Source organism: Rhizobium aethiopicum (assembly GCF_014197535.1).
GTDB classification, from domain to species: domain Bacteria; phylum Pseudomonadota; class Alphaproteobacteria; order Rhizobiales; family Rhizobiaceae; genus Rhizobium; species Rhizobium aethiopicum_A.
Window position 1 is genome coordinate 287,410 of sequence record NZ_JACIFV010000003.1, and the last position, 55,055, is coordinate 342,464.

Genomic DNA, 55,055 nt, shown 5'->3' on the forward strand with positions numbered 1-55,055 from the left:
ACATCAAGGGCGCGCGCGTCCTTGGCCTCTTCGGTGACAAGATCACCACCGACCACATCTCCCCGGCCGGTTCGATCAAGGCGGCATCGCCGGCCGGCGCCTATCTCATCGGCCATGACGTCGCGGTTGCCGACTTCAACCAGTACGGTACGCGGCGCGGCAACCATGAGGTGATGATGCGCGGCACCTTTGCCAATATCCGCATCCGCAACCACATGCTCGGCCCGAACGGCAAGGAAGGCGGCTACACCATCCACTATCCGTCGAAGGAAGAGACTTCGATCTACGACGCCGCAATGCAGTACAAGGCCGAAGGCGTGCCGCTCGTCATCTTCGCCGGCGTCGAATACGGCAACGGCTCCTCGCGCGACTGGGCTGCCAAGGGCACCAACCTGCTCGGCGTCAAGGCCGTCATCGCTCAGTCCTTCGAGCGTATCCATCGCTCGAATCTGGTCGGCATGGGCGTCATCCCCTTTGTCTTCGAGGAGGGCACGACCTGGCAAAGCCTCGGCCTGAAGGGCGACGAACTCGTCACCATCGAAGGACTCGACAAGATCAAGCCGCGCGAGAGGAAGATCGCCAAGATCACCTATGGCGACGGCACCGTGAAGGAAGTTCCGCTGCTGTCGCGCGTCGATACGCTCGACGAGGTGATCTACCTTAACAATGGCGGCATTCTCCAGACGGTTCTGCGCGATCTCGCCGCCTGATTGTTAAGAGAGTTGATTGATAATGGCCGCCGGAGAGCAGTTTCCGGCGGCTTTTTCTTTGCGGCGACAGTCTTTGTCGGCGGCTCACGATGATTTGTTTCAGATGCGTTCCGGCCGAGCTGCGGTCTCACCCGTTCGTGATTTTTCGTTTGGACCCGGAGGGATTATTCGTACGTTCATATCTCAGAGCCTTCGGTTCCAAAACGCCGCCGGCCCTGAAAAAGAGGTGCAGGTGAATGTCCCCCCGTTTCTTGATTTCGCTGATCGCCGGCGTTGCTTTTGCAGGCTCGCTGCAGGCCGAAGACGGCAAGCCCAAAGGCGTCGTCGAGCTTTTCACGTCGCAAGGCTGCTCCTCCTGTCCTCCCGCTGATGCCGCCTTCCGCAAGCTGGTGAACCAGGGCGACGTCATCGCGCTCGCCTACCACATCGATTACTGGAATTATCTCGGCTGGGCCGATACGCTGAGCTCGAAGGAAAATACCGAGCGACAGTATGGCTATGCCAGGACGATGGGTCGCAGCAACGTCTATACGCCGCAGGCGATCGTCAACGGACGCGGCCATTTGGCCGGCGCCGATCTCACCGGCATCAACAGCAAGATCGACACCTACAGCAGTGAAGGCAATGGGCTGACCGTTCCCATCAGCGCGGCGATGCGCGGCGATGAGCTGGAGATCAAAATCGGCGCCGGGCAGGGCAAGGCCAATGTCGTCATGGTCTATTTCGACAAGGAAAAAACGATCGACGTCGAAAAAGGCGAAAACAGCGGCAAGAAGATCTCCTATCTGCACAGCGTCACCAATGTCGAAACCGTCGGCATGTGGGACGGCAAGGCGACCAGTCTGACGCTGCCGGCGAGCGTCCTGCAGCGGCCGCAGCTCGAGGGCTGCGCGATCCTGCTGCAGTCGGCGACGGCCGACGGAGATCCGGCAGCAATTCTCGGCGCGACCGTGGTGATGGCGGGAAAAAATATCTGATATTTCACCTGTTTACGGGTGAAATGCCGGGCGGCCCGGCCGAGCGTATTCGGGGCTGGGGTTAAGGTCGATACGCTCCGCCGGGCCCTTTGGCGCGCTGGCGCCAAACCGGGATGCATAAATCCCCTGCAAATGAGGCGCTGTTTTGACTGAAATGCGGCACGGGGGAGAAAGCATTGCTTGGTCCCCAGCGAAGGTGCCTGGACGTGCGGCGCTGCGGCACTACCGAATGTGAGGGGCCGCGCTCTTGCAATTTGCGGCAGCTCGGGCAAACTGTCACTCTCCTGTCACAAGCGGAGGCCTTGGAGACCTGATGACAGATCAGCCGGATTTGCGACACGGCGAAAGCCGCTCCGTCGACAATAGTTCCTCGGTCGTCGTCGATCTCAGGGAGTACAAACAAAGCAAGGACTCGCTTCCGGTGACCTTCCACCGGCGCGAGCTGGACGCGATCCTCTGGATCTACGGCCGCATGGTCGGCGAGGGGGAATGGCGGGATTACGCCATCGACCACCTGAAGGACAGAGCAGTCTTTTCCGTCTTCAAGCGCTCCGGCGAGATGCCGCTCTTCCGGATCGAAAAGAACCCGAAGCTTGCCGCCAAGCAGGGCGCCTATTCTGTCATCAACGTCAATGGCATGATCCTGAAGCGCGGGCACGAGTTGAATCAGGTCCTCAAGGTGTTCGACAAGGCCTTGAAACTCGTCGATAAATAATTCTCATCAGCCCGCAAACAGCGTACCGGGATAGGTGGAGGGATCCGGATCGGTCGTCATGCCCTCGCCGAGGCTGCGCTGCATGAGCATCGTGTCCAGCCAGCGGCCGTGTTTGTAGCCGGTACCCTTCATCAGTCCGACCTCCACAAAACCTGCCTTGAGATGAAGCGCGATCGAGGCCGGGCTCGCGCCGCCGATGACGGCTACCATCTGACGAAAGCCAAGCGCGGTGCAGCGGTCGATCAGCACGGCCATCAGGGCCTTGCCGATTCCACGGCCGCGGGCTTCGGGCGCCAGATAGATCGAATCCTCCACCATCCAGCGATAGGCGGGGCGGGTGCGGAAGGCCGACGCATAAGCGTAGCCCAGGAGTTTCCCGTCAGCATCGGCTGCGGCGATATAGGGGTATTGCTGGCTGACGATCGCGGAAAAACGCTGGGCCATTTCGGCCTCGGAGGGCGGCGCGATCTCGTAGCTTGCAACGCCATTCAAGACCGAGTCGCGATAGATCTCCGTAATGGCGGGGATGTCGGCTTGGGAGGCGTCGCGCAGGAGGAAGGACATCGGGCGGCAGGTCCATCGGAAGAGCAGGCTCCTCTAAAACCACCCCTGCGAAACCGGCGCAACAAAAAAGGCGGCCGAAGCCGCCTTTTCGATCTCAATGCGCCTGTTATCTGCGGTTGCCCATGAACTGCAGCAGGAACATGAACAGGTTGAGGAAGTCGAGATAGAGCGTCAGTGCGCCCATGATCGCCTTGCGACCGGCGACAGCGACGTCATCGGCTTCGAAGTAGAGTTCCTTGATCCGCTGCGTGTCGTAGGCGGTGAGGCCTGCGAAGATCAGCACGCCGATCACCGAGATCGCGAACTGCAGCGCGGATGATGCCAGGAAGATGTTGACGAGCGAGGCGATGATCAGACCGAAGAGACCCATGATCAGGAACGAGCCCATCGCCGACAGGTCACGCTTCGCCGTATAGCCGTAAAGCGACAGCGCGCCGAAGGAGGCGGCGGTGACGAAGAAGGTCTGAACGACGCTCTGGCCCGTATAGACCAGGAAGATCGACGAGAGCGACAGCCCCACCAGGGCGGCATAGATCCAGAAGGTGGTCTGGGCGGCGGACACGCTCATCTGATGAATGCGGAAGCTCAGGAAGAAGACGACCGCAAGGGGGGCAAGGATCACGACCCAGCGCAACGGCGACTGGAACAGAAGCGCGCCAAACTGGGTGAGCTGGCCGTCCTGGACTGCGAAGTTGAATCCGAGATATGCGGCCACGCCGGTGATCGCCAGGCCCAGCGCCATCAGGTTGTAGACCTTGAGCATATATGCGCGCAGGCCTTGATCAATCATCTCGCCGGTCTGGACGCGGCTTTGATAGTTACGAAGATCAGCCATAGTTTCCTCTTACAAGCTCCGAAGGAGATACGGTGTCGGGGTTCTCGACCCGGGCGCCGCTGCGGAGCTCCAGCATGCCTGCAGACAATATGAGGCTTTCGCCCTTGGCAAACAAGGGGCTTGCAAAGGCGCAGCCGGTTAAATCGCCGTAAGGTGAAGGCTTTGGGGCGGCCTCAAAGCTCGCGCAGCACGGGCGCGGCCTTCTGCCCGAGGATGCGCCAGGTGCCGATGAGGCCGATGCCGACGGTCAGAACGAGTGCCGTCACCAGCGTCAGTCCTGCCACATCAGGCAGGAAAGCAGACGGCAGTCGCATGATGCGGGCGACGATGAACCAGGCGGCGATACCGCCGGCAAAGAGTGCGAAGATCGCGGTTGCCAACCCGAGGATCAGATATTCGTAGCTGAAGGCACGAATCAGCATGGCGCGCGTGGCGCCGAGCGTCTTCAGCACCACCGCGTCGTGGGTGCGGGCCCTGTTGCCGGCGGCGAGCGCCCCGGCAAGAACAAGAATCGAGGCGATGAGCGCCACCGATGCTGTTGCTCGGATCGCGGTCGCAAGCTGGGCGACGAGCTGGTTGACGATGTCGATCGCGTCCTTGACGCGCACGCTGGTGATCGTCGGATAGGTATTGGTGACGGATTTCAGAATTGCCGCATCTTCGGCCGGCGTCGAGGAGGGATCGGTCAGTGTCGCCAGCCAGGCATGCGGGGCGCCGCGGAAGGTGTTCGGCGAGAAGACCATGACGAAATTGATCGACAGCGATTCCCACTGAACGCGGCGCAGATTGGCGATCTTGGCCGTGATATTGCGTCCCAGCACGTTGACTGTGACGCTATCGCCGATCTTCAGGCCGAGCTCGTGCGCCTCTTCGGAGGAGAAGGAGACGAGCGGCTCGCCGCTGTAATCCTTGTCCCACCAGCTGCCTTCAGTGAGCGCTGCATTTTCCGGCAGCGTGTCGGCGTAAGTGATGCCGCGATCGCCGTTCAGCACCCAGCGGCCGGCGGCCGGCACATTCATCTTGGCGACGTCCTCGCCGTTGAAGGCGACGATCCTGCCACGCAGCATCGGCACTTCCATCAGCTTGCCCTTCGGCGCCTGTGCCTGGACAAGATTGCGGAAGGCGTCGACCTCGGCACTCTGGATATCGACGAAGAAGAAGTTCGGTGCACCCTCGTTCATGCGGCCGGTCAGCTGCTGGCGCAGGTTGCCGTCGATCAAGGTCAGGGTCACCAGCAATGCCAGGCCGAGGCCGAGCGAGAGCACCACTGATGGCGTCAGCGCGCCCGGGCGGTGGATGTTGCCGATCGCGAGCCTCAGCGCCGGCGAGTGAACGCGCGGGCTGCGGCGCGCGAGCCAGGCGATCAAGGCGGCGACGAGGCGCAGGACGACGAAGGCGAAGACGATTGCGCCGACGAAGACGACTGCGATGAAGCGATCATAGGCGGTGAGGATGGCAAGGCCGGCAAGCGCTGCCATGAAGAGGGCGGCAAGCAGGATATAGGGCCAGGACGGCAGACGGCGGGCCTCGAAGCCCTGCTCGCGGAAGAGTGCGGTCGCTGGCACTTCGCGGGCATGGCCGAGCGGCAGAATGGCGAAGGCGAGCGTCGTCAGGATGCCGAAGAGCGTCGCAAGCAGCAGCGCGCCGGGATAGAGTGTCGGCGCGGTTGAGACCGGCAGGAATTGCACCAGGAACTGCGCCGCAAAGATCGGCGACAGGGCGCCGATGACGAGGCCGGTCATAATGCCGCCAAGGGCGATGATGGCGATCTGAAAGAGATAGATCAGAACGACGACGGCGGCCGGAGCGCCGAGGCATTTGAAGGTGGCGATTGTGGTGCGCTTGGAATCGAGGAAAGCACGCACGGCATTGGCGACGCCGACGCCACCGACGATCAGCGCAGTCAGGCCGACCAGCGTCAGGAATTGCGAGAAACGGATGATGTTCTCGGTGAGCGAGGGTGCTGCGCGGTCGCTGGTGCGGATCGCCCAGCCGGCGGAGGGAAACTCCTTGGAGGCGCGCGCCTGGATGCCCGACATGGCGCGCTTGTCTTCCAATCGGATCTTATAGGCGTGTTCGACCAGGCTTCCGGTCTGGATCAGCCCCGAGGCTTCGAGCGCCTGGCGGCTGACGAGCAGACGCGGCGCAAAACCAAAGCCTTCCGACAGCGCGTCCGGCTCGGTTTTGACAGTGCCGGTAATGCTGAGCTTGACATTGCCGAGCAGCAATTCGTCGCCGACCGCAAGGCCAAGCCGATCGAGAAGCAGCGGGGCGGCGACCGCGCCATAGGTGCCGCCTTGGCCGGAAAGCAGGGCTGCAAGCGGATAGTCCGGTTCGGCGACGAACCTGCCGTAGAGCGGATAGGCGTCGTCGACGGCCTTGACCTCGACCAGCGCCTGATCGGAACCGTCGGGCTTGCGGGCCATCGAGCGCAGCCCCGTTGAAGCCGAAACGGTTCCCAGGCCCTGAAGGAAGCTCATTTCCTGAGGTGTCGCCTGGCGATTGTTGAGTTCGAAGCGGACGTCGCCCGCCAGCAACTCCTGGCCCTGCGAGGCGATCGTGTCGGTGATCGACTGCGAAACGGAATTGACGGCAGCGATCGCCCCCGTGCCGAGCGCGATGCACGCCAGGAAGATGTAGAAGCCGCGGATGCCACCGCGTAGCTCGCGGAGCGCCAGGCGAAAAGCGAGCGCGACGCGTGGCGTGACCATGCTCATGCGATTGCCGCCTCGCTGCGGCGGGCTGCGCTGTCGCCCTCGATCCTGCCGGAACGGACGCGGATCTGGCGCGAGCAGCGGTTTGCAAGCGAGACGTCGTGGGTGACGAGAAGCAGGGTCATGCCGCGCTCGGCCTGCTTGGCGAAGAGAAGGTCGGCGATCTGTCGGCCCGTCTCGGTATCGAGATTGCCTGTGGGCTCGTCGGCGATCAGCAAGGCGGGCGAGGGAGCGAGCGCTCTGGCAATCGCCACGCGCTGCTGCTCGCCGCCGGAAAGCTGGCCGGGATAGTGGTTCAGCCGTTCGCCGAGGCCGACCGAACTCAGTTCGCGATGGGCGATTTCGAAGGCGTTGCTGATATTGGCGAGCTCCAGCGGCACCGCGACGTTTTCCAGCGCCGTCATGTTGGCGATCAGATGGAAGGACTGGAAGACGATGCCGATGTTGCGGCCGCGGAAATCGGCGACCTCATCCTCACTCAGGGCGTGGAGCGGCGTGTCGTTGATATTGATTTCGCCGCTGTCGAGCTTTTCCAGTCCGGCAAGCACCATCAGCAGAGTGGATTTGCCGGAACCGGAAGGGCCGACGATGCCGACGGATTCGCCGGCTGATATATCGAGATCGATGCCCTTCAGAACATGGACGGAGGCGGCCGCACTGCCAAGGGTGAGATCGGCGCCCTTCAACTCGATGATGGTTTTTGCCAACAGAAATCGCCCTATATTAATCTCTAACGCAATGGCCGCATAACGGCACCTCGCCAATCTAGGGAAGCCAGAATGAGATTTAAAGTTGCCGCGCTTCAATTCACCGTCATCGCGGTGTCGCTGATCTTTGCCGTTGGAGCGAATGCGCGGACGATCAACCTCGTCGGATTCGGGGACAGCCTGATGGCGGGTTATCAGCTGCCGCCCGGCGAGGGCTTTCCGGAAAAGCTGCAGGCGGCGTTGAAGGCCAAGGGGCTCGACGTTTCCATTGCCAATGCCGGGGTCTCGGGCGATACCACGACAGGTGGGCTTGCCCGGATCGACTGGTCGGTCCCCGACGGCACCGATGGCGTTATCCTCGAGCTTGGCGCCAATGATGCGCTGCGCGGTATTCCGCCGGAAGAAAGCGAGAAAAACCTCGACCAGATGATTGCCCGGCTCAAGGCGCGCGGCATAGCGGTGCTGCTTGTCGGCATGATGGCGCCGCCGAACATGGGAGCGGATTATGCGGCGCGCTTCAATCCGATTTATTGGAAACTTTCCGATAAATATGGAGTTCGACTTTATGCCTTCTTCCTCGACGGGGTTGCGCTCGATGCGGGGCTGAAGCTCGAGGACGGCATGCATCCGAACGCGAGAGGTGTCGACGTCATGGTCGAGAAAATGGAAGCTGATGTCACAAATTTCATCGATACGATTTCTTCTGTGAAGAATTAGGGGCTTGCACGGCCATTGATTGCGTGATTCCGTGTAAGCACCTGCAAAAGATTCGGGGAGTGCTCGTTATGCCGAGACTGTTTACCGCCCTCGAAATTCCGCGCAATGCGGCAATGAGCCTTTCATTGCTGCGCGGTGGCCTCCCCGGAGCACGATGGATCGATGTGGAGAATTACCACATCACGTTGCGCTTCATCGGTGATGTCGACGGCCGCACGGCCGATGAAGTCGTTGAACGCCTCGACCGGATCGATCGGCCGGAATTTCAGTTCCGGCTCGAAGGCATCGGCTCCTTCGGTTCGAAGAAGCCGCATTCGGTCTGGGCAGGCGTTTCTCACTCGCCTGAGATGTACGCCCTGCAGGCCGAGATCGAACGGATCTGCCAGCGCATCGGCCTGCCGCCGGACCCGCGCAAGTTCACGCCGCATGTGACGCTGGCCCGGCTGAAATCCTCGCGGCTCGACGATGTCGTGCAATATCTGAGTGGGCGCGGCAACTTCCACACCGCGACCTTCACGGCGCCGCGTTTCGTGCTGCTTTCATCGCGCGAATCGGTCGGCGGCGGGCCCTATCTCACCGAGGAAGTGTTCCCGCTGCACGAAGTACGTTCGGCGACCAGCGTTTCGAGCAGGCTGCTGCAGCCGGTCAAGAGTCTGGTATAGAGCAGCTCGAAACCTTCCGGACCGCCATAATAGGGGTCGGCAATGTCCTCCCCCGTTCCCAGCGCGACATCGCCGAACAGCTGGATATTCGCCTCGGAAGAGGCGATCCTGTTGACTTCCGCCATGTTGTCGCGGTCCATGGCGACGATCAGATCGACACTGACGAAATCGATCGAACGGATGCGCCGGGCACGTTGCCCTGCTATGTCGATGCCATGGTTGCGGGCAACAGCGATCGAACGGCGGTCGGGCGGTTCGCCTTCATGCCAGCCGCCGGTGCCGGCGGAATCGATCGTGAAACGATCGGTCAGCCTCGCCTCGGCGACAAGGTGGGTAAAAACTCCCTCCGCAAGCGGAGAACGGCATATATTGCCCATGCAAACGAAGAGGATGCTGATGTCTTTCATCGGTAACCTGCTGACAGATGAGAGGACCATGGCATGAAACAGGAAAGAGTGGAACGGGCCGCGGCCGAGGCACGAATGGCCGAGCTTTCAGGCTGGGCGCTCAACGATGCGGCCTCTTCGATCTCGAAAACGTTCAAGTTTTCAAATTTCATCGAGGCCTTCGGTTTCATGACGCAGGCAGCGATTACGGCCGAGAAACTCAACCACCATCCCGAATGGTTCAACGTCTATTCCCGGGTGGATGTGACGCTGAACACGCATGATGCCGGCGGACTGACGGAACTGGATTTCAAGCTCGCCAGGGCGATGGACAAGGCGGCAGCACGCGGTGCCGTTTGAAAACGAGCGCTGATTGAAAGCCGAAGCGCCATCACCATATGTTCGCATGGACGAAAGGATGTCAGGGATGGACGAGGTCAAATTCGGGGAAATCCTGCTGCCGGGCGATGAGGACACCCAGAGCCGGCGGGAGGAAACCGTACGGCAGAAGTTCTGGCCAACCTTCCGCCGGGCCGTGCGGCAGATTCCCTTCTCGCGCGACGTCGTCGCCGGTTTCTACTGTGCGCTCGATCCGCAGACGCCGACCAAGGTGCGCGGCGTGCTGCTTGCAGCGCTCGCCTATTTCGTCATGCCGGTCGACATGATCCCGGATATTTTCGCCGTCATCGGCTTTTCTGACGACATCGCCGTGCTTTCCGCCGCCTTCGCCATGGTGCGCGGTCATATTCGGCCGAGCCATTACGACGCGGCGGACCGCGTCCTTGCCGACCGGCCCGTGGACACGATGAAAACGATTTGAAGGCCGCGGCGCGGTTCACACCCGAGTTCCTGTTCGGCCTCGCCGGATGTCATCTTCTGGCGCATCAGCCAGCTCTTCACGCGGGCGCGAAATAGTCGAACAGAATGGAAAAGGCCTGCTGGTCGCGATCGTCCGCGACGGCCTTTGCGAGGGCAGCGAAACGCTGTCTTTCCCAGGCATCCATGTCGTCTCACCAGCCCCCTGCGGCGAAAATTTCGTCCCGGATTTCCAAAGTCTTAATGAGGTACGGCGGATTTTTGAAAGGTCAAACTCTTGCCTGAATCTTTGTGTCTTAAGTTCAGCCGAACGGCCAGCCGGTGCCATCGGCGCACTGGCATCGCAGCCGATTTCGGCAAGGGGCAAAAGTGGTAGTCGAGCTGAAATGACACAGGCACATACAAATCGCAGCTATTGTTGACCATTTGGTAACCTGAATTAAGTCAAAATAAAGCAGATCGTGATTATGCGGCGCCCGCTATGATCGCTTCGGGCCTTGAATCGCAAGAACCGGCAGGAATCCATGTTTGTAAGAAGTATCGTATCCGCCCTCGCCCTCACCCTGACAATGGCCGGAGTGGCGGCAGCGCAGCAGGCCGCGCCGACCCGCATTCAGCAGTTCCAGGCATGGGGCGCCTATTCCTATAAGTCGGGCAACAGCACTGTGTGCTACGTGCTGTCCATTCCAACGGCAAAGCAGCCGGCAAGCGTCGACCACGGCGACAATTTCTTCATCGTTTCGCAGCGCCCCGGCCAGAACATCTCCTATGAGCCGCAGGCGATGATGGGCTACACCGTGAAGGAAAATTCAAAGATCAACGTCGTCATCGACAACAAGACCTTCGTCATGTTCACCAAGGACAAGGCCGGCTGGGTCGAGAATGCCGCCCAGGAGCCGGCCCTCGTCGCGGCGATGAAGACCGGCCATTCGATGACAGTGAATGCGGTTTCGCGCAAAGGCACCGGCACGTCCTACAGCTATTCGCTCTCGGGCATCTCGGCGGCGCTCAAGCAGATCGAAAGCTGCAAGTAAGCGGGACTTTCAGTCACAAAGTTTCAAGAGCCGGCCTTGTGCCGGCTCTTGCCATTTCCATCTATAGTGACGCGCAGCCAAAATGATGCTAAAGGCCGCGCAACGGACAGATCGCGATATCAGTCGTCGTCCGCCATCAATTTCTGCCAATGTGCCGTCATGCCTCCGCAAGTCTTCCGGATCAAATCCTGAAGTCTGCGGCTTGCGGAACGGTTACGTGTTTGAATTCGGGGTCAGAAGCCTATGTCCGTCATGGATGCGATCGTCGTCAACAAACCTCAGGCCGAGCGCCCGTCTTCCGGCGCCGAGAAGCCGTCGTTGATCGGGCTCTCCCGGGAAGAGATGGCGGCGGCGCTCCGGGAAAAAGGTGTACCCGAAAAGCAGATCAAGATGCGCGTCTCGCAGCTCTGGAACTGGATCTATGTGCGCGGCGTCTCCGATTTCGACCATATGACCAATGTCGCCAAGGATATGCGTGAAATGCTGAAGACGCATTTCACCATCGCGCGTCCGGAAATCGTCGAGGAGCAGGTCTCGAACGACGGCACGCGCAAATGGCTGCTGCGTTTTCCCGCGCGGGGCGCAGGCCGCCCAGTCGAGATCGAGGCCGTCTACATTCCGGAAGAGGGCCGCGGCACGCTCTGCATCTCAAGCCAGGTCGGCTGCACGCTGACCTGTTCATTCTGTCATACCGGGACACAGCGCCTGGTGCGCAACCTGACGGCGGAGGAAATTCTGTCGCAGCTGTTGCTCGCCCGCGACCGGCTCGGCGACTTCCCGGATCGTGAAGCGCCGCAAGGCACGATCATGCCTGCCGAGGGCCGCAAGGTCAGCAATATCGTCATGATGGGCATGGGCGAGCCGCTCTATAATTTCGACAGCGTCAAGCAGGCGCTGCTGATCGCCACGGATGGCGACGGCCTGTCGCTGTCCAAGCGCCGCGTGACGCTTTCCACCTCCGGCGTCGTGCCGGAGATCTTCCGCACCGGCGAGGAGATCGGCGTCATGCTGGCGATTTCGCTGCATGCGGTGCGTGACGATCTGCGCGATATTCTGGTGCCGATCAACAAGAAGTATCCGCTGAAGGAGCTGATCGACGCGTGCAAGGCCTATCCAGGCCTCTCCAACGCGCGGCGCATCACCTTCGAATATGTGATGCTGAAGGATGTCAACGACAGCCTGGAGGACGCCAAGGGGTTGATCAAGCTCCTGAAAGGCGTGCCGGCGAAGATCAACCTCATTCCGTTCAATCCCTGGCCCGGCACCAATTACCAGTGTTCGGATTGGGAGCAGATCGAGAAATTCGCCGATTTCATCAATTCGGCCGGTTACGCTTCGCCGATCCGCACCCCGCGCGGCCGCGACATCCTTGCCGCCTGCGGCCAGCTGAAATCGGAATCCGAACGCATGCGCAAGACAGAGCGGCTGGCCTTCGAGGCGATGATGATCGCCAATCACGGCGCCGACGACTGATCAGCAAGTTTGATCCTCGCTACAATTCTCCTGCATTGATTTAAGCATGCGCTTTTCCTAATAGTGCCGCCAAAATCATTCAGGAGGACATCCATGCGCTCGATTCTGCTCGCTCTTGCCGCCACTTTGGCGCTTTCCCTGCCCGCCAAAGCCGATAATGTGACCGTTGCCGTGACGGCGATCGTCGAGCATCCCGCGCTCGATGCCGCCCGCAAAGGTGTTCTCGACGTGCTGACGGCGGCCGGTTACAAGGAAGGCGAGAACCTGAAATTCGTGTTCGAATCGGCGCAGGGCAATCCGGCGACGGCAGCCCAGATCGCCCGCCAGTTCGCTGGCGACGAGCCCAATGTCATCGTGCCGATTTCTACGCCCTCGGCCCAGGCCGTCGTGTCGGCGACGCGCGACATTCCGGTCGTCTTCACGGCCGTATCCGATCCGCTCGGCGCCCAGCTCGTCAAGAACATGGACAAGCCCGGCGGCAATGTCACCGGTCTTTCCGACATGTCTCCGGTCGCCGAACATCTGGCGCTGATCAAGGAAATCGTACCCAAGGTTAAAACGATCGGTTATCTCTACAATTCAGGTGAGGCGAATTCCGTTTCGCTGCTCGCCGTCTTGAAAGCCGAAGCCGAAAAGGCCGGGCTGACGGTTGTGGAATCGGCTGCCACCAAGTCGGCCGAGGTCCAGGGTGCAGCGCGCGCCCTCGTCGGCCGCGCCGATGCAATTTACATTCCGACCGACAACACCATCATCTCCGCGCTCGAAGGCGTCGTCGCGGTTGCCGAAGAGAGCAAGCTGCCGCTCTTCACCGCCGATACGGATTCGGTATCGCGCGGTTCGATCGCCGCCCTTGGCTTCAACTATTACGATGTCGGCAAGCAGACGGGCGAGATCGTCGTTCGTGTGCTGAAGGGCGAGAACCCGGGCGACATCGCGGTCAAGACCGCTGCCGGCAGCGATCTGGTGGTCAACAAGGCCGCCGCGGCCAAGATGGGCGTCACTTTGCCCGAGAGCGTGCTTTCGCGCGCCAACAAAGTCATCGAATAAGCGCTCGTCGTTACATCAACCATTCACATTCAGCCGCTCCCGTTTGCACGGGGGCGGCTGAAGTATTAAAAGGCTGCGGTTTCGCGACGGGCGGAACGGAAACAAAAGGGGCTGAAAGCCTTGAGCCAAATCGCATTCTGGGGGGCCGTCGAGCTCGGCCTGGTCTATTCCTTCGTCGCTCTCGGCGTCTATCTCGCCTTCCGCGTCCTCGATTTTCCCGACCTGACGGTGGACGGTTCCTTTCCGCTCGGCGCGGCGGTGACCGCGGTGCTGATCATTGCCGGCGTCAATGCCTGGTTCGCGGCGCTGATCGCGATGGCGGCGGGTGCGGCGGCCGGCATGGTGACGGCGCTGCTCAACGTGCGCTTCAAGATCCTCAACCTGCTCGCCTCGATCCTGACGATGATCGCGCTCTTTTCGGTCAATCTGCGGGTGATGGGAAAACCCAACGTCGCCCTCATCAATGCCGATACGATGATCAGCCCGTTCTTCGGCCATGGCCTGCGCGATTTCTACGTGCGGCCGCTCTTCGTCGGCGTTCTGGTCATCGTCGCGCTGATCCTGGTCTGGCGCTTCCTCGAAAGCGATGCCGGGCTTGCCATGCGCGCGACCGGCGCCAATGCGCGCATGGCCCGTGCACAGGGCGTCGACACCAGCCGGCAGATCTATCTCGGCATGGCCATTTCGAACGCGCTGGTGGCGTTCGGCGGCGCCTTATTTGCCCAGACCAACGGCTTTGCCGACGTCACTTCGGGCGTCGGCACGATCGTCGTCGGTCTTGCCGCCGTCATCATCGGCGAGACGCTGCTCGGACGCCGTGGTCTCCTGATCGCGCTCATCGGCTGTGTGCTCGGCTCGATCCTCTATCGCATCGCCATCCAGCTGGCGCTGTCGAGCGACGTCATCGGCCTGCAGGCCTCCGACCTCAATTTCGTGACGGCAGTGCTGGTGACCTTCGCACTCATTCTTCCCCGTCTTCGCCGAGGTGCCGCATCGTGATCAGCGTTAGGGATATCAAGGTCGTCTTCGGACGCGGCACACCGCTGCAGAAGCAGGCGCTGAACGGCGTCAGCCTGACTATCGAACAAGGCTCCTTCGTCACCGTCATCGGCTCCAACGGCGCCGGCAAATCGACGCTGCTCGGCGTGCTCGCCGGTGACGTCATCCCGAGCGAAGGACAGGTGCTGATCGGCAAGAGCGACGTGACGCGCAAATCGACGGCGGCGCGCGCCGGCCTGGTGGCACGCGTCTTCCAGGATCCGCTGACCGGCAGCTGCGGCTCGTTGTCGATCGAAGAGAATCTTGCTCTGGCTGCCAGGCGCGGCGAAAAGCGCGGGCTTGTGCCGGCGCTTGGCGGCAAACGTCGGGACTATTTCAAGGAGCGGATCGCCAAGCTCAATCTCGGGCTGGAAAACCGGCTGAAGGATCGCATGGATCTGCTCTCGGGCGGGCAGCGGCAGGCGGTGTCGCTCGTCATGGCGACACTTGCCGGCTCCGAAGTGCTGCTGCTCGACGAACATACGGCGGCCCTCGATCCCGGCATGGCCGAGTTCGTGATGAACCTGACGCAGAAGATCGTTGCCGAGCGTAAGCTGACGACGATGATGGTGACACATTCCATGCGCCAGGCGCTGGATTACGGCCACCGCACGATCATGCTGCATGGCGGCGAGATCGTTCTCGACGTGGCGGGTGACAGCAGGAAGGACCTGCAGGTCGAAGATCTGATCGCCATGTTCCGCAAGATGCGCGGCCAGACGCTCGATGATGACGCGTTGCTGATCGGCTGAGCCGACAGCGTGCTGATTGGCTGAGCCGACCGCGTGCCGATCGGCGAAGCCGATAGCGGCCTATCGCGCTTGGGTGAGCAGGATTTTGGCGGCGAAGACCGAGAAGACGCCGGCGAAGGTATAGTCCATGCCGCGCAGAACCTTCTTGTTGTTCTGCAGCCAGGACGCCAGCCAGTCGGCGGCAAAGACGACCGCGGCATTGACGGGCATGCCGATCAGGATGAAGCAAAAGCCGAGAAACAGCAGTTTCTGCGTGACGGCGGGATCACCGGCGCTGACGAATTGCGGCAGGAAGGTCATGAAGAAGATGATGACCTTGGGGTTCAGGAGATTGACCCAGAAGCCGGATGAGATATTGGCAAGAGCGGTGCCCTTCTGCGTCTCGGCCTTGGCGACGATCAGCTTCGAGCCGAAGCGGATGGCCTGCACTGCGAGCCAGAACAGATAGGCCGCGCCGCCGGTCTTCAGGATCAGGAAAGCAGTCGGCGAGGCAGTGATCAGCGCCGAAATGCCGAAGGCGACCAGCATGGTGTGGACGACGATGCCGAGGCTGGTGCCGACGACGACGAAGAGGGCAGACTTCTTGCCTTGGGCGAGCGAACGGCTGATCGACAGCGTCATATCGGGACCCGGAGTCGCCGCAAGCAGCAGCGTCGCGGCGGCAAAGGCGAGAAGGGTCGGCAGGCTCGGCAGGAAATCCATGGCACGCTCTGAAAGCTGGAACGTCTGGGTGATTTCTTATCCAGCCTTCAGAAAATTACCAATCAAACCTTCTCATGCGCGTCGCACTAAACTTGATTCATGCGACGCGCATTCGCTATTTGTTTTGTGCATGTCGTTATCCCGGGACCGCTGCACACTTCCGGGCGACATGCAGTGGCACCGATTACTTCTCTTCGAGGAAGGCCTTGAACTTGTCGGCGTAATCCTTGTGCCAGCGCGACAGCGGCGGGCGGTTCTCGATGATGTCGCCGGCCGCCCAGGCCATACGGCGTTCGTCGAGGGGACGGGCGACGTCGTTGTCGGGGCAGAGGATATAGAAATCGCCGCGTTCCAGGCTTTCGACCATGAAGTCGACCGTCTGTTCCGGAGTCCAGGCGCCGGCCGGCTTTTCCGCGCGGTCGCCCTTGGTGAGGCCGGTGAAGACGAAGCCGGGGATCAGCAGATGCGCGGAGATCTTCGCGTCTTTGGTGTTGCGAAGCTCGTGTTCGAGCGCTTCGGTAAAGACTTTCACGCCAGCCTTCGAGATGTTGTAGGCGGGGTTGCCCGGCGGCGTGGTGATACCCTGCTTGGAGCCGGTATTGATGATCAGGCCGGGCTCGCCGTGGGACAGCATCTTCGGCCCGAAGACACGCGTGCCGTTGACGACGCCCATCAGGTTGACGGCAAGGATATGGTCCCAATTGGCCTGCGCGCTGAAGATCGAGGTTTCCGGGCCGATCCCGGCATTGTTCATCAGCACGTGCACACGGCCGAAACGCTGGAGTACGGCGCGTTCGAGCGCCTCCAGGGAGTCGCGGCTGGCGACGTCGGTCTCAACCGCCATCACATCCTCTTCGCCGGCAATGGCTTTGAGCTCCTCGGCTGATTTGGCCAGCCGATCGCCGCCGAGATCGGCGATGACGATGCTCATGCCGCGTCCGGCAAAATACTTCGCCGCTGCAAGCCCGATGCCGGAGGCGCCGCCGGTGATGACGGCAACATTGGACTTCTTGAAAATATCTTGAATATTCGTCACGGCTCAGCCTCTCCTGGGAGCATTGTTCTGACGTTGCCGAATATGGTAGTTTCGAAGTGCAAGTCAAACCTGCGAGGTACCCGTACGTGGCCAAGGTCGTGTCCATCAGAATCGATGAACAGATGGAGGAATTTATCGGCAATCAGCTCGATCAGGGAACCTATGGCTCCGCAGACGAGGTGATCGACGCTGGCTTGAGACTTCTGCAGCGCGAGGCAGAGCTTGCGGCAGTCGAGGCGGCCATTATCGAAGGTGAGAAATCCGGCAAGCCACGGCCTTTTGATTTTGATGCTTTTATCGAGAGCAAGCGAGCCCGACACGGCCGCCAATGAAAGTGCTCGTTTTCTCGCCAGCTGCTGTCGATGATATCGACAGGATTTATGACTATACCGAAGAGAAATGGGGCCAAGGTCAAGCGGAGGACTATATCTTCGCGCTCCGGGATGATTGCGAGGCGCTTGCAGCGCAGACAAAGCGGGCCGCCAAATCATTGGCTTGAGAAACGGATACACCGCCCTGTCATTTCGCTCGCATTTCATCATTTACGCAGAGACGGAAGATGTGTTGACGGTTATTCGCATTCTGCATCGGCGCATGAATATTGCTGCCCATCTTTAAACTAGGCTTGCGGTACCCGGCTTGCCCTTGCGTCACGCGCCAATCTCGCTAAAAGTGCCGCGACACCGGGTTTTCGCCGGCCTTTATGCAACGGATCTCATCATCATGGCATCATACAAAGACGTGAAGAAAGTCGTGCTCGCCTATTCCGGCGGCCTCGACACCTCGATCATCCTGAAGTGGCTGCAGACGGAACTCGGCGCCGAAGTCGTCACCTTCACCGCCGATCTCGGCCAGGGCGAGGAGCTGGAGCCGGCGCGCAAGAAGGCCGAAATGCTCGGCATCAAGGAGATCTACATCGAGGACGTCCGCGAGGAATTCGTGCGCGACTTCGTCTTTCCGATGTTCCGCGCCAATGCCGTCTACGAGGGCGTCTACCTGCTCGGCACCTCGATCGCCCGTCCGCTGATCTCCAAGCATCTGATCGATATCGCCCGCAAGACCGGCGCCGATGCGATCGCCCACGGCGCAACCGGCAAGGGCAACGACCAGGTTCGCTTCGAGCTCTCCGCCTATGCCCTGAACCCCGACATCAAGATCATCGCGCCCTGGCGCGATTGGGCGTTCAAGAGCCGCACGGAGCTGCTCGCCTTTGCCGAACGGCACCAGATCCCGGTCGCCAAGGACAAGAAGGGCGAGGCTCCCTTCTCCGTCGACGCCAACCTTCTGCATTCCTCTTCCGAGGGCAAGGTTCTCGAGGACCCTGCCCAGGAGGCGCCGGAATATGTGCATATGCGAACGATCTCGCCGGAAGCCGCGCCCGACAAGGCGACGACAATCAAGGTTGGCTTCCGCAAGGGCGATGCCGTGTCGATCAATGGTGTCGAGATGTCGCCGGCGACGATGCTCGCGACGCTCAACACCTACGGCCGCGACAACGGCATCGGCCGTCTCGATCTCGTCGAGAACCGCTTCGTCGGCATGAAGTCGCGGGGCGTTTACGAAACGCCCGGCGGCACGATCCTGCTCTCGGCGCATCGCGCCATTGAATCGATCACGCTCGACCGCGGTGCCGCCCATCTCAAGGACGAGATCATGCCGCGTTACGCCGAGCTGATCTATTACGGCTTCTGGTTCTCGCCGGAGCGCGAGATGCTGCAGGCGCTGATCGACAAGAGCCAGGAGCATGTCGAAGGCGAAGTGACGCTGAAGCTCTACAAGGGCAATGTCATGGTCATCGGCCGCGAAAGCGAAAAGTCGCTCTACTCCGACAAACTCGTCACGTTCGAGGACGACCAGGGCGCCTACGATCAGAAGGACGCGGCCGGCTTCATCAAGCTCAACGCACTGCGCCTGCGCACGCTCGGCAAGCGCAATCTCGCGAAGTAATCGCGGGTTTTCTTGGACTCGATACGAGCCCGCCGGCATTTTTGCCGTGCGGGCTTTTTCGCGGAATAAGGTAGCAAGCGCCACCAACACCTCAGAGTTGTCAGGAAGACCGAGTGAGAAGCGGACGGCGTTGTGTAATCTCCCAAATGCCGTCTGACAACCCAAAGATCACTTCGAGGAAAAGGGCTAATGGGCGAAATTCCAATCCGTTGTTTTGCTGTATCGGTCGTCGTCATCCGCAAACGAACTGCTGGATATGAGGTGCTGCTTTTACGCCGAAATCACACCTTGATTGGCGAGTGGTGCCAGGTTGCCGGCGGCATCGAGGACGGCGAGAAGGCCTGGGAAACCGCGTTACGAGAGGTCCGTGAGGAGACAGGCTTGAACTGCGACTTTCTCTATTCCGCTGATATCTGCGAGCAATTTTATGAGGCTGATCGCAATGCCATCAGCATGCTGCCGGTCTTCGTCGGCGTTGTGGATGCCGAGCAGACAGTTTTTATCAACGATGAGCACAGCGAATTTCAGTGGGTATCATTTGCAGAGGCTATGGAGATGGTGCCATTCGCCGGGCAGCGCCATGTTCTAAAACACGTAGAGGCAGAATTCGTGAATCGGAAGCCCACTGGACACCTTCTCATCCACGAGATGTCGCGAAAAATTTAAATCTCTGCGAAGTCTGACCGGTTTGAGGCGTAAGCCACCGGTGCGATCGGCAAGGGCAACGACCAAGTTCGCTTCGAGCTCTCCGCCTGTGCCCTGACCCGCCTCTCTCCGGCGACGCTAACCTGCTGCACTCTTCTTCCGGGCGCAAAGGTTCTGGCAGATTTGGCGCCGCCTTTCGCCTGCGTCCGGCCCTTGCCGGTACCCTCTCCGCGAACGGTCAACAAGCCCAGTTGACATGATCGTAAAATGGTGTCACTACAAGCGACATTAATACATCATGAGAGACATAATGTCCCAACAGTCGCCCACACGAAAATACAGCTCTCCCTTGCGGGAGTCGCAGGCCCAGGAAACACGGGAGCGCATCCTGCGCGCCACCTCAGATCTTCTCAACGGCAATGCGTTCGCGGACATTTCCATGGACGATGTCGCGCGGTCTGCCGGGGTAGAGAGGCGAACGGTGTTCCGGCATTTCGCAACGAAGGAAGCGCTGTTCGACGCGTTCTGGGTCCACATTAATCAAAGCATGAATGCGGCGACCCTTCCGACGACCCTGGAGGAGCTTCTTCGCTCGCCCCTCGACGCCTTTTCGCAGTTCGACAAGAACGAAGGTATCATTCGCGCCAGCCTTCATACGCCCACGGGTCACGCCATGCGGATGCGGACGGTCAAGGCACGGCGCATCGCGTTCCGGACGTGCCTTGAAGAGGCTAATCTGGATGTAAATTCCAAGAACGCCCGCAAGGTCGAGGCGCTCTTCCACCTTCTCTACAGCGCCAGCGCCTGGGAAACGCTTAAGGACTACGGCGGATTGACGGGGAAGGACGCGGGACAGGTCGCGTCTTGGGCGATGCAGGCGCTGTTGAAGGCGGCCGAGACCGACGAGAACTGATCACACACATGCCGGCGAGAGCCGGCCTAACGATGGAGGCGATGATGGATCAAGCATTCAAGACACGAGACACTGCGGACGCCCTTTGGGTCATTCGCGACAAGGTGCAGTTCATGGGCGAAGTGCCGGAGAAGGGCTTGTCCATCCTGGAGGTGACCGTGCCCCCCGGTTCCGGTACACCGCCGCACAAGCACGAATCCGTGGAGATATTCCGGGTCCTGAGCGGCGAGATCACCTTCACGGTGTTCGACAGCGTACCTCCCTCGCAAATGGTCGCGCGGCCCGGCGACGTTCTCACCCTGCGCTCCTTCCAGCCGCACAATTATGCCAATACCGGAAGCCTCCCCGCGCAGATGATCGCCGTCGTGGAACACTCGATGAGCCACTTCTTCCGCGACGTCGGCCAGAGCGAAGTCCCGCCAGACGGCCCCCCTTCGGCGGAGGAAATCGGCGCGGTATTGGCGGCGTGCCAGAGGCACGGTATTGAGGTCCTGGGCAGCTGATGGATGGCCGGGCGACGGCACATCCGTCGCCCTTCCAATCGACAACGACCCGTTGCGGAAGCGCCCCGGACGGGCGGCGGGCTCGAGCCCGGCCGACGCCAACCGGAAGGTGATGACGACATGCAGATTGCGAATTGGAGCGGTTCAGCTTTTCACGGACGCGCACAACCGCTCCGACCCTTTCATGGCCGTGTCACCGCCCTTGACGGATGCCTGCCATCGCTTAATTTGCTCCGGTTATTCTTCGGAGTATTTCCATGACGCAGTCCCTGCTTTTCGGCGCCTTTCTGGCGGCGCTGTTCTACGTGCTCATACCAGGCCCCGCCTTTCTGCAGCTGCTCGGCATCGGCGCCGGGCAGGGGCGAAAGGCCGGCGCCTTGTTCATGATGGGGCATCTGGTCGGGGATCTCATCTGGTCGTCGCTGGCGCTGATTGCGATCGTCGGGGCAAAGACGATCGGGACCTTCGTCTTCGATCTGCTCGGACTCGCCTGCGGCTTCTACCTCGCCTGGATCGGCTGGGGCGCCGTCAACGCCAAGCCGAAAGCGGATGGGCAGGCGCTTGTCGTGATCGAGCGGCCGTTCCGGCGTGGCCTGATTTTCGGCGTCACCAACCCGAAGGGTTATCCGGTGGCGCTTGCCACCTTCACCGCGCTGGTCGCAGGCTCGGCCGGCGCGCTCGATTTCGAGGCGCTGCCGGTGCTTCTCCTTGTATCCTTTCTGGGGTTCGTGACCGCCGACATCATCCTGATTGGAGTCATCGGCGCGGGTGCGGTGCGGCGCTTCTATCGCGCACATGAGCGGCTGATCGTGCGCTCGTCCGGCGTGCTGTTCATGGGCTTTGCCGCCCAGGCGCTATGGCACGCAACGCCGGGCCTCATCGGCTGGCGCAAGGCCTGACTTAGAACCGGATATCATCCTGTTCTAAACTAGATAATGAGAGCATGATGTCGTCCGAAAATCGCTCAGACTTTTCGGCATCATGCTTTGATCAGCCATCCAGAAAGTTTACGATTGATTTCAGCGTCTGAACCTCATGAGGATCGCCGATCGACATGGCGACTTGCAGCTGGTTCTTATAATAATCGAGGAAATTGAAACTCGTGCCGTCGGTGACGCTGGAGAGATCGATGATATTGCCCAGTGGATCGATCGCATGCATCGGCAACGGTTCGGAGATCGCGGCGTAAGTGTTCTGATCGATCAGGCCGCTATTGAAGCTTTGGCGGGCGTAGTTGCGCAGCTCGCCAGGGCTGACGGCGGTGAAATCCGGCCCCTCGTCGAGATTATCTTCGATCTGGAACGAAACCGGGGCCGGAGCTTTGGTCTCAATTTGAATATCGGCAGTCTTCGAATTTCTTGCGTTATTAGGATTGTTCTTAAATAGCAAACTCTGAGAAGACCGCAGGGAAAAAATTTCCATGGCGCATGTCCCCTGGCAGGAAGATCACCGGGAAACTAGCGCCTGTGCCTGATTCGCGTCAATCGTTTAGCAAATGGTTAATTTTCAACTGTCAAATCTTGTCAACCGGCTTTGGTTGACGTGCGTCAGATCGCCGAACGAGGCAAAAGGCCCCTTTCGGCGACATACCAATTCCGTGATGGCTCTCCTATATTGACCATCCCCGCATACCAAAAGGAATTCTCCGATGGCTTCTCTCCATGATTTCAATCCGGCGCTCGTCAACTGGGACGCTCTCCACGGCCTGCCACGTTTCGATGCCATCGATGATGGCGATTTTTCCGCCGCTTTCGACGCGGCGCTCGCCGCGCATGAACAGGAGATCGACGAGATTGCCGGAAACAGCGATGCGCCGACATTCGACAATACGGTGGTAGCGCTGGAGATTGCCGGCGATGCACTCTCGCGCGTTTCGGCGCTGTTCTGGAACAAGGCGGGCGCACATACCAACGAAGTCATCCAGGCGCTGGAGCGCGAGATCTCGCCGAAAATGTCACGCCACTATTCAAAGATCGGGATGAACGCCGCGCTCTTTGCCCGCATCGACACGCTTTGGGAGACGCGCGAGAGCCTGGGGCTGACGCTGGAGCAGACGCGGGTGCTGGAACGCCATTGGAAGGGTTTTGTCAAATCCGGCGCCAAGCTCGAAAAGCCCGAGCAGGAGAAACTTGCGGCGATCAATGAAAGGCTCGCGGGCCTCGGAACACAGTTCGGTCAGAACGTGCTGGCCGATGAGAAGGCCTGGGCGCTCATTCTTTCCGAGGGCGCGGAACTCGACGGACTGCCGGAATTCCTGCGCGACGCGATGGCGGCGGCGGCGCGCGAACGCGGTGAGGAGGGCAAATATGCGGTGACGCTGTCGCGCTCGATCATCGAGCCGTTCCTGACCTTTTCGGAGCGCCGGGATCTGCGCGAACAGGCTTTCAATGCGTGGGTGGCGCGCGGCGCAAACGGCGGGGAAACCGACAACCGCGCCGTCATCAAGGAAACGCTGGCGCTGCGCCATCAGGTGGCGAAGCTGCTCGGCTACGGCAATTTTGCCGAGCTGAAACTCGACAACACGATGGCGAAGACGGCGGATGCGGTGAACGGCCTGCTGCGGGCGGTCTGGGCGCGGGCGGTGAAACGCGCCGGCGAGGAAGAGGTCGACATCGCGGCGCTGATCGCCGAGGAGGGCCGGAACCACGAGGTAATGCCCTGGGACTGGCGCCACTACGCTGAAAAGATCCGAGCCCGGAAGTTCGATTTTTCCGAGGCCGAGCTCAAGCCCTATCTGCAACTCGAAAAGATCATCGACGCCTGCTTTGACGCGGCCGGCCGGCTGTTCGGCATCCGCGCCGTCGAGAAGAAGTGTGTCGCGGCCTATCATCCCGACGTCAGGGTGTTCGAAATCCGGGATCGGGACGACAGGCTGGTCGCCCTCTTCCTCGGCGATTATTTCGCCCGCAGCTCGAAACGCTCAGGCGCCTGGATGAGCTCGCTGCAATCGCAGCACAAGCTGCAACTGAAAAACGGCCGCCGCGGCGAATTGCCGATCATCTACAATGTCTGCAACTTCGCCAAACCCGCTGAAGGCAAGCCCGCGCTGCTGTCGCTCGACGATGCCCGCACGCTGTTCCATGAATTTGGCCATGCACTGCACGGCATGCTTTCAAACGTCACCTATCCCTCGGTTTCGGGCACCAGCGTCTCGCGCGATTTCGTCGAGCTGCCTTCGCAGCTTTACGAGCACTGGCTGACGGTTCCCGCCATCCTCAAGGAATATGCCGTGCATTTCGAGACAGGCGAGCCGATGCCGCAGGTGCTGCTCGACAAGGTGCTGGCGGCTCGCACCTTCAATGCCGGTTTCAACACCGTCGAATTCACCTCGTCGGCGCTGGTGGATATGGCGTTTCATACGCGCGAAGCCGTCGATGACCCGATGGCGGTACAGGCGGAGGTGCTGGCCGAGATCGGCCTGCCGAAGTCGATCGTCATGCGCCATGCCACACCGCACTTCCAGCACATCTTCTCCGGCGGCTATTCGGCCGGCTATTACTCCTACATGTGGTCGGAAGTTCTCGATGCCGATGCCTTTGCCGCCTTCGAGGAGACCGGGGATGCCTTCAACGGCGAGATGGCGCGCAAGCTCAAGGAGAATATCTATTCCACCGGCGGCTCGCTCGACCCCGAAGATGCCTACAAGGCCTTCCGCGGCAAGCTGCCGAGGCCGGATGCGATGCTCGTCAAAAAGGGACTTGCGACCTTCGAGGAATTGACAGGCAGCGACGCATAAGACAGTTTGATGACACGTTTCGATGCAGCATGGCGGCAGCCATGCCGCAGCTTTTGCGCGTTCCCCTCTTTCGCAAACGCAAAAAAAACTGTATGGACGCGCCAAACCAATAGGCGCGTCCTCAAGAGCGTGCGCCGCAGCCTCAGAGATTTCACATATGGCACTCCGCAATATCGCGATCATCGCGCACGTTGACCATGGCAAGACGACCCTGGTGGATGAGCTTCTCAAGCAGTCCGGCTCGTTCCGCGAAAACCAGCGCGTTGCCGAACGCGTGATGGACTCGAACGATCTCGAAAAAGAACGCGGCATCACCATTCTCGCCAAGGCGACCTCGGTCGAGTGGAAGGGTGTCCGGATCAACATCGTCGATACACCCGGCCACGCCGACTTCGGCGGTGAGGTCGAGCGCATTCTCTCGATGGTGGATGGCGCCATCGTTCTCGTCGACTCCTCCGAAGGACCGATGCCGCAGACCAAATTCGTCGTCTCCAAGGCGCTGAAGGTCGGTCTTCGCCCGATCGTCGCGATCAACAAGATCGACCGTCCCGATGGCCGCCACGAAGAAGTCATCAACGAAGTCTTCGATCTTTTCGCCAATCTCGACGCGACCGACGAGCAGCTTGACTTCCCGATCCTCTACGGGTCGGGCCGCGACGGCTGGATGAACGTCAATCCGGAAGGGCCGAAGGACGAGGGTCTTGCACCGCTTCTCGACCTGGTGCTCAAGCATGTTCCAGAGCCGACGGTCGAAGAAGGCCCTTTCCGCATGATCGGCACCATCCTCGAAGCCAACCCCTTCCTCGGCCGCATCATCACCGGCCGTATCGCATCGGGCTCGATTAAGCCGAACCAGGCCGTCAAGGTTCTCGGCCAGGATGGCAAGCTGATCGAAACCGGCCGAATCTCCAAGATCCTCGCCTTCCGAGGCATCGAGCGCACGGCGATCGACGAAGCGCACGCCGGCGACATCGTCGCGATCGCCGGCCTCTCCAAGGGCACCGTCGCCGACACTTTCTGCGATCCGGCCGTCTCGGAAGCCATGAAGGCGCAGCCGATCGATCCGCCGACGGTGACCATGTCCTTTATCGTCAACGACAGCCCGCTCGCGGGCACCGAAGGCGACAAGGTGACGAGCCGCGTCATCCGCGACCGTCTCTTCAAGGAAGCCGAAGGCAACGTCGCCCTGAAGATCGAAGAAGCCGAAGGCAAGGATTCGTTCTACGTGTCCGGCCGCGGCGAACTTCAGCTTGCCGTTCTCATCGAAACCATGCGTCGCGAAGGCTTCGAGCTTGCCGTGTCGCGTCCGCGCGTCGTGATGCACAAGGATGAAAGCGGGCAGCTTCTGGAGCCGATCGAAGAAGTCGTGATCGACGTCGATGAAGAACATTCCGGTGTCGTCGTGCAGAAGATGTCCGAGCGCAAGGCCGAAATGGTCGAGCTGCGTCCGTCGGGCGGCAACCGTCTTCGACTGCGCTTCTACGCACCGACCCGTGGCCTGATCGGCTATCAGTCGGAGCTGCTGACGGATACGCGCGGCACGGCGATCATGAACCGCCTGTTCCACGACTACCAGCCCTACAAGGGTGTGATCGGTGGCCGCGTCAACGGTGTGCTGCTCGCCAACGCCTCCGGCGAAGCCGTCGCCTATGCGATGTTCAACCTGGAAGATCGCGGCCCGATGATCATCGAGCCGGGTGAAAAGGTCTATGCCGGCATGATCATCGGCATCCATTCGCGCGACAACGACCTCGAAGTGAACGTGCTGAAGGGCAAGCAGCTCACCAACATCCGCGCCGCCGGCAAAGACGAAGCGGTAAAGCTGACGCCGCCGATCCGCATGACGCTTGATCGCGCGCTCTCCTGGATCCAGGACGACGAACTGATGGAAGTGACGCCGAAGAACATTCGTCTGCGCAAGATGTATCTCGACGCCAACGACCGCAAGCGTTTCGAAAAGTCGAAAGCTGCCCTCTGAGGGCTCGCAAATATGCCTTGAAAACCCCGGCCTTCGAGCCGGGGTTTTTTATTGTGCGCTGCGCTGATTCCGACTTGTGACAATCGTTAAAAAAGCGTTAAATTTTATCCGTCGTCCACATATCAAGTCTGTGGGCAATCGATCACGATGCGCTCGCCGCATATGGTTAATTGCCCGCGGCAGGACCAGAGTAAACGTTATGAAGACGTTGTCGATCGATGTCCGGCGGGCCGAACCGCACGATGCCCGAGCCATTTCGGAAACCCACAGGCTCGCCTGGCAACACACCTATGCGGGCATCATTCCGCATCGCGCGCTGACGCAGATGATCGAGCGGCGCGGTGAAAACTGGTGGCGCAAGGCAACACGCGGACCCGCGACATTGCTGGTTCTCGATGTCGCGGGGACGGTCGCCGGCTATGCGACGCTCGGTCTCAATCGTGCCCGCGCGCTGCCGCAGGAAGGCGAAATCTACGAGCTTTATCTTCGCCCCGAATATCAGGGCATCGGTCTCGGCCACATGCTGTTCGGCGAGGCGCGCCGGCTGTTGAAGTCGCTTGGCTGCAACGGGCTGGTCGTCTGGTGCCTTGAAGAAAACGAGGCCGCCAGCCGCTTCTACCGCCATCATGGCGGGACCGATTTCTGCGAAGGCATGGAAAATTTCGACCACAAGCAGTTGAAGAAGATCGGTTTCATCTGGAACTGATCGGCCTGCTCGATCGTCGCACACCTCTCCTCTAAAATTTTTGCGGCATCACGCCGGTGTCATCACGCATCGGTGATCTGCCGTGTTGCGTTGCGAGATGAAACTGATTATTTGGCTTCGAGCAATTCAACCCCGCGGGAGTATCCTATGCGCATCGACGCCATTTCAATCGGTAATAATCCACCTGAAGACGTCAACGTTATCGTCGAGGTTCCTGTTGGCGGTCATCCGATTAAGTATGAAATGGACAAGGAGGCCGGCACGCTGGTCGTCGATCGTTTCCTCTACACGCCGATGACCTATCCGGGCAATTACGGTTTCGTACCACACACCCTGTCTGAAGATGGCGACCCGATCGACGTGCTGATCGCCAGCACCCGGCCGCTGGTTCCGGGCTGCGTCATCAACGTGCGTCCGATCGGCGTCCTGAAGATGGAAGACAATTCCGGCAAGGACGAGAAGATCATTGCCGTGCCGTCGCCGAAGCTGACGCTGCGCTACGAGAAGGTGAAGGACTTTACCGATCTTCCGGAGATCACGCTGAAGCAGATCGAGCATTTCTTCGAACACTACAAGGATCTGGAGCCCGGCAAGTGGGTGAAGATCTTCGGCTGGGGCGATTCCAAGGAAGCCGGCCAGCTCATCATCGAAGCCGTCGAGCGGGCCAAGAAGGCGAAGGGCTGAACCGTCAGCCTAATAGCGCTTCGAGCTTTTTTACCAAATCCTCCGGGTCGCCCTCGATCCGGAGGATTTTTTTGCGCGCCGTCTCGCCGGAGACGAGACTGATGCTGGATTTCGGAATGCGCAGCGACCGGGCGATCAGAAGGATCAGCGCCTTGTTGGCCTTGCCCTTCTCGGGCACTGATGTGACGCGTGCCTTCAGCAGGGTTTCGCCGTCGCCATCCGCCTCGACGCCATCGATCGCGTCACGCCCGCCATTCGGCGTCAGCCGAACGGCAAGGCGCAGATGATCGTCAAATATCTTCCAAGGACGGTTCACATACGCACGCCGAAGACTGGCGCGACGCTGGTCGCCAGCAGCATGCGGATGAAGAAGATTATCAGCAGCAGAATGATCGGCGAAATATCGATGCCGCCGAGATTGGGCAGAAAGCGGCGGATCGGACGCAGGGCAGGTTCGGTGATGTTGTAGAGGAACGTCCCAATCTGATTGACGAATTGGTTATGGGAGTTAATGACGTTGAATGCGTAGAGCCACGAGAAAATGGCGCTGCCGACCAAAATCCAGATATAAATTTGCAAAGCTAAATCAATAGTGGCCAGCAGTGCATACATCGTCATCTCCAAATTCGTTGTTGACAGACATGTAGACATTGGCGACTAAACGGGCAAGTGCCGTGTCGAAACGCATGGCAGATCATGTTTAACGGGCGGCCTCGCAGCCATTCCGGCGCCCGCTTCCTCGGACAAGGCCCATGTCGTTTTCGCCCGCCGGAGACCGTTTCGCCGCGTTTCGGCATTCGTCCTACACGCGCTTCTTCTTCGCGCGTTTTCTGCTTTCCTTCTCGCAGCAGATCGTCAGCGTCGCCGTCGGCTGGCAGATGTACGACCAGACCGGCAAGGCGATCTATCTCGGCCTGATCGGTCTCGTGCAGTTCCTGCCGTCGCTGCTGCTCATCCTCGTCACCGGTTCGGTCGCCGATCGGCACAATCGCCGGGCCATCGCCGCTCTTTGCTCTCTGGTAAGCGCGCTCTGCACGCTGGCGCTGCTGATCATGACGGCGACGGAGACATTTGCGCCCTGGCCGGTCTTTGCGGTGCTGCTTATTTTCGGGATCGAGCGTGCCTTCATGTCGCCGGCGGTGCAGTCTCTCGCACCCAATCTCGTGCCCGAGCATGCCCTTTCCAATGCGATCGCCTGGAATTCATCGTCCTGGCAGCTAGCCGCGATCACCGGGCCTGTTATCGGCGGCCTGCTCTACGGGGTCAGCGCGACGACCGCCTATACGGTGGCGGTCATCTTTTCCATCCTCGGGGCGGCTCTTCTCTTCATGATCCCGAAGCCGGAACAGAAGACGACGGGTGAGGCCAAGAGCTGGGCGATGATCCTCGGTGGCTTCAGCTTCATCCGTGCGGAAAAAGTGGTGCTCGGCGCGATTTCGCTCGATCTCTTCGCCGTTCTGCTCGGTGGCGCCACTGCGCTGATGCCGATCTTCGCACGGGATATCCTGACGCTTGGCCCCTGGGGCCTTGGATTGCTGCGCGCAGCACCAGGGCTTGGGGCTATCGTCATGGCGATCTTCCTCGCCGCCTACCCGCTGAAACACCGCGCCGGTCTCTACATGTTCATCGGCGTTGCCCTGTTCGGTGTCGGCACCATTATCTTCGGCGCCTCGACCAATACCGAAATTTCGATCGCAGCACTGGCGCTGATGGGCGCGGCCGACATGGTGTCGGTCTATGTGCGCGAGAGCCTGATCGCGCTCTGGACGCCGGATCAGCTCCGCGGCCGGGTCAATGCGGTCAACATGGTCTTCGTCGGCGCTTCCAACGAACTTGGGGAGTTCAGGGCGGGCACGATGGCATCGGTATTCGGCGCGGTGCCGGCAGTCATCATCGGCGGGATCGGAACTCTGGCGGTTGCGGCGATCTGGGCTTCCAGTTTCCCGAAGCTGCGCCGGATCGACACGCTCGACGCGCCCGCCTGACCGCTAAACGGGATTATGCGTGCAGAGTAATAGACGATGTCGCCTTCGCCGACTTTCCCTCGAAGACGAGATCGAGGAATTCTGTCAGCCAGGCTCTCAGCGGCGCGTCGAACAGCATGCGGCCTTCGAGGTGTTCGCGGCCCTGCTGGGCGTTCGGCAGAATGAAGCGGTGCGCGCCGTGCACGACCCAGCGATGCATCATCACCCTGGTGAGCTCGGCATGGAACTGCAGGCCCCAGGCGTTGCCGTCGTAATGGAATGCTTGGTTCGGGTAGGCATCGCCTTCGGCCAGCAGGTCGGCGCCGTGTGGGAGCTCGAAGCCTTCGCGGTGAAAATGATAGACCATCTTCGGCCAGTGCATCAGCAGGCGGCCCTTCTCGGTCGGGTGCAGCGGGTACCAGCCGATCTCCGTCGAGCCGTCGGCATTCGGCTGCACCTTGCCGCCGAGATGACGCACCAGCATCTGGGCACCGAGGCAAATGCCGAGAAAAGGGCGTTTTTCCCGTAACGGGACCTCGATCCAGTCGATCTCCTTCTTGACGAAGTCATCCGGATCGTTGGCGCTCATCGGTCCGCCGAAGACGACGGCGCCGGCATGCTCTGCGAGCGTCGTCGGAAGCGGATCGCCGAGGACCGGGCGACGGATGTCGAGGCAGTAGCCTTTTTCGACCAGCAATTGCCCGACACGGCCGGCACTGGACCGCTCCTGATGCAGGACGATAAGGATCGGGCGCCGGTCGCGGTCCGGATTTTGCTCAGTCGGCATCATCTTGCGCAACCTGGATATCCGTGACCCTGGCGGCCGCCTCCTGCCGCTTCTGGATGCGTTCGCGTGAGGAGACCCCGAGCAGATCGGCGATACGCCAGATGACATGGTCTTCCATCTCGCTGCGCTCGCCATCGGCGTAAACGATGTCCCAGAGAATGCCGATCAGCTCCAGCCGTTGCTCGGTATCGAGATGGCGTTTCAGGTCGGCGGTGAAGCGATAATAATCGACGGCGGAGCTTTCGGCTTCGAGGCCGGCGGCCATCAAAGCATCGAGCTGCTTGCTGTCGAGCGAATACTGCTCCTTCAAGAGCTTGCGCAGCCGCTTCTTTTCACTGGCCTTGATCTGACCGTCGGCTTCCATCACCTGCATGCAGAGTGCTGCCACTGCGATGCGCGGGTCATCAGGGGCAAAGCCCTTCTTCGGACGATCGGCGGTGAGATTCTGGAAGAATGCCTGAAAGCGTTCGAACATGCGGGTTTCGTTCCGTGTCAGAAAAGGCGAAGCCGTGTCTTGGGTTCCGGTTCCCTCCTGGGATCGCGAACGCCGGGATCATCCGGCAGTCCGCCGAAAAAGGGCTTTGCTTCGTTCGGTGCCAGCGCTTTGTCGCTGGCGGTGGATTCGACGGGTTTCGGCTTTGCCGGTGCCGGTGGCGGGCGCACGGCCTCGGCGATCGTTGCGGCGCGTTCCAGCTCAATGATGCGGTGATCGTTGACCGGGCTTTCCGGCCTGACGTCACGCAGCGGCGGCAGGGTCTTCAGGGCCGTTTCGATCGAGGCGGGCGCCGACCCGTCTTCGAGCGGCCCCTCGATCTGACCGAAGGGCGCCTTCCATTCGAAGGCGTCGAGACGGCCTGTGACCGGCGACACCGGCAGCCATTTGTCGGAGACGAAACCATCCGCCACCCAGGCGGGATCGCGCGGGGCTTTCAGTGCCTGGGCCAGCCAGTGGCGCACGCGGCCCTGGTCGCCGGACTCGGCTTCCTCGATGTCGGCGAGCAGCAGGAAGGCGGCTTCACGCGGCTCAATATGCGCCGCCGCTTCCGCCTTGGCGCGCGCCTTGGCGAATTCCTGCGCGTCGAGCGCCGCCTGGGCGACGATGAGAAGAGATTCGACATTGTTCGGGCGCATCGCTTCCAGCCGTTCGGCGCGCTTCAGCCGGTCGAGCGTGGAATCGCCGCTGCGGGCTCTGACATAGGTCTGGCCAATCTCGGGGTGAGGCGCCGATTTCCACACCTGTTCGAGGATCGAAGCGGCCTTGCGCAGACCGCCTTCGCGGAACAGTGCCTTTGCGGCAATGAGAGCGGCCGGAACGAAATCGGCGGCGAACTTCAGCGCCTGCAGGGCGTCGTCGCGGGCACCGGCCGGGTTGCCTTCCAGCTTCTCGGCGGCGCGTGCCGTCAGGATCACGGCGTGCAGGCGGTTGGCCTCGGGTTTTTCGACGACGCGGGCGGCCTTCTGCTGCTCGAGCAGACGGATCGCATCATCCCAGCGGCCGGCTTGGCTGCGATATTCGAGGGTCGCCTGGGCGGCCCAGGGCAGATAGGGTGCGGTGTCGGCGGCCTTTTCGGCATATTGGCGGGCGGCTTCGTTGGCTCCGAGACGGCGGGCTTCGAGATAGAGACCGCGCAGGCCAAGCTCGCGCGTTTCCGGGTCATTGGCCATGGCTTCGAACTTGGCGCGGGCCTCGTCATGACGGCCCTCGATCAGCGCAGCCTGAGCCTCGAGCAGGTTGATCAGCGGCTCCTGATCGGCGCGGATGAGGCCGCGCGAGCGAGCGGCCATCTTGCGGGCGAGCAACGCATTGCCGGCGCCGGCGGCGATCAAGCCGGTCGACAGCGCCTGATAGCCGCGATCGCGCTTGCGGGCGCGGAAATAACGGGTCACCGAATGCGGCGAAGTCCACACCAGGCGAACGAACCACCAGGCGATCATCACGGCGGCGATAAGGGCGATGATCGCGCTGACCGCGACGATCAGTTTCGTCTGGTAGATCTGGCCCTCCCAGATCAGCGAGATGTCGCCAGGACGATCGGCGAACCAGGAGAAGCCGTAGGCGAGAGCCAACACGAAGAGGGCGAAGACGACAAGACGGATCAGCATGGTCTTATCCTTCCTTGCCTGTGCCGGAAACCGCTTTCGATAGCGCCCCGCCGACCAGTTCCTCGACACGGATGCGCGCTTCCAGCGACTGCTTGAAGGCGGCGGACGCCTGTTTGCCGGGGGGTGGTAGAGCGTTCCATTCGGCGGAAGCGCCGGGCAGATCGCCGTTCTTCACCTTGTCCTCCAGGCGGGCGGCGATCGCTTCGACGCTCTCACCTTCGATATTGCCGACCGGACGGACCTTGACCAGCGATTTCGCGCTCGCCATCAGCCGGTCCGACCAGCTCTGGTTCGGGTCCGGCTGGTTGACGGTTTCGACGATGGTGGTCGCAACGTCGGGAACCTGGCGCATCAGTTCGGCGCGCGAGGGAACGCCTGTCTCGGCAAAGCCACGCAGGTCGGTGACGGCAGGATCATCGGGCGCGACGCCGGCGAAGGTGTCGAGTTCGGCCATGAACGGGCCGCCGCGATCGATCGCTGCCTTCAGGGCGGCGGCCGCGATCGCCCGCGCGACGGCAACATCCTCGCGCGGTTCGTTGAGTTTCTTTTCGGCCTCGGCGAGACGCTTGGCGATATCGGCGTCGCTGCTCGTCTGCTGGTCGGAGGACTGGGTAAGCATCGAGCGCAGCTGATCGACCTGACTGCTCAGCTCTGCAATCTTCTGGTTGAGCGCCTCGACATTTGCAGGATCCGCCGATGGCGCCGCCGCGGGGTTCTTCGCAGCCGTTTCCAGCGCGGCGATCCGCGTCTCAAGCGCGCCGTCGTCCGCGCCTGCGGGATTGGCGGCAAGGTTGGCGACGGTCTGTTTCAACCCGTCGATCTCGCCGGAGAGATCGGCGATCTCGGGCGAGGAGATCTCAGGCGCTGAGGAGCCCGGGAGGTAACCGGCATATTGAATGACGCCTGCGCCAAGCAGCGCCACGAGGCCGCCGAAAATGCCGGCCGCGATAAGACCGGAGGTGCCGGCGCCCCGCGGCGCGGGTTGTTCGGCAGGGGGCGTGAAGGAAGGTTCGGCGACTGCCGGCGTCTCCTCCTCCGGCTCCGATTCGGGCTTGCTTTCAGGTTCAGGCTGCGACGCCGCTTCGGTTTCGGGCCGCGGGCCGAGATCCGCAGTGGGGCTATCGGCGTCGCCGGAATCATTGTTCACCGGCTTTTCGGTATCGGCTTCGGAGGCGAAGTCCTGTGCATCGAGGTCGATCGTGACCGGCTCATCGGCGCTCTTCGAATGGCGTGGCGGGTTTCCCGATACCATGAGGTCCTCTTTATCCTGCATTGCAACGAAACTAGACAGTGATGCCAATTAAGGGAAGAGGTTAGATCAAATTTGGGCGGTTTGAGCCTTTCCTGGTCAGATTGAAGCATTCTGTTGGCTCAAACGGAGTCGGATGGTCGACCGGCCGGCGCGCGTCGTAGCAAAGCTCTACGGCCAAGCCGGCCGGTCGATCAGGCGGCCCGTTTCAGCCAACCCGAAGGGCCGGGCATCTTTCCGCCAGGATCAAAGGCGATCGGCTCGGACGTACCAAGAGGTATGCCCGTCGCCAATCGCCTTTGCCCTGACGAAAACCTGCTCCGGCAGAACGCTTCAATCTGACCAGGAAAGGCTCAAAAGCCTTCAAAGCAGCGACAAAAGACTTTGCTCATCCGGCATGGATGAGATCGTCACAGTTTTTTTCAGGGACATCGGAATGGCCTGCGCCACCGCTTCGCTCAGGCAGAGAAGACGGATTTCGCGGTGTTCCGACAGGGCTGATCGCAGCTCCGCCAGGTGAAAAAAATCTTCCACCGTCTGCCGGGAATAGAAGAGAACGGCGTTAGGGCGGCCGCCGGAAAAGAGAGCTTCGATCTCGGCCGGGCTCGGAGCGACCGGCGTCATGCGATAACATTCGACGACCGAAAAGCGGATTCCGAGTTGGCACAATCTTGTTTCGAACGTTTCTGCGCGCGGCATGCCGGCAAGGTAGAGTAACTCTTCTGTTGCCTGTGCGGCGACGAGATCGGCGAGATCGCGGCCGTTGCCTGCGGCCGCGGCGACCGAGCGGAAACCGAGGCGGCGCGCCTCTTGCGCCGTCATCTCGCCGACCGCAAACAGCGGCCGGAGAAGATGCGGACGAAGTTTCTCGCCGAGCGCGGACACGACCCTGACGGCTTCGGCGCTGGTCACCGCGATCGCGCCGCTGGTGGCTTCGAGCGCGCCCGCCGCTGCGGCACTGTCGTGCTGTGGCCGGCGCAGCGGCAGCAGCAGAGGCTCGTGGCCCAGATCGCGCAGACGTTGTGCTGTTCTTGTCGCTGAATGCGCGGGGCGGGTGACGAGCACACGCATGGCGGCTTCAGTGCCAGTCGTCGAAGAAGGCGCTGCCGGCTCTTGCGCGCACGTCCTGGCCGGCGCGGGTGCCGAGTGCCGCCGCATCGCGGCGGTGGCCGTCGGTCGTCACCGCATGCTGGCTGCGGCCGTCGGGCGTGAGGATCAGGCCGGAGAAGCGGATCAGGTCGCCCTCGCAGACGGCATAGCCGGCGATCGGCGTGCGGCAGGAGCCGTCGAGAGCAGCGAGGAAGGCGCGCTCGCAGGAGACCGTGTCGAAGGTCGCGGCATCGTTGACTGCCGCCAGCAGGTCATCGATTTTTGTATCGCCGACACGGCTTTCGATGCAGATCGCCCCCTGCGCCGGCGCCGGTGGGAAGGTGTCGGGGTCGAGGATATCGGTGATCACCTCGACCCTGCCGAGCCGTTTCAGGCCGGCCAGCGCCAGCAGGGTCGCATCCGCCTGCCCTTCTTCAAGCTTGCGCAGCCGGGTTTCGACGAGGCCGCGGAAGGTGATGACGTTGATGTCTGGCCGCATGCGGCGGATCAGCGCCTGGCGGCGCAGCGACGAAGAGCCGACGGTGGCGCCATGCGGCAGGTCGATGAGCTTGCGCGCGGTGCGGCCGACGACGGCGTCGCGGATATCCTCGCGCGGCAGGTAGGCAGAGAGGTGAAGGCCGTCCGGCAGGTGCGTCGGCATGTCCTTGGCGGAGTGCACGGCATAATCCAGCTCGCCTGACACAAGTTTCTGCTCGAGCTCCTCGGTGAAGAGACCCTTGCCGCCGATCTCGGCCAGCGACCGATCGGTAATGCGGTCGCCCTTGGTGGACAGCACCACGATTTCGAACATCTCTTCGGGCAGATTATGCGCCGCCATCAGCCTGTCACGGGCCTCATGCGCCTGGGCAAGCGCCAGCGGGCTGCCCCGTGTGCCGATCCGGAAAGGTTTTGTTTGCATCCGCTCTGTTCCGTTGTTACCGGAATTCTCGTAAACGGGTTTCCGTTCCATCGCAATGAATGAACAGGCCACATGGTTCCCTTTCTGCGCATCCTCGGCATCGAAACAAGCTGCGACGAGACCGCCGCGGCCGTTGTCGAGCGTGATGCGGAGGGGCATTGCAACGTCCTGTCGGATGTTGTGCTTTCCCAGCTCGACGAGCACAGCGCCTATGGCGGCGTGGTGCCGGAGATCGCCGCGCGCGCCCATGTCGAGGCGCTGGACGAGCTGATCGAGCAGGCGCTGAAGCGCGCCAATGTGTCGCTTGATGATGTCGACGCCATCGCCGCCACTTCAGGCCCGGGCCTGATCGGCGGATTGCTTGTGGGATTGATGACCGGCAAGGCGATCGCCAGGGCCGCCGGCAAACCGCTCTATGCGGTCAACCATCTCGAGGGCCATGCGCTGACGGCGCGGCTGACCGACGGGCTCTCCTTTCCCTATCTGGTGCTGCTGGTCTCCGGCGGCCATACCCAGCTGATCCTGGTGCGCGGCGTCGGACAGTATGAACGTTGGGGCACGACGATCGACGATGCGCTCGGCGAAGCTTTCGACAAGACGGCAAAACTGCTCGGCCTGCCCTATCCCGGCGGCCCGGCGGTGGAGCGGATGGCGCGCGACGGCAATGCCGATCGCTTCGATTTTCCGCGCCCGCTCGTCGGCGAGGCGCGGCTGGACTTCTCCTTTTCCGGCCTGAAGACGGCGGTGCGGCAGGCGGCGCAGGATATCGCGCCGCTCAGCGATCAGGACGTGGCTGATATCTGCGCCTCGTTCCAGCGGGCGATTTCGCGCACGCTGAAGGACCGCATCGGCCGCGGACTGCAGCGGTTCAAGAGGGAGTTCCCGACGACCGGTGGGAAGCCGGCGCTGGTCGTTGCCGGCGGTGTCGCCGCCAATCTCGAACTGCGCGGTACGCTGCAGGCGCTCTGCGACAAGAACGGCTTCCGCTTCATTGCGCCGCCGCTCAGCCTCTGCACCGACAATGCGGTGATGATCGCCTGGGCGGGGCTCGAGCGCATGGCGACGGGCGTAGCGCCTGATACACTCGACGTGCAGCCGCGTTCGCGCTGGCCGCTCGACGCCAATGCCGAAACGCTGATCGGCTTTGGAAAGAGAGGAGCCAAGGCATGAGCGAAGAGATCGCCGTCATCGGATCGGGTGCTTTCGGCACGGCGCTTGCCGCCGTCATCGCCCTTGCCGGCCGCAGCGCCGTGACGCTCGTCGGACGCAAGCCATCGCTGATGGCCGATCTGAAGAGCGAACGGCTGCATGATGCCGTGCTGCCCGGCATTGTCCTGCCGGAATCGCTCGAATTCTCCGCCGAGACGGAGGCGGTCGCCGGCGCCTCCATCGTGCTCTTTGCGATGCCCTCGCAGGCGCAGGCCGATGCGGCGCGGCAATATGGTCCCTATCTGTCGAAGGATGCCGTTGTCGTCACCTGCGCCAAGGGCATCGAGCGGGCAACCGGCAATCTTTTGACCGACATGCTCGAGCGGGAACTGCCGGATCATCCGGTCGCGGTTCTCTCCGGTCCGGGATTTGCCGCCGATATCGCCAAAGGGCTGCCGACGGCGATGGCGATCGCGGCTGATGACATGGAGACGGCCGAGCGGCTCGCTCAGGCGATCTCCGGGCGGACCTTCCGGCTCTATGCTTCCACCGATCGCATCGGCGTGCAGCTCGGCGGCGCGCTCAAGAATGTACTGGCGATCGCCTGCGGCATCGTCGAAGGCCGCGGCATCGGCGAATCCGCCCGCGCGGCGTTGATTGCCCGCGGTCTCGCGGAAATGTCGCGTTTCATCGTGGCCAAAGGCGGTCAGGCCGATACGGTGCGCGGACTTTCCGGTCTTGGCGATCTGGTGCTGACGGCGACGAGCCAGCAATCGCGAAACCTGCGTTTCGGCATTGCGCTCGGGCGCGGCGAAAAGACCGATCCCGCGCACGGCGCGCTGGTGGAGGGTGCGTTTGCCGCTTCCGTCGCCTCCCGGCTTGCCGCGGAGCTTTCGATCAGCATGCCGATCACCGATGCCGTTTCCGCCATCATCGACGGCCGGCTCGATATATCGGACGCCATCGAGCAGTTGATGACGCGTCCAATCACCACCGAATAGGAGAATAGACATGCTTTTCGCCCTGCTCTGCAAGGACAAGCCGGGACATCTGAACGTCCGCATAGAGACGCGGCCGACGCATCTTGCCTATCTCGACAAGCTCAATGCCGAAGGCAAGCTCTCCATGGCCGGCCCTTTCCTTGACGACGAGGGCAAAGCCTGCGGCAGTCTGGTGCTTGTCAAGGCGGAGACGGCACAAGAGGCAAAGGCGCTCGCCGATGCCGATCCTTACGCCATGGCCGGTTTGTTCGAAAGCGTCGATATCAAGCCCTTCAACTGGGTCTTCAACAAGCCGGAGGCGTGAGCATGGCGCATTGGCTCTATAAATCCGAACCTGCCTCCTGGTCCTGGGAGCAGCAGAAGGCCGCCGGCGACAAGGGCACCGAATGGACCGGCGTGCGCAACTATCTGGCGCGCAACAACATGCGGGCGATGCAGATCGGCGACAAAGGGTTCTTCTACCATTCTAATGACGGGCTGGAGATCGTCGGCATCGTCGAAGTCGCAGCGCTGTCGCATCCCGACTCCACCGCCAGGGGCGATCCGAAGTGGGATTGCGTCGATATCCGCGCCGTCATGGACATGCCGAAGCCGGTGACGCTGAAGGACGTCAAGGCGAACCCGACGCTCGCCAAAATGTCGCTCGTCACCTCCATGCGCCTTTCGGTGCAGCCGGTGACGGATGACGAATGGGCCGAAGTCTGCCGCATGGGCGGGCTCGACAATCCGCCGCGCTGACGCCCTTTGAAGACCGATCCGGAAGCCTTCATTCGCGCCAATACCAGTCTGATGCCGCCGCCGCATGTGCCGGAGATTTCGCTCAATCTGGCGAGCGAGGCACATGAACTCTGGCTGAAGACCGAAGAGGAGCTGGAAGCCATCGGCCTGCCGCCACCCTTCTGGGCTTTTGCCTGGGCGGGCGGGCAGGGGCTGGCGCGCTACATCCTCGATCATCCGGACATGGTGCGTGGCAAGCGGGTGCTGGATTTTGCCAGCGGTTCCGGCCTTGTCGGCATTGCGGCCGTCATGGCCGGCGCCCGCGAGGTGTTGGCTGCCGATATCGACCCGTGGGCAAAGACGGCGATCCGGCTGAATGCCGAGGCCAATCATGTTGCGCTCGGGTTTACCGGCGCCGATCTGGTCGGTGCGAGTGTCGAGGCGGATATCGTGCTTGCCGGCGACGTCTTTTACGACCGCAGCTTTGCCGCTGCGCTCGTTCCGTGGTTCGCGAGGCTGGCGGCCGAGGGCAGGCTGGTGCTGGTCGGCGATCCCGGGCGAAGCTACCTGCCTCGGGACCGGCTGGAATTCTGCGCGGTTTATCAGGTGGCGGTGACGCGGGCGCTGGAGGACAGCGACGTCAAGAAGACGACCGTATGGCGCTTCGCGCCGGGTTGAAGAGAATTTTAAGGCCGGATGACGCAGACATTGGCTTCATAAGAGCAGGGGTCGTCCTGGATGGCGACGTCGATGATCTTCGCCTTCGGCGCCAGCGGCTCAGGCCGGGCTGCGGGATAGTAGCCATAGCCGTTGCCCCCGACATAGGTCCCGCCATCGGTTTCGTAGACATAGGAAGATCCGGCATAGGTGCCGCCGCCATATCCGCCGGCGGCCTGGGGCAGGAGGACGACGAGGCTGCCGCGGGTGACGCGATTGGCCGTCGGCGGCGAAAACCGCTCCAGCATCGGCATCCGCTTTCTGCCGTGTCGATGGCCATAGGCGCTGTCGAAACGAATGCCGCGATCGCGCCAGCTCAGCCTTTCACCGAGATAAAGTCCATCGTGGAAGGTGCGGTGATGACTGTGAAAGCGATGATCGTCGCGGCGCTCGCCCGCCATGGCAGGCAATGCTGCCACCGCGGCAAGGGTGAGCAAGGTAGCTCGCGAAAGAGTGCGAAACATGGATGCCGGCCTCCGGAAATGCAATCGTTAACAAATCATTAACGCCAGATTGCGCCAACAGCGGCAGCTTGTCCATGCGCGCCGGAAAAGGGGTCGAAATATTAAGCCGAAAAGCCCAGTTTCGTCGGCGCGCAAACTTCGCGGTAACCCGAATCGATTAAATTTAAAGCAGACAGCAATTGTGCTTGTCGTATCGCCTTCCGGTGATTAAACGTCGCATTTGATGCAACGCACACAAAGAATTCGTCATTCGTGTGGTTGACTGAGCATGCTCCGAAATCCGGGAGCGCAGAGAAGCCGCCGCGAGGTTCTGATGGCGAACGTGACAAATAACCGGCCCCTGTCGCCGCATTTGCAAGTCTATAAACTTATTCCCACCATGGTCATGTCCATCGTCCACCGCATCACCGGTGGCGCGCTCTACGTCGGCACGCTGCTGGTCGCCTGGTGGCTGATCGCGGCGGCAAGCGGCCAGAGCTCTTATGACTGGGCGAATTGGGTGCTCGGCAGCCTTCTCGGCAAACTCGTGCTGCTCGGCTACACCTGGGCACTGCTGCACCACATGCTCGGCGGTTTCCGCCATCTCATGTGGGACCTCGGCTACGGCTTCGAGAAGGAAGTCTCGACCAAGCTCGCCGTCGCCAACATCATCGGATCGCTCTGTCTGACCGTGCTGGTCTGGGCGATCGGCTTCCTCATTCGCTTCTGAAGGTCCTCTCATGGATATGCGCACCCCCCTCGGCAAGGTTCGCGGGCTCGGCTCCGCCAAGGAAGGCACCAGCCACTTCTGGCGTCAGCGGCTGACCGCGGTCTCCAATATTCCGTTGATCCTCTTCTTCGTCATCTTCATGATCACCTATGCCGGCGCGCCCTATGCGGATGTGGTTCGCGCCCTTTCGAACCCCTTCGTCGCGGTCGTCATGGGATTGATGGTGATATCGGGCGTCATCCATATGAAGCTCGGCATGCAGGTGATCATCGAGGATTACGTGCATGCCGAATTCGGCAAGATCGCTCTGCTGATGCTGAACACGTTCTTTGCGATCGTGATCGCCAGCCTCTGTCTCTTCGCCATTCTGAAAATCGCATTCGTAGGATAAGCTCGACATGGCACCGACTTCACCCGCCCAGAATGGCAAGGCCTACAAATATGTCGACCACTCCTATGACGTGATCGTCGTCGGCGCCGGCGGCGCGGGTTTGCGCGCGACGCTCGGCATGGCCGAGCAGGGTTTCCGTACCGCCTGCATCACCAAGGTGTTCCCGACCCGCTCGCATACGGTTGCGGCGCAGGGCGGCATCGCCGCCTCGCTGCGCAACATGACGCCGGACAGCTGGCAGTGGCATCTCTACGACACCGTCAAGGGTTCCGACTGGCTCGGCGACGTCGACGCCATGCAGTATCTCACCATGGAAGCGCCGAAGGCGGTCTATGAGCTCGAGCATTACGGCGTGCCGTTCTCGCGGAACGAGGAAGGCAAGATCTACCAGCGCCCGTTCGGCGGCCACATGCAGAATTACGGTGAAGGCCCGCCGGTGCAGCGCACCTGCGCCGTCGCCGACCGCACCGGCCACGCCATCCTGCATACGCTCTACGGCCAGTCGCTGCGCAACAATGCCGAATTCTTCATCGAATATTTCGCGCTCGATCTGATCATGTCGGAAGACGGCAGCCGCTGCACCGGCGTCGTCGCCTGGTGCCTCGATGACGGTACGATCCATCGCTTCGCCGCCAAGATGGTGGTGCTGGCGACCGGCGGCTACGGCCGCGCCTATTTCTCGGCAACGTCTGCCCATACCTGCACCGGCGATGGCGGCGGCATGGTGGCACGCGCCGGCCTGCCGCTTCAGGACATGGAATTCGTGCAGTTCCACCCGACCGGCATCTACGGTTCGGGCTGTCTGATCACCGAAGGCGCGCGCGGCGAAGGCGGTTACCTCGTCAACTCCGAGGGTGAGCGCTTCATGGAGCGTTATGCGCCTTCGGCCAAGGATCTTGCCTCGCGCGACGTCGTTTCGCGCTGCATGACGCTGGAGATCCGCGAAGGCCGTGGCGTCGGCAAGAACAAGGACCACATCTTCCTGCATCTCGACCATCTCGATCCGGCCGTTCTGCATGAGCGGCTGCCGGGGATTTCCGAGAGCGCCAAGATCTTCGCCGGCGTCGACGTCACGCGCGAACCGATCCCGGTTCTGCCGACCGTGCATTACAATATGGGCGGCATTCCCACCAATTATTGGGGCGAAGTGCTGAACGCCGATGGCGCCAATCCGGAGCGGATCATCCCTGGCCTGATGGCTGTGGGTGAAGCCGGCTGCGCCTCGGTGCACGGCGCCAACCGCCTCGGCTCCAACTCGCTGATCGACCTCGTGGTCTTCGGCCGCGCCGCTGCGATCCGCGCCGGCGAGGTGATCGACCGCGCAGCGCCGATCCCGCATCTCAACGTCGCTGCCTGCGACAAGATCATGGACCGCTTCGACGGTCTGCGTCACGCCAGCGGCGGCACGCCGACGGCTGTGCTGCGCGAGAAGATGCAGCGCGCCATGCAGGAAGACGCCGCCGTCTTCCGCACGCAGGAATCGCTGGAATCCGGCTGCCGGCGTATTTCGGCGATCTGGGGCGAAATGAAGGACATCAAGGTCACCGACCGATCGATGGTCTGGAACTCCGATCTCGTGGAAACGCTCGAGCTGCAGAACCTGATGGCAAACGCCATCACGACGATCTACGGCGCCGAGGCCCGCAAGGAGAGCCGCGGTTCGCACGCTCGCGAGGATTATACCGAAGGTGCATTCGCCGGCCGCGACGACGTCAACTGGCGCAAGCATACGCTCGCCTGGGTGAGCGAGGCAGGCGAGGTGAAACTCGACTACCGGCCTGTTCACACCGAGCTGATCGCTGAAGGCATCGATCCGCACAAGATCGAGCCGAAGGCGCGCGTCTACTGATCTCAAGAGGAACCTGGCATGGTTGAACTCGCTCTCCCCAAAAACTCCCAGATGCGCGAAGGCAAGGTCTGGCCGAAGCCGGCCGGTGCGACCAACACCCGCGAATTCCGCGTCTACCGCTGGAGCCCGGATGACGGCCAGAATCCGTCGATCGACACCTTCTACATCGATGTCGACGATTGCGGCCCGATGGTGCTCGACGGTCTGCTCTACATCAAGAACAAGATCGACCCGACGCTGACGCTGCGCCGCTCCTGTCGCGAAGGGATCTGCGGTTCCTGCGCGATGAACATCGACGGCACCAACACGCTTGCCTGCACCAAGGGCCTCGACGATATCACGGGCGCGGTGAAGATCTATCCGCTGCCGCATCTGCCCGTCGTCAAGGATCTGGTGCCCGATCTCAGCAACTTCTACGCCCAGCATCGCTCGATCGAGCCCTGGCTGAAGACGGTGTCGCCGACGCCCGCCAAGGAATGGAAGCAAAGCCATGAGGACCGGCAGAAGCTCGACGGTCTTTATGAATGCATCCTCTGCGCCTGCTGCTCGACCTCCTGTCCGAGCTACTGGTGGAACGGCGACCGTTATCTCGGTCCGGCGGTTCTGCTGCAGGCCTATCGCTGGCTGATCGATTCCAGAGACGAGGCGACCGGCGAACGTCTCGACAATCTCGAGGACCCGTTCCGCCTCTACCGCTGCCACACGATCATGAACTGTGCGCAGACCTGTCCGAAGGGCCTCAATCCGGCCAAGGCAATCGCCGAAATCAAGAAGATGATGGTCGAGCGCCGGGTCTGATCGGTATGCGTGCCACTGGGTTGGACGGCTTCGATCCCGGAGCCGTCGCGGAGATCACGCATCGGTCTGGTGATCGAAAGCGGCAACCGCGCCTGGGGCTTTCCGTCTCCCGATCATCTGGTGCCGGGAAAGTTGCGGCAAATTATGCCGGGCTTATGCGGCAACATTTTCAAGACCGCGCCGAAGCCGGTGCGGTTATTCCTGCGCAGTTCGTTCGAGCACTATTCCGAGACATTGCGGGAGTTTGGCAGAAATCCTGACAGAGATGAGCGCGCGCAACACCTTGCTGACAAATTCTATGTGCAGGAAGTTTTGCAGCAGGGCAGTTGAACTGTATCGTTTTTCGGTTAGGTGTTGTCACGGGCAATTTCTGCAACCGACTTGATTAACCAAAGCGAATTACGATAATCGAACATGTCTCACGCCCGTTCTTTGCGGCGATAGCCGAATTCAGGAGTATGATGATGCAGTTGCGATATGCGATGACAGGTCTGGTGGTGGCTCTCGCGCTAGCCGGTTGTCAGCGTACGGCATATGATTATAGCTCCAACTCGAACGCCGGACCGGCGCCGTTGACGGCGCAGCCTGTCCCCTCCGTGCAGGGCGGTCAGCTTCCGCCGCCGACCGGCAGCTCGCAGTTTCCGGCCGCGCCGACGGCGACGGCGCCGTTGCCCGGGGCACAGTCCGGCGCCATGGCTGCGAATGCGCTCGACGTCACCAAGGAATCGATGGTCGGAAGCTGGCGCGTCAACGGCAGCTGCGATATGTTCCTGACGCTCACCAATCTCGGCAGCGGGTCGCGTGGCGGCACGCGCGGTTGCGTCGGCGAGCTGACGGCGATGGGCTCCTGGGAGGTCGCGGGCAAGCAGGTGCTGCTCAAGGATCGTTCGGGCAACCAGATCGGCAGCGTCTACAAGACAGCCGACAATCGCTTCCAGGGCCAGACGAATACCGGTCAGCAGATCAGCCTCAGCCGGTAAACCAACCGCGCGGTAAACGATCCGGCGGCGCGCCGCTGATGACTGACAGGCGGACGTGCCCTCATGCAGCCAATGCCAGATTATACGCTCAGCGTTTGCGAACAGCTTAAATCGCTGACGCTTGCCGGTGCGTTGCAGGTCGATTCCGCCCAGATGGAGGTGGCCAAAAGCCTGGATCGGGTGCTTGCCGGGCTGAAGCAACTGCGGCCGGCGGCCAAAGCGAGCGCGCTCGGCTGGCTGTTTGCCAAGAAGAAGAAAGCCGCTGACGGCATCAAGGGGCTTTACATTCACGGCAGCGTCGGACGCGGCAAGACCATGCTGATGGACATGTTCTTCGCCATGGCGCCGTGCAGGAAGAAGCGCCGGGCGCATTTCCATGAATTCATGGCGGATGTGCACAACCGTATTGCTGCACACCGGCTGAAGCTCAAGAACGGCGAGACGAAGCAGGCCGATCCGATGCCGCCAGTCGCTGCAGCTCTCTACGAGGAAGCGGAACTGCTCTGCTTCGATGAATTCACCGTCACCGACATTGCCGACGCGATGATCCTGTCGCGGTTGTTCTCCGAACTCTTTGCGCGGGGATGCGTGCTGGTCGCGACCTCGAATGTCGAACCCGACAATCTCTACAAGGATGGGCTCAATCGCGGCCTGTTCCTGCCCTTCCTCGCTCTGCTCAAGCAGCATGTCGATGTCGTCACGCTGGATTCGCCGACCGACTACCGGATGGAGAAGCTGAATAGCCAACCGGTCTATCTCGTGCCAATCAGCGAGCATAACGACATGGCGATGGAGGCGTCCTGGACGCAGGCGCTGCATGGGCGCAAGGCGCAGCCGCTCGATATTCCGATGAAGGGGCGCTCCATCCACGTGCCGCTTGCCGCCGACCGGATGGCGCGCTTCTCTTTCGCCGATCTCTGCGACAAGCCGCTCGGGGCCGCCGATTTCCTGGCTATCGCCGAACGCTTCGATACAATCTTCCTCGATCACGTTCCCTTGCTCGGGCCGGAAAAGCGGAACCAGATCAAGCGTTTCATCATTCTGGTCGATACGCTCTACGATCATGCCGTGCGGCTTTACATATCCGCGGCGGCGTTGCCGGAGAACCTGCTCGTCAATCGCCGGGGCACCGAGGGCTTTGAATTCGATCGCACGGCGTCGCGCCTGTTCGAGATGCGGAGCGCGGAATATCTTGCGCTGCACCATGAGAAACGCGCCGCAGAGTAACAACGCGGTGGCAAACTATCTTACGTTTACGTAAGAATTTTAGTATCTAAACGATTGAAAATGCTGCATCAAAATTAATGGATTGCCATTTTTAGCCTTTGGGTCTATGCGAGTGCGTCATTGGGCGGCCCTGCAGCGTCGTTCGACGAATTTGATCGCAAAGGAAACAGCGAAATGGCGCGTAACAAGATCGCACTCATTGGTTCTGGCATGATTGGTGGCACGCTGGCGCATCTCGCCGGCCTGAAGGAACTCGGCGACATCGTCCTCTTCGACATTGCCGATGGCATCCCCCAGGGCAAGGGCCTCGACATCGCACAGTCCTCTCCGGTCGAAGGCTTCGACGCCAATCTGACCGGCGCCAGCGACTATTCGGCGATCGAGGGCGCCGACGTCTGCATCGTCACCGCCGGCGTTCCGCGCAAGCCGGGCATGAGCCGCGACGACCTTCTGGGCATCAACCTCAAGGTCATGGAGCAGGTCGGCGCCGGCATCAAGAAATATGCCCCGAACGCCTTCGTGATCTGCATCACCAACCCGCTCGATGCCATGGTCTGGGCGCTGCAGAAGTTCTCGGGCCTTCCGGCCAACAAGGTCGTCGGCATGGCCGGTGTTCTCGACTCCTCGCGCTTCCGTCTCTTTCTCGCCAAGGAATTCAACGTCTCCGTTCAGGATGTGACGGCCTTCGTGCTCGGCGGCCACGGCGATACGATGGTGCCGCTCGCCCGCTACTCCACCGTCGGCGGCATTCCGCTCACCGACCTCGTCACCATGGGCTGGGTCACCAAGGAGCGCCTCGAAGAGATCATCCAGCGCACCCGTGACGGCGGCGCCGAGATCGTCGGCCTGCTGAAGACCGGTTCGGCCTATTATGCGCCGGCTGCCTCGGCGATCGAAATGGCCGAATCCTACCTCAAGGACAAGAAGCGCGTCCTGCCTTGCGCGGCCCATCTGACCGGCCAGTACGGTGTCAAGGACATGTATGTCGGCGTTCCCACCGTCATCGGCGCCGGCGGCGTCGAGCGCGTCATCGAGATCGACCTCAACAAGACCGAGAAGGAAGCCTTCGACAAGTCGGTCGGCGCCGTCGCCGGTCTTTGCGAAGCCTGCATCAACATCGCGCCTGCCCTGAAGTAATCGGCGCTGAAGTAATCGAAACAGGGATAGACCCATGAACATTCATGAATATCAGGCCAAGGCTCTGCTGAAGGGCTATGGCGCACCGGTTGCCGAGGGTGTGGCAATTCTCAAGGTTGAAGAGGCCGAGGCGGCTGCCAAGTCGCTTCCCGGCCCGCTTTACGTGGTCAAGAGCCAGATCCATGCGGGCGGCCGCGGCAAGGGCAAGTTCAAGGAACTGTCGCCGGAAGCCAAGGGCGGCGTACGTCTCGCCAAGTCGATCGAAGACGTCGTTGCCAACGTCAAGGAGATGCTCGGCAACACGCTGGTGACTGCGCAGACCGGCGTAGCCGGCAAGCAGGTCAATCGCCTTTATATCGAAGACGGCGCCGACATCGAGCGCGAACTCTACTGCTCGCTGCTGGTCGACCGCTCGGTCGGTAAGGTCGCCTTCGTCGTCTCCACCGAAGGCGGCATGGACATCGAAGCCGTTGCCCACGATACGCCCGAGAAGATCCAGACCATCGCCATCGATCCGGAAGCCGGCGTGACGGCTGCCGACGTCGCCAAGATCTCCGCCGCTCTCAAGCTCGAAGGCGCTGCCGCAGAAGACGCCAAGTCGCTCTTCCCGCTGCTCTACAAGGCCTTCAACGAGAAGGATATGTCTCTTCTCGAAATCAATCCGCTGATCGTCATGAAGAATGGCCATCTGCGCGTCCTCGACGCCAAGATGTCGTTCGACGGCAACGCGCTCTTCCGTCACGACGACGTCAGGGCGCTGCGCGACGAGACCGAAGAAGACGCCAAGGAAATCGAGGCTTCCAAGTGGGACCTCGCCTATGTTGCGCTCGACGGCAATATCGGCTGCATGGTCAACGGCGCGGGCCTCGCCATGGCGACGATGGACATCATCAAGCTGTACGGCAAGGAGCCGGCCAACTTCTGCGACGTCGGCGGCGGCGCCGGCAAGGAGAAGGTCGCTGCGGCGTTCAAGATCATCACCGCAGACCCGAAGGTCGAGGGCATTCTCGTCAACATCTTCGGCGGCATCATGAAGTGCGACGTCATCGCTGAAGGCGTCATTGCCGCGGTCAAGGAAGTCGGTCTCAAGGTTCCGCTTGTCGTGCGCCTTGAAGGCACCAATGTCGAGCTCGGCAAGAAGATCCTGAACGAGTCGGGTCTCGCGATCACGGCGGCTGACGACTTGGACGATGCGGCCAAGAAGATCGTCGCGGCGATCAACGGCTAATTTTGAGGGATCGGAAAGAATGTCTATTCTCGTCAATAAAGACACCAAGGTCCTCGTTCAGGGTCTGACCGGCAAGACCGGCACGTTCCACACCGAACAGGCGCTCGCTTACTACGGCACCCAGATGGTCGGCGGCATCCACCCGAAGAAGGGTGGTGAAACCTGGACCGGCGCAAAAGGCGAAAGCCTGCCGATCTTCGCGACCGTTGCCGAGGGCAAGGAAAAGACCGGCGCCGACGCGACCGTCATCTATGTTCCGCCGGCGGGCGCTGCCGATGCTATCATCGAAGCGATCGACGCCGAGATACCGTTCATCACCTGCATCACCGAAGGCATTCCGGTCATGGACATGGTGCGCGTGAAGGCTCGCCTCGACCGCTCCAAGTCGCGCCTGCTTGGGCCGAACTGCCCGGGCATCCTGACGCCGGAAGAATGCAAGATCGGCATCATGCCGGGCTCAATCTTCCGCAAGGGTTCGGTCGGTATCGTGTCCCGCTCGGGCACGCTGACCTATGAAGCCGTCTTCCAGACCTCCAACGAAGGTCTCGGCCAGACGACGGCCGTCGGCATCGGCGGCGATCCGGTCAAGGGCACCGAGTTCATCGACGTGCTCGAGATGTTCCTCGCCGACGAAGCCACGACCTCGATCATCATGATCGGCGAAATCGGCGGCTCGGCTGAAGAAGACGCGGCTCAGTTCCTGAAGGACGAAGCCAAGAAGGGCCGCAAGAAGCCGATGGCCGGCTTCATCGCCGGCCGCACGGCGCCGAAGGGCCGCACCATGGGCCATGCCGGCGCCGTGGTATCCGGCGGCAAGGGCGATGCTGAATCGAAGATCGCGGCGATGGAATCGGCTGGCATCAAGGTGTCTCCGTCTCCGGCCCGCCTCGGCAAGACGCTGGTGGAAGTCCTGAAGGGCTGAAGCCACCTATAGACCGGGCGGAGGAACGGCATCTGCGCCTTCCGCCCGGCTTGCATACGAGAGCAGCAGATGCGCCGCGGACAGGCGGCGATCGGAATGCGGCAGCCGGCGATCGATCCGGCAAATTCATCAAAGTCAGGAGGCGGACCGAAGCGTCCGCATATCACCATGGCACGGCAAGAAGCCAACGAGCAGTTTCAGATCACCTCGTTTCTGGATGGCGCCAACGCGGCCTATATCGAGCAGCTCTATGCGCGCTACGAAGAGGATCCGGCGTCGGTCGACGATCAATGGCGCGCCTTCTTCAAGGCGCTGGAAGACGATCCTGCCGATGTGAAAAAGGCGGCCAAGGGAGCTTCCTGGCGCAGGAAGAACTGGCCTCTGGCGGCCGGCGGCGATCTGGTATCGGCGCTCGACGGCGACTGGGGCATCGTCGAGAAGGTGATCGAGACGAAGGTGAAGGCCAAGGCCGCAGCCGAGGGCAAGCCTGCCGACAGCATCGACGTGCTGCAGGCAACGCGCGATTCCGTGCGCGCCATCATGATGATCCGCGCCTACCGCATGCGCGGCCACCTGCATGCCAAGCTCGACCCGCTCGGCATCGCCGCCGCCGTCGACGACTATCGCGAACTGTCACCGGAAAATTACGGCTTCACATCAGCCGATTACGACCGCAAGATCTTCATCGACAACGTGCTCGGCCTGGAATACGCGACCATCCGCGAGATGATCGAAATCCTCGAACGCACCTACTGCTCGACGCTCGGCGTCGAATTCATGCATATCTCCAACCCGGAAGAGAAGGCCTGGATCCAGGAGCGCATCGAAGGTCCTGACAAGGGCGTGGCCTTCTCCCCCGAAGGCAAGAAGGCGATCCTTGCCAAGCTCGTCGAAGCTGAAGGCTACGAGCAGTTCCTTGACGTCAAGTTCAAGGGCACCAAGCGCTTCGGCCTCGACGGCGGCGAATCGCTGATCCCAGCGCTGGAGCAGATCCTGAAGCGCGGCGGTCATCTCGGTCTGAAGGAAGCCGTGTTCGGCATGGCCCATCGCGGCCGCCTAAACGTGCTCTCCCAGGTCATGGGCAAGCCGCACCGCGCCATCTTTCACGAATTCAAGGGCGGCTCCTACGCACCCGATGAAGTCGAAGGCTCGGGTGACGTCAAGTACCATCTCGGTGCATCCTCCGACCGCGAATTCGACGGCAACAAGGTACACGTGTCGCTGACGGCAAACCCGTCGCATCTCGAAATCGTCGATCCCGTCGTCATGGGCAAGGCGCGCGCCAAGCAGGACATGAGCGCTACGGTGTGGGAAGGCGACATCATCCCGCTTTCCGAACGCTCCAAAGTTCTGCCGCTGCTGATCCACGGCGATGCGGCCTTCGCCGGCCAAGGCGTCATTGCCGAAATCCTCGGTCTTTCCGGTCTGCGCGGCCACCGTGTTGCCGGCACCATGCACGTCATCATCAATAACCAGATCGGCTTCACGACCAATCCGGCCTTTTCGCGCTCGTCGCCCTATCCGTCCGACGTCGCCAAGATGATCGAAGCGCCGATCCTGCACGTCAACGGCGACGATCCGGAAGCGGTCGTCTACGCAGCCAAGATCGCGACCGAATTCCGCATGAAGTTCCACAAGCCTGTGGTGCTCGACATGTTCTGCTATCGCCGCTACGGCCATAATGAAGGCGACGAACCGTCCTTTACGCAGCCGAAGATGTACAAGGTCATTCGCGGTCACAAGACCGTGCTGCAGCTCTATGCGGCGCGCCTTGTCGCCGAAGGCCTGCTCACCGAAGGCGAAGTCGAGAAGATGAAGGCCGACTGGCGCGCGCATCTCGAGCAGGAGTTCGACGCCGGCCAGCACTACAAGCCGAACAAAGCCGACTGGCTTGATGGCGAGTGGTCGGGCCTGCGCACGGCCGACAATGCCGACGAACAGCGCCGCGGCAAGACCGCGGTGCCGATGAAGACGCTGAAGGAGATCGGCCGCAAGCTCTCGGAAATCCCGGCGGGCTTCAATGCGCACCGCACGATCCAGCGTTTCATGGAAAACCGGGCGAACATGATCGCCACCGGCGAGGGACTCGACTGGGCGATGGCCGAAGCGCTCGCTTTCGGCGCGCTTTGCCTCGAAGGCCACAAGATCCGCCTGTCCGGTCAGGATTGCGAACGCGGCACCTTCTCGCAACGCCACTCGGTTCTCTACGACCAGGAAACCGAGGAACGCTACATTCCGCTCGCCAATCTCTCGCCGACGCAGGCCCGCTACGAAGTCATCAACTCGATGCTTTCGGAAGAGGCCGTGCTCGGCTTCGAATACGGCTACTCGCTCGCCCGCCCGAATGCGCTGACGCTCTGGGAAGCGCAGTTCGGCGATTTCGCCAACGGCGCGCAGGTGGTCTTCGACCAGTTCATCTCGTCGGGAGAACGCAAGTGGCTGCGCATGTCCGGCCTCGTCTGCCTGCTGCCGCACGGCTATGAAGGCCAGGGTCCGGAGCACTCCTCGGCTCGCCTGGAACGCTTCCTGCAGCTCTGCGCGGAAGACAACATGCAGGTCGCCAATGTCACGACGCCGGCGAACTACTTCCACATCCTGCGCCGGCAGCTGAAGCGCGACTTCCGTAAGCCGCTGATCCTGATGACGCCGAAGTCGCTGCTGCGTCACAAGCGGGCCGTTTCGACTCTTGCGGAACTCGCCGGCGAATCGGCCTTCCATCGCCTGCTGTGGGACGATGCCGAGGTGATCAAGGACGGCCCGATCAAGCTGCAGAAGGACAACAAGATCCGCCGTGTCGTCATGTGCTCCGGCAAGGTCTATTACGACCTTCTGGAAGAGCGTGAAAAGCGCGGCATCGACGACATCTATCTCCTGCGCGTCGAGCAGCTCTATCCGTTCCCGGCAAAGGCGCTCATCAACGAACTGTCGCGCTTCCGCAATGCCGAGATGGTCTGGTGCCAGGAAGAGCCGAAGAACATGGGCGCATGGTCGTTCATCGACCCGTTCCTCGAGTGGGTGCTTGCCCATATCGACGCGAAGTACCAGCGCGTCCGTTATACCGGCCGCCCGGCCGCCGCCTCGCCGGCGACGGGCCTGATGTCCAAGCATCTGTCGCAGCTCGCCGCATTCCTCGAGGATGCATTGGGCGGCTAAATAAAGGGGGGCGCAATGGCTTATTTCTTTTTGAGACTGCTGCCGCCGCGCCCCACTTTTCCGCATGACGGGACGGGGGAAGAAATGGCGGCGATGAAACGCCATGTCGAATATTGGCATCGGCAGGCCCTTGCGGGATCGGCAATTGTTGTCGGTCCCGTGTTCGAGGGTCAAGGCGCCTTCGGCATGGCAGTCGTCGAAGTGGAGGATCAGCCGGCGGCGCAAGCTCTTGCCGACGGCGATCCGATCATCGCTTCCGGTCTCGGTTTCCGTTTCGATATTCTGCCGATGCCCTCGATCATTTTGCGGCCGCCCGCCGTCTGAAACGCATAAACGAAAACACACGAAATCAGGATTTGAACAATGGCCACAGAAATCCGCGTTCCAACTCTCGGTGAATCCGTCAGCGAGGCAACCGTCGGCACCTGGTTCAAGAAGGTCGGCGACGCCATCAAGGCCGACGAGCCGATTCTGGAGCTTGAAACCGATAAGGTGACCATCGAAGTTCCCGCGCCCGTCTCCGGCACGCTGTCGGAAATCGTCGCCGCCGCCGGCGAGACCGTCGGTCTCGGTGCGCTGCTCGGCCAGATCGCCGAAGGTGCCGGTGCTGCCGCCCCGGCTGCTGCCGCACCGGCCGCCGCTCCCGCTCAGCCGGCCCCGGCTGCCGCGGCCCAGCCGGCTGCTGCTGCCGCTGCATCGTCGTCGAGCGCTTCCGTCTCCACCATGCCGCCGGCACCAGCGGCTGCGAAGATGCTGGCTGAAAGCAATCTTTCCGCCGATCAGGTCGACGGCAGCGGCAAACGCGGCCAGGTGCTGAAGGGCGATGTCATCGCCGCCGTCGCCAAGGGCATTTCCACCCCCGCCGCGGCACCCGCCGCTCCAGCCGCCGCGCGCGGCCCGTCGACGGTCGAGGATGCCTCGCGCGAAGAGCGCGTGAAGATGACGCGCCTGCGCCAGACGATCGCCAAGCGCCTCAAGGACGCGCAGAACACCGCCGCCATGCTGACCACCTATAACGAGGTGGACATGAAGGCAGTCATGGACCTGCGCAACAAGTACAAGGACATTTTCGAGAAGAAGCACGGCGTCAAGCTCGGCTTCATGGGCTTCTTCACCAAAGCGGTGACGCATGCGCTGAAGGAACTGCCGGCAGTCAATGCCGAGATCGACGGCACCGACATCATCTACAAGAACTACTGCCATGTCGGCATGGCCGTCGGCACCGACAAGGGTCTTGTCGTTCCTGTTATCCGCGACGCCGACCAGATGTCGATCGCCGAAATCGAGAAGGAACTTGGCCGTCTTGCCAAGGCGGCCCGTGACGGCTCGCTTGCTATGGCCGACATGCAGGGCGGCACCTTCACCATCACCAATGGCGGTGTCTACGGTTCGCTGATGTCTTCGCCGATCCTCAACGCGCCGCAGTCCGGCATTCTCGGCATGCACAAGATCCAGGAGCGGCCGGTTGCGATCGGCGGCCAGGTGGTCATCCGTCCGATGATGTATCTGGCGCTGTCCTACGATCACCGCATCGTCGACGGCAAGGAAGCGGTCACTTTCCTCGTGCGCGTCAAGGAAAGCCTCGAAGATCCGGAACGTCTGGTTCTCGATCTCTAAGGGAGCATTTCGATGCGGAACCGGATCATGCAAGCAGCGCGCCTTCTTCTTTGCGCTGCCGCCGCGCATGCCCCGGTCCCCGCATCGGCCGCCGGCTGGGATGTCGGCAAGGCCAGCAGCAATTTCGAACTGGTGGCGCTTGATGATGCCGAACTCTCCAGCCGGTCGATCGATGTGGTCCATATGGGCGATGTCGAGCTGACCTCCGGGCGCATCGTCGCCGCTGATCCGCTTGCCCAGCCGGATCGTCCGGCGCTGGCAAGAACGGTGGCGCCGGGCGACTATCCGGTGACGCTCTACCGCGCCTTCGGGCGCATCGCGGCGGCGAGCATGCGGGTTGCCGAGGGCAAGCCCGATCACTGGGAGTTAGCCGTCCTTCCCGGGCAGGACCCGGCGATGCTGAAGGACGACGAGATCTTCGGCTATCCCGTCGATGCCGGCGTCGGCTGTTACATGGATGCCAATACGCTTGATCTGATCGATGAGCGTGAAGCGCAGGTCCAGGCGCAGAAGCCGGACGCCGACATCAATTATTACGACGACGTGCTGGCTTCGGAGCTCGATGCCAACAAGAACCACTATGCGCTGCACCGGCCGATTGCCGGCAAGAAGGGTAATGTCGCCGTGTTCTGGAGTGGCTGGGGCGACGGTGTCTATCCTGTCTTCTGGGGCCTCGACAAGGACGGCCGTCCATTGGTGCTGTTGACGGATTTTGGTGTGATCGAGAATTCCGACGGACGGCGAGAGCCGAAGGTGCAATGAGCGGGACGATCGGGATCATGGCAGGACGGAGAGGTGCGGCTGCGATTGCAGCTGCCGCGGTTTTCGCCATTCCGGTTGTTGCGTTCGCCGCCGACTGCAAACAAGAGCAGGCCGTCTACGTCGATC

General features: G+C 61.5%; 61 protein-coding genes and 1 pseudogene (2 of these 62 only partly in view). 44 read left to right on the forward strand and 18 right to left on the reverse strand.

Annotated elements, in window-relative coordinates:
- The 3 genes from acnA to GGD53_RS06810 all read left to right on the forward strand — a co-directional run.
- Positions 1-710, forward strand: the end of a protein-coding gene (gene acnA / locus GGD53_RS06800; protein WP_184454744.1) for an aconitate hydratase AcnA. Its footprint begins 1,981 nt before the window's first position; 710 of the gene's 2,691 nt are visible here — the last part of the coding sequence; its start codon lies off the left edge, out of view; it ends in the stop codon at positions 708-710.
- Positions 711-946: 236 nt separating this feature from the next.
- Entirely contained in the window at positions 947-1,687 is a 741-nt protein-coding gene (locus GGD53_RS06805) for a DUF1223 domain-containing protein (protein ID WP_184454745.1), read from the forward strand.
- A 313-nt stretch (positions 1,688-2,000) separates the two neighbouring features.
- On the forward strand, positions 2,001-2,402 hold the full coding sequence (locus GGD53_RS06810; RefSeq protein WP_184454747.1) for a DUF2794 domain-containing protein: 402 nt from the start codon (positions 2,001-2,003) through the stop codon (positions 2,400-2,402).
- Positions 2,403-2,408: 6 nt separating this feature from the next.
- Here the strand turns inward: GGD53_RS06810 and GGD53_RS06815 are convergent, their stop codons facing one another.
- The 4 genes from GGD53_RS06815 to GGD53_RS06830 all read right to left on the reverse strand — a co-directional run bounded on the left by GGD53_RS06815 (position 2,409) and on the right by GGD53_RS06830 (position 7,222).
- On the reverse strand, positions 2,409-2,966 hold the full coding sequence (locus GGD53_RS06815) for a GNAT family N-acetyltransferase (RefSeq protein ID WP_184454749.1): 558 nt from the start codon (positions 2,964-2,966) through the stop codon (positions 2,409-2,411).
- A gap of 106 nt (positions 2,967-3,072) precedes the next feature.
- Complete coding sequence (locus GGD53_RS06820; RefSeq protein WP_085860654.1) at positions 3,073-3,801, reverse strand: Bax inhibitor-1/YccA family protein; 729 nt, start codon at positions 3,799-3,801, stop codon at positions 3,073-3,075.
- A gap of 173 nt (positions 3,802-3,974) precedes the next feature.
- Positions 3,975-6,518, reverse strand: coding sequence for an ABC transporter permease (locus GGD53_RS06825; protein WP_184454750.1), 2,544 nt, complete (start codon positions 6,516-6,518; stop codon positions 3,975-3,977).
- Positions 6,515-7,222 (reverse strand): ABC transporter ATP-binding protein, encoded by a 708-nt coding sequence (locus GGD53_RS06830; RefSeq protein WP_088390967.1) that lies wholly within the window; start codon positions 7,220-7,222, stop codon positions 6,515-6,517. The genes GGD53_RS06825 and GGD53_RS06830 overlap by 4 nt, the downstream gene beginning before the upstream one ends.
- A gap of 72 nt (positions 7,223-7,294) precedes the next feature.
- Between GGD53_RS06830 and GGD53_RS06835 the strand changes: the two genes are divergently transcribed.
- Complete coding sequence (locus GGD53_RS06835; protein ID WP_184454752.1) at positions 7,295-7,939, forward strand: arylesterase; 645 nt, start codon at positions 7,295-7,297, stop codon at positions 7,937-7,939.
- A 68-nt stretch (positions 7,940-8,007) separates the two neighbouring features.
- Entirely contained in the window at positions 8,008-8,601 is a 594-nt protein-coding gene (gene thpR, locus GGD53_RS06840; RefSeq protein ID WP_184454755.1) for an RNA 2',3'-cyclic phosphodiesterase, read from the forward strand.
- On the opposite strand, the gene GGD53_RS06845 is transcribed toward thpR, so the two are convergent.
- Entirely contained in the window at positions 8,508-9,008 is a 501-nt protein-coding gene (locus GGD53_RS06845; RefSeq protein ID WP_184454757.1) for a low molecular weight protein-tyrosine-phosphatase, read from the reverse strand. The genes thpR and GGD53_RS06845 overlap by 94 nt on opposite strands.
- A 33-nt stretch (positions 9,009-9,041) precedes the next feature.
- Here GGD53_RS06845 and GGD53_RS06850 point away from each other — a divergent pair, with 33 nt between their 5' ends.
- Together GGD53_RS06850 and GGD53_RS06855 are read left to right on the forward strand one after the other, a co-directional pair.
- Positions 9,042-9,347: a 4a-hydroxytetrahydrobiopterin dehydratase gene (locus GGD53_RS06850; RefSeq protein WP_184454758.1), complete on the forward strand. Its 306-nt coding sequence runs from the start codon at positions 9,042-9,044 to the stop codon at positions 9,345-9,347.
- Between the two features lie 67 nt (positions 9,348-9,414).
- Complete coding sequence (locus tag GGD53_RS06855) at positions 9,415-9,807, forward strand: YkvA family protein (RefSeq protein ID WP_184454759.1); 393 nt, start codon at positions 9,415-9,417, stop codon at positions 9,805-9,807.
- Between the two features lie 29 nt (positions 9,808-9,836).
- On the opposite strand, the pseudogene GGD53_RS06860 reads toward GGD53_RS06855, so the two are convergent.
- Positions 9,837-9,991: pseudogene (locus tag GGD53_RS06860) on the reverse strand (RNA polymerase subunit sigma); the annotation flags it as partial.
- Between the two features lie 336 nt (positions 9,992-10,327).
- Here GGD53_RS06860 and GGD53_RS06865 point away from each other — a divergent pair.
- From GGD53_RS06865 to GGD53_RS06885, 5 genes are all read left to right on the forward strand, one after another.
- Positions 10,328-10,837, forward strand: a complete 510-nt coding sequence (locus GGD53_RS06865; protein ID WP_184454760.1) for an invasion associated locus B family protein — start codon at positions 10,328-10,330, stop codon at positions 10,835-10,837.
- Positions 10,838-11,080: 243 nt separating this feature from the next.
- Positions 11,081-12,310 (forward strand): 23S rRNA (adenine(2503)-C(2))-methyltransferase RlmN, encoded by a 1,230-nt coding sequence (gene rlmN / locus GGD53_RS06870; RefSeq protein ID WP_184454761.1) that lies wholly within the window; start codon positions 11,081-11,083, stop codon positions 12,308-12,310.
- Between the two features lie 93 nt (positions 12,311-12,403).
- Positions 12,404-13,357 (forward strand): ABC transporter substrate-binding protein, encoded by a 954-nt coding sequence (locus GGD53_RS06875; RefSeq protein ID WP_184454762.1) that lies wholly within the window; start codon positions 12,404-12,406, stop codon positions 13,355-13,357.
- 120 nt (positions 13,358-13,477) lie between these two features.
- Positions 13,478-14,356, forward strand: a complete 879-nt coding sequence (locus tag GGD53_RS06880) for an ABC transporter permease (protein WP_184454763.1) — start codon at positions 13,478-13,480, stop codon at positions 14,354-14,356.
- Complete coding sequence (locus tag GGD53_RS06885) at positions 14,353-15,147, forward strand: ATP-binding cassette domain-containing protein (RefSeq protein WP_184454764.1); 795 nt, start codon at positions 14,353-14,355, stop codon at positions 15,145-15,147. Before GGD53_RS06880 ends, GGD53_RS06885 begins: the two co-directional genes overlap by 4 nt.
- A gap of 60 nt (positions 15,148-15,207) precedes the next feature.
- Here GGD53_RS06885 and GGD53_RS06890 read toward each other — a convergent pair whose 3' ends face one another.
- Positions 15,208-15,849 (reverse strand): LysE family translocator, encoded by a 642-nt coding sequence (locus tag GGD53_RS06890; RefSeq protein ID WP_184454765.1) that lies wholly within the window; start codon positions 15,847-15,849, stop codon positions 15,208-15,210.
- Between the two features lie 184 nt (positions 15,850-16,033).
- Positions 16,034-16,885 (reverse strand): SDR family NAD(P)-dependent oxidoreductase, encoded by an 852-nt coding sequence (locus GGD53_RS06895; protein WP_184454766.1) that lies wholly within the window; start codon positions 16,883-16,885, stop codon positions 16,034-16,036.
- A gap of 86 nt (positions 16,886-16,971) precedes the next feature.
- Here GGD53_RS06895 and GGD53_RS06900 point away from each other — a divergent pair, with 86 nt between their 5' ends.
- The 7 genes from GGD53_RS06900 (at position 16,972) to GGD53_RS06930 (ending at position 21,792) form a co-directional block, all read left to right on the forward strand.
- Positions 16,972-17,217 carry a type II toxin-antitoxin system ParD family antitoxin gene (locus GGD53_RS06900; protein ID WP_184454767.1) on the forward strand — a complete coding sequence of 82 codons (246 nt, stop codon included), beginning with the start codon at positions 16,972-16,974 and terminating at the stop codon, positions 17,215-17,217.
- Positions 17,214-17,384 (forward strand): type II toxin-antitoxin system RelE/ParE family toxin, encoded by a 171-nt coding sequence (locus GGD53_RS32100; protein ID WP_281413896.1) that lies wholly within the window; start codon positions 17,214-17,216, stop codon positions 17,382-17,384. Before GGD53_RS06900 ends, GGD53_RS32100 begins: the two co-directional genes overlap by 4 nt.
- A 224-nt stretch (positions 17,385-17,608) precedes the next feature.
- A complete protein-coding gene (locus GGD53_RS06910) occupies positions 17,609-18,832 on the forward strand; it encodes an argininosuccinate synthase (protein ID WP_184454768.1) in 1,224 nt (407 codons plus the stop codon).
- Between the two features lie 189 nt (positions 18,833-19,021).
- Complete coding sequence (locus GGD53_RS06915) at positions 19,022-19,498, forward strand: NUDIX hydrolase (protein ID WP_184454769.1); 477 nt, start codon at positions 19,022-19,024, stop codon at positions 19,496-19,498.
- A 289-nt stretch (positions 19,499-19,787) separates the two neighbouring features.
- Positions 19,788-20,390, forward strand: coding sequence for a TetR/AcrR family transcriptional regulator (locus GGD53_RS06920; RefSeq protein WP_184454770.1), 603 nt, complete (start codon positions 19,788-19,790; stop codon positions 20,388-20,390).
- Positions 20,391-20,434: 44 nt separating this feature from the next.
- On the forward strand, positions 20,435-20,893 hold the full coding sequence (locus tag GGD53_RS06925) for a cupin domain-containing protein (RefSeq protein WP_184454849.1): 459 nt from the start codon (positions 20,435-20,437) through the stop codon (positions 20,891-20,893).
- A gap of 257 nt (positions 20,894-21,150) precedes the next feature.
- Complete coding sequence (locus GGD53_RS06930; protein WP_184454771.1) at positions 21,151-21,792, forward strand: LysE family translocator; 642 nt, start codon at positions 21,151-21,153, stop codon at positions 21,790-21,792.
- A 91-nt stretch (positions 21,793-21,883) separates the two neighbouring features.
- On the opposite strand, the gene GGD53_RS06935 is transcribed toward GGD53_RS06930, so the two are convergent.
- Positions 21,884-22,315 (reverse strand): hypothetical protein, encoded by a 432-nt coding sequence (locus tag GGD53_RS06935; RefSeq protein ID WP_184454772.1) that lies wholly within the window; start codon positions 22,313-22,315, stop codon positions 21,884-21,886.
- Positions 22,316-22,541: 226 nt separating this feature from the next.
- Between GGD53_RS06935 and GGD53_RS06940 the strand changes: the two genes are divergently transcribed.
- From GGD53_RS06940 to ppa, 4 genes are all read left to right on the forward strand, one after another.
- Positions 22,542-24,629: a M3 family metallopeptidase gene (locus tag GGD53_RS06940; protein WP_184454773.1), complete on the forward strand. Its 2,088-nt coding sequence runs from the start codon at positions 22,542-22,544 to the stop codon at positions 24,627-24,629.
- Between the two features lie 157 nt (positions 24,630-24,786).
- Positions 24,787-26,607, forward strand: a complete 1,821-nt coding sequence (gene typA / locus GGD53_RS06945; RefSeq protein WP_184454774.1) for a translational GTPase TypA — start codon at positions 24,787-24,789, stop codon at positions 26,605-26,607.
- Between the two features lie 199 nt (positions 26,608-26,806).
- Positions 26,807-27,313, forward strand: a complete 507-nt coding sequence (locus GGD53_RS06950; protein WP_011427107.1) for a GNAT family N-acetyltransferase — start codon at positions 26,807-26,809, stop codon at positions 27,311-27,313.
- Positions 27,314-27,460: 147 nt separating this feature from the next.
- Positions 27,461-27,997, forward strand: coding sequence for an inorganic diphosphatase (gene ppa / locus GGD53_RS06955; protein WP_064805467.1), 537 nt, complete (start codon positions 27,461-27,463; stop codon positions 27,995-27,997).
- Between the two features lie 4 nt (positions 27,998-28,001).
- Here the strand turns inward: ppa and GGD53_RS06960 are convergent, their stop codons facing one another.
- Together GGD53_RS06960 and GGD53_RS06965 are read right to left on the reverse strand one after the other, a co-directional pair.
- Entirely contained in the window at positions 28,002-28,313 is a 312-nt protein-coding gene (locus GGD53_RS06960; RefSeq protein ID WP_184454775.1) for a DUF167 family protein, read from the reverse strand.
- Positions 28,310-28,609, reverse strand: a complete 300-nt coding sequence (locus GGD53_RS06965) for a YggT family protein (RefSeq protein ID WP_184454776.1) — start codon at positions 28,607-28,609, stop codon at positions 28,310-28,312. The genes GGD53_RS06960 and GGD53_RS06965 overlap by 4 nt, the downstream gene beginning before the upstream one ends.
- A 140-nt stretch (positions 28,610-28,749) precedes the next feature.
- Here GGD53_RS06965 and GGD53_RS06970 point away from each other — a divergent pair, with 140 nt between their 5' ends.
- A complete protein-coding gene (locus GGD53_RS06970) occupies positions 28,750-29,982 on the forward strand; it encodes an MFS transporter (RefSeq protein WP_184454777.1) in 1,233 nt (410 codons plus the stop codon).
- A 13-nt stretch (positions 29,983-29,995) separates the two neighbouring features.
- Here the strand turns inward: GGD53_RS06970 and GGD53_RS06975 are convergent, their stop codons facing one another.
- From GGD53_RS06975 to hemC, 6 genes are all read right to left on the reverse strand, one after another.
- The gene (locus GGD53_RS06975) at positions 29,996-30,760 is read right to left on the reverse strand and encodes a glutamine amidotransferase (RefSeq protein ID WP_184454778.1); all 765 of its coding nucleotides are present in this window, start codon (positions 30,758-30,760) and stop codon (positions 29,996-29,998) included.
- Positions 30,738-31,223 carry a TerB family tellurite resistance protein gene (locus GGD53_RS06980; RefSeq protein ID WP_085779719.1) on the reverse strand — a complete coding sequence of 162 codons (486 nt, stop codon included), beginning with the start codon at positions 31,221-31,223 and terminating at the stop codon, positions 30,738-30,740. Before GGD53_RS06980 ends, GGD53_RS06975 begins: the two co-directional genes overlap by 23 nt.
- A gap of 17 nt (positions 31,224-31,240) precedes the next feature.
- On the reverse strand, positions 31,241-32,851 hold the full coding sequence (locus GGD53_RS06985; protein ID WP_184454779.1) for a heme biosynthesis protein HemY: 1,611 nt from the start codon (positions 32,849-32,851) through the stop codon (positions 31,241-31,243).
- Positions 32,852-32,855: 4 nt separating this feature from the next.
- A complete protein-coding gene (locus GGD53_RS06990) occupies positions 32,856-34,124 on the reverse strand; it encodes a COG4223 family protein (RefSeq protein ID WP_184454780.1) in 1,269 nt (422 codons plus the stop codon).
- Between the two features lie 339 nt (positions 34,125-34,463).
- Positions 34,464-35,171: a uroporphyrinogen-III synthase gene (locus tag GGD53_RS06995; protein ID WP_184454781.1), complete on the reverse strand. Its 708-nt coding sequence runs from the start codon at positions 35,169-35,171 to the stop codon at positions 34,464-34,466.
- A 7-nt stretch (positions 35,172-35,178) separates the two neighbouring features.
- Entirely contained in the window at positions 35,179-36,108 is a 930-nt protein-coding gene (gene hemC / locus GGD53_RS07000; protein WP_184454782.1) for a hydroxymethylbilane synthase, read from the reverse strand.
- A gap of 72 nt (positions 36,109-36,180) precedes the next feature.
- On the opposite strand from hemC, the gene tsaD reads away from it, so the two are divergent.
- From tsaD to GGD53_RS07025, 5 genes are read left to right on the forward strand one after another with little or no spacing between them, the layout of a single operon-like run.
- Positions 36,181-37,278 carry a tRNA (adenosine(37)-N6)-threonylcarbamoyltransferase complex transferase subunit TsaD gene (gene tsaD / locus GGD53_RS07005; protein WP_184454783.1) on the forward strand — a complete coding sequence of 366 codons (1,098 nt, stop codon included), beginning with the start codon at positions 36,181-36,183 and terminating at the stop codon, positions 37,276-37,278.
- Positions 37,275-38,258, forward strand: a complete 984-nt coding sequence (locus tag GGD53_RS07010) for an NAD(P)H-dependent glycerol-3-phosphate dehydrogenase (protein ID WP_184454784.1) — start codon at positions 37,275-37,277, stop codon at positions 38,256-38,258. The genes tsaD and GGD53_RS07010 overlap by 4 nt, the downstream gene beginning before the upstream one ends.
- A gap of 10 nt (positions 38,259-38,268) precedes the next feature.
- Positions 38,269-38,562, forward strand: coding sequence for a YciI-like protein (locus GGD53_RS07015; protein ID WP_064805448.1), 294 nt, complete (start codon positions 38,269-38,271; stop codon positions 38,560-38,562).
- A 2-nt stretch (positions 38,563-38,564) separates the two neighbouring features.
- Positions 38,565-38,996: an EVE domain-containing protein gene (locus GGD53_RS07020; protein WP_184454785.1), complete on the forward strand. Its 432-nt coding sequence runs from the start codon at positions 38,565-38,567 to the stop codon at positions 38,994-38,996.
- Positions 38,997-39,002: 6 nt separating this feature from the next.
- The gene (locus tag GGD53_RS07025) at positions 39,003-39,653 is read left to right on the forward strand and encodes a class I SAM-dependent methyltransferase (RefSeq protein WP_184454786.1); all 651 of its coding nucleotides are present in this window, start codon (positions 39,003-39,005) and stop codon (positions 39,651-39,653) included.
- Between the two features lie 8 nt (positions 39,654-39,661).
- On the opposite strand, the gene GGD53_RS07030 is transcribed toward GGD53_RS07025, so the two are convergent.
- Positions 39,662-40,156, reverse strand: a complete 495-nt coding sequence (locus tag GGD53_RS07030; RefSeq protein ID WP_184454787.1) for a hypothetical protein — start codon at positions 40,154-40,156, stop codon at positions 39,662-39,664.
- Positions 40,157-40,469: 313 nt separating this feature from the next.
- On the opposite strand from GGD53_RS07030, the gene sdhC reads away from it, so the two are divergent.
- From sdhC to GGD53_RS07105, 15 genes are all read left to right on the forward strand, one after another.
- Positions 40,470-40,865 (forward strand): succinate dehydrogenase, cytochrome b556 subunit, encoded by a 396-nt coding sequence (gene sdhC / locus GGD53_RS07035; RefSeq protein ID WP_184454788.1) that lies wholly within the window; start codon positions 40,470-40,472, stop codon positions 40,863-40,865.
- Between the two features lie 10 nt (positions 40,866-40,875).
- Entirely contained in the window at positions 40,876-41,256 is a 381-nt protein-coding gene (sdhD, locus tag GGD53_RS07040) for a succinate dehydrogenase, hydrophobic membrane anchor protein (RefSeq protein ID WP_064805439.1), read from the forward strand.
- Between the two features lie 7 nt (positions 41,257-41,263).
- Complete coding sequence (gene sdhA / locus GGD53_RS07045) at positions 41,264-43,105, forward strand: succinate dehydrogenase flavoprotein subunit (RefSeq protein ID WP_184454789.1); 1,842 nt, start codon at positions 41,264-41,266, stop codon at positions 43,103-43,105.
- Positions 43,106-43,123: 18 nt separating this feature from the next.
- Positions 43,124-43,903 (forward strand): succinate dehydrogenase iron-sulfur subunit, encoded by a 780-nt coding sequence (locus GGD53_RS07050; RefSeq protein WP_011427088.1) that lies wholly within the window; start codon positions 43,124-43,126, stop codon positions 43,901-43,903.
- 69 nt (positions 43,904-43,972) lie between these two features.
- Positions 43,973-44,233 (forward strand): hypothetical protein, encoded by a 261-nt coding sequence (locus GGD53_RS07055; RefSeq protein WP_348647400.1) that lies wholly within the window; start codon positions 43,973-43,975, stop codon positions 44,231-44,233.
- Between the two features lie 134 nt (positions 44,234-44,367).
- The gene (locus GGD53_RS07060; RefSeq protein ID WP_184454790.1) at positions 44,368-44,883 is read left to right on the forward strand and encodes a protease inhibitor Inh/omp19 family protein; all 516 of its coding nucleotides are present in this window, start codon (positions 44,368-44,370) and stop codon (positions 44,881-44,883) included.
- A 63-nt stretch (positions 44,884-44,946) separates the two neighbouring features.
- Positions 44,947-46,110, forward strand: a complete 1,164-nt coding sequence (gene zapE / locus GGD53_RS07065) for a cell division protein ZapE (protein WP_184454791.1) — start codon at positions 44,947-44,949, stop codon at positions 46,108-46,110.
- Between the two features lie 174 nt (positions 46,111-46,284).
- Entirely contained in the window at positions 46,285-47,247 is a 963-nt protein-coding gene (gene mdh, locus GGD53_RS07070) for a malate dehydrogenase (RefSeq protein WP_010034465.1), read from the forward strand.
- Positions 47,248-47,281: 34 nt separating this feature from the next.
- On the forward strand, positions 47,282-48,475 hold the full coding sequence (gene sucC, locus GGD53_RS07075) for an ADP-forming succinate--CoA ligase subunit beta (RefSeq protein WP_064805431.1): 1,194 nt from the start codon (positions 47,282-47,284) through the stop codon (positions 48,473-48,475).
- A gap of 19 nt (positions 48,476-48,494) precedes the next feature.
- On the forward strand, positions 48,495-49,397 hold the full coding sequence (gene sucD, locus GGD53_RS07080; protein WP_008528022.1) for a succinate--CoA ligase subunit alpha: 903 nt from the start codon (positions 48,495-48,497) through the stop codon (positions 49,395-49,397).
- Positions 49,398-49,565: 168 nt separating this feature from the next.
- The gene (locus tag GGD53_RS07085; protein WP_184454792.1) at positions 49,566-52,550 is read left to right on the forward strand and encodes a 2-oxoglutarate dehydrogenase E1 component; all 2,985 of its coding nucleotides are present in this window, start codon (positions 49,566-49,568) and stop codon (positions 52,548-52,550) included.
- Between the two features lie 15 nt (positions 52,551-52,565).
- Positions 52,566-52,874 (forward strand): YciI family protein, encoded by a 309-nt coding sequence (locus GGD53_RS07090; RefSeq protein ID WP_184454793.1) that lies wholly within the window; start codon positions 52,566-52,568, stop codon positions 52,872-52,874.
- A gap of 39 nt (positions 52,875-52,913) precedes the next feature.
- A complete protein-coding gene (odhB, locus tag GGD53_RS07095) occupies positions 52,914-54,167 on the forward strand; it encodes a 2-oxoglutarate dehydrogenase complex dihydrolipoyllysine-residue succinyltransferase (RefSeq protein WP_184454794.1) in 1,254 nt (417 codons plus the stop codon).
- A 12-nt stretch (positions 54,168-54,179) separates the two neighbouring features.
- A complete protein-coding gene (locus tag GGD53_RS07100) occupies positions 54,180-54,929 on the forward strand; it encodes a DUF4241 domain-containing protein (RefSeq protein ID WP_184454795.1) in 750 nt (249 codons plus the stop codon).
- A protein-coding gene (locus tag GGD53_RS07105) for a hypothetical protein (RefSeq protein ID WP_184454796.1) crosses the window boundary here: on the forward strand, positions 54,926-55,055 show its beginning. Its footprint extends 401 nt past the window's final position; the window shows 130 of its 531 coding nt (coding positions 1-130); its start codon is at positions 54,926-54,928; its stop codon lies beyond the right edge, outside the window. The genes GGD53_RS07100 and GGD53_RS07105 overlap by 4 nt, the downstream gene beginning before the upstream one ends.

Bases quoted from the DNA above. Each gene is read 5' to 3' on its own strand.
- GGD53_RS06845 (WP_184454757.1), bottom strand. From the start codon at position 9,008: ATGAAAGACATCAGCATCCTCTTCGTTTGCATGGGCAATATATGCCGT.
- GGD53_RS07020 (WP_184454785.1), top strand. From the start codon at position 38,565: ATGGCGCATTGGCTCTATAAATCCGAACCTGCCTCCTGGTCCTGGGAG.
- odhB (WP_184454794.1), top strand. From the start codon at position 52,914: ATGGCCACAGAAATCCGCGTTCCAACTCTCGGTGAATCCGTCAGCGAG.
- GGD53_RS06950 (WP_011427107.1), top strand. From the start codon at position 26,807: ATGAAGACGTTGTCGATCGATGTCCGGCGGGCCGAACCGCACGATGCC.
- GGD53_RS06935 (WP_184454772.1), bottom strand. From the start codon at position 22,315: ATGGAAATTTTTTCCCTGCGGTCTTCTCAGAGTTTGCTATTTAAGAAC.
- GGD53_RS32100 (WP_281413896.1), top strand. From the start codon at position 17,214: ATGAAAGTGCTCGTTTTCTCGCCAGCTGCTGTCGATGATATCGACAGG.
- GGD53_RS06930 (WP_184454771.1), top strand. From the start codon at position 21,151: ATGACGCAGTCCCTGCTTTTCGGCGCCTTTCTGGCGGCGCTGTTCTAC.
- GGD53_RS07100 (WP_184454795.1), top strand. From the start codon at position 54,180: ATGCGGAACCGGATCATGCAAGCAGCGCGCCTTCTTCTTTGCGCTGCC.
- GGD53_RS06890 (WP_184454765.1), bottom strand. From the start codon at position 15,849: ATGGATTTCCTGCCGAGCCTGCCGACCCTTCTCGCCTTTGCCGCCGCG.
- GGD53_RS06865 (WP_184454760.1), top strand. From the start codon at position 10,328: ATGTTTGTAAGAAGTATCGTATCCGCCCTCGCCCTCACCCTGACAATG.
- hemC (WP_184454782.1), bottom strand. From the start codon at position 36,108: ATGCAAACAAAACCTTTCCGGATCGGCACACGGGGCAGCCCGCTGGCG.
- GGD53_RS07060 (WP_184454790.1), top strand. From the start codon at position 44,368: ATGCAGTTGCGATATGCGATGACAGGTCTGGTGGTGGCTCTCGCGCTA.
- GGD53_RS06850 (WP_184454758.1), top strand. From the start codon at position 9,042: ATGAAACAGGAAAGAGTGGAACGGGCCGCGGCCGAGGCACGAATGGCC.
- GGD53_RS06965 (WP_184454776.1), bottom strand. From the start codon at position 28,609: ATGTATGCACTGCTGGCCACTATTGATTTAGCTTTGCAAATTTATATC.
- GGD53_RS06915 (WP_184454769.1), top strand. From the start codon at position 19,022: ATGGGCGAAATTCCAATCCGTTGTTTTGCTGTATCGGTCGTCGTCATC.
- sucD (WP_008528022.1), top strand. From the start codon at position 48,495: ATGTCTATTCTCGTCAATAAAGACACCAAGGTCCTCGTTCAGGGTCTG.
- GGD53_RS07030 (WP_184454787.1), bottom strand. From the start codon at position 40,156: ATGTTTCGCACTCTTTCGCGAGCTACCTTGCTCACCCTTGCCGCGGTG.
- zapE (WP_184454791.1), top strand. From the start codon at position 44,947: ATGCAGCCAATGCCAGATTATACGCTCAGCGTTTGCGAACAGCTTAAA.
- GGD53_RS07015 (WP_064805448.1), top strand. From the start codon at position 38,269: ATGCTTTTCGCCCTGCTCTGCAAGGACAAGCCGGGACATCTGAACGTC.
- sucC (WP_064805431.1), top strand. From the start codon at position 47,282: ATGAACATTCATGAATATCAGGCCAAGGCTCTGCTGAAGGGCTATGGC.
- GGD53_RS06995 (WP_184454781.1), bottom strand. From the start codon at position 35,171: ATGCGTGTGCTCGTCACCCGCCCCGCGCATTCAGCGACAAGAACAGCA.
- GGD53_RS07085 (WP_184454792.1), top strand. From the start codon at position 49,566: ATGGCACGGCAAGAAGCCAACGAGCAGTTTCAGATCACCTCGTTTCTG.
- GGD53_RS06940 (WP_184454773.1), top strand. From the start codon at position 22,542: ATGGCTTCTCTCCATGATTTCAATCCGGCGCTCGTCAACTGGGACGCT.
- tsaD (WP_184454783.1), top strand. From the start codon at position 36,181: ATGGTTCCCTTTCTGCGCATCCTCGGCATCGAAACAAGCTGCGACGAG.
- thpR (WP_184454755.1), top strand. From the start codon at position 8,008: ATGCCGAGACTGTTTACCGCCCTCGAAATTCCGCGCAATGCGGCAATG.
- typA (WP_184454774.1), top strand. From the start codon at position 24,787: ATGGCACTCCGCAATATCGCGATCATCGCGCACGTTGACCATGGCAAG.
- rlmN (WP_184454761.1), top strand. From the start codon at position 11,081: ATGTCCGTCATGGATGCGATCGTCGTCAACAAACCTCAGGCCGAGCGC.
- ppa (WP_064805467.1), top strand. From the start codon at position 27,461: ATGCGCATCGACGCCATTTCAATCGGTAATAATCCACCTGAAGACGTC.
- GGD53_RS06810 (WP_184454747.1), top strand. From the start codon at position 2,001: ATGACAGATCAGCCGGATTTGCGACACGGCGAAAGCCGCTCCGTCGAC.
- GGD53_RS06910 (WP_184454768.1), top strand. From the start codon at position 17,609: ATGGCATCATACAAAGACGTGAAGAAAGTCGTGCTCGCCTATTCCGGC.
- GGD53_RS07010 (WP_184454784.1), top strand. From the start codon at position 37,275: ATGAGCGAAGAGATCGCCGTCATCGGATCGGGTGCTTTCGGCACGGCG.
- GGD53_RS06920 (WP_184454770.1), top strand. From the start codon at position 19,788: ATGTCCCAACAGTCGCCCACACGAAAATACAGCTCTCCCTTGCGGGAG.
- GGD53_RS06985 (WP_184454779.1), bottom strand. From the start codon at position 32,851: ATGCTGATCCGTCTTGTCGTCTTCGCCCTCTTCGTGTTGGCTCTCGCC.
- sdhC (WP_184454788.1), top strand. From the start codon at position 40,470: ATGGCGAACGTGACAAATAACCGGCCCCTGTCGCCGCATTTGCAAGTC.
- GGD53_RS06835 (WP_184454752.1), top strand. From the start codon at position 7,295: ATGAGATTTAAAGTTGCCGCGCTTCAATTCACCGTCATCGCGGTGTCG.
- GGD53_RS06990 (WP_184454780.1), bottom strand. From the start codon at position 34,124: ATGCAGGATAAAGAGGACCTCATGGTATCGGGAAACCCGCCACGCCAT.
- GGD53_RS06970 (WP_184454777.1), top strand. From the start codon at position 28,750: ATGTCGTTTTCGCCCGCCGGAGACCGTTTCGCCGCGTTTCGGCATTCG.
- GGD53_RS06820 (WP_085860654.1), bottom strand. From the start codon at position 3,801: ATGGCTGATCTTCGTAACTATCAAAGCCGCGTCCAGACCGGCGAGATG.
- sdhD (WP_064805439.1), top strand. From the start codon at position 40,876: ATGGATATGCGCACCCCCCTCGGCAAGGTTCGCGGGCTCGGCTCCGCC.
- GGD53_RS06925 (WP_184454849.1), top strand. From the start codon at position 20,435: ATGGATCAAGCATTCAAGACACGAGACACTGCGGACGCCCTTTGGGTC.
- GGD53_RS07090 (WP_184454793.1), top strand. From the start codon at position 52,566: ATGGCTTATTTCTTTTTGAGACTGCTGCCGCCGCGCCCCACTTTTCCG.
- mdh (WP_010034465.1), top strand. From the start codon at position 46,285: ATGGCGCGTAACAAGATCGCACTCATTGGTTCTGGCATGATTGGTGGC.
- GGD53_RS06825 (WP_184454750.1), bottom strand. From the start codon at position 6,518: ATGAGCATGGTCACGCCACGCGTCGCGCTCGCTTTTCGCCTGGCGCTC.
- GGD53_RS06855 (WP_184454759.1), top strand. From the start codon at position 9,415: ATGGACGAGGTCAAATTCGGGGAAATCCTGCTGCCGGGCGATGAGGAC.
- GGD53_RS07050 (WP_011427088.1), top strand. From the start codon at position 43,124: ATGGTTGAACTCGCTCTCCCCAAAAACTCCCAGATGCGCGAAGGCAAG.
- sdhA (WP_184454789.1), top strand. From the start codon at position 41,264: ATGGCACCGACTTCACCCGCCCAGAATGGCAAGGCCTACAAATATGTC.
- GGD53_RS06875 (WP_184454762.1), top strand. From the start codon at position 12,404: ATGCGCTCGATTCTGCTCGCTCTTGCCGCCACTTTGGCGCTTTCCCTG.
- GGD53_RS06980 (WP_085779719.1), bottom strand. From the start codon at position 31,223: ATGTTCGAACGCTTTCAGGCATTCTTCCAGAATCTCACCGCCGATCGT.
- GGD53_RS06805 (WP_184454745.1), top strand. From the start codon at position 947: ATGTCCCCCCGTTTCTTGATTTCGCTGATCGCCGGCGTTGCTTTTGCA.
- GGD53_RS06815 (WP_184454749.1), bottom strand. From the start codon at position 2,966: ATGTCCTTCCTCCTGCGCGACGCCTCCCAAGCCGACATCCCCGCCATT.